Source organism: Pseudomonas fluorescens (assembly GCF_902497625.1).
Classification (GTDB): Bacteria; Pseudomonadota; Gammaproteobacteria; order Pseudomonadales; family Pseudomonadaceae; genus Aquipseudomonas; species Aquipseudomonas fluorescens_BQ.
Genome location: NZ_CABVGX010000002.1, coordinates 56,155 through 113,228, shown reverse-complemented (window position 1 = coordinate 113,228; position 57,074 = coordinate 56,155). Strand labels below are relative to the sequence as shown.

At 57.3% G+C, this 57,074-nt stretch carries 53 protein-coding genes and 2 pseudogenes (2 of these 55 only partly in view); 26 read left to right on the top strand and 29 right to left on the bottom strand.

What is annotated here, in order from left to right:
* The 4 genes from F8N12_RS01900 to F8N12_RS01885 all read left to right on the top strand — a co-directional run.
* Nucleotides 1–486, top strand: the 3' portion of a protein-coding gene (locus tag F8N12_RS01900) for a manganese catalase family protein (protein WP_150578905.1). The gene continues 396 nt to the left of window position 1, outside the view; 486 of the gene's 882 nt are visible here — the last part of the coding sequence; its start codon lies off the left edge, out of view; it ends in the stop codon at nt 484–486.
* A gap of 169 nt (nt 487–655) precedes the next feature.
* Nucleotides 656–838: a hypothetical protein gene (locus F8N12_RS01895; protein ID WP_150578904.1), complete on the top strand. Its 183-nt coding sequence runs from the start codon at nt 656–658 to the stop codon at nt 836–838.
* A 64-nt stretch (nt 839–902) separates the two neighbouring features.
* Complete coding sequence (locus tag F8N12_RS01890) at nt 903–1,577, top strand: HAD family hydrolase (RefSeq protein ID WP_150578903.1); 675 nt, start codon at nt 903–905, stop codon at nt 1,575–1,577.
* A gap of 96 nt (nt 1,578–1,673) precedes the next feature.
* On the top strand, nt 1,674–1,835 hold the full coding sequence (locus F8N12_RS01885) for a DUF2986 domain-containing protein (protein WP_150578902.1): 162 nt from the start codon (nt 1,674–1,676) through the stop codon (nt 1,833–1,835).
* A 36-nt stretch (nt 1,836–1,871) separates the two neighbouring features.
* Here F8N12_RS01885 and F8N12_RS01880 read toward each other — a convergent pair whose 3' ends face one another.
* The 3 genes and pseudogenes from F8N12_RS01880 to F8N12_RS01870 form a co-directional block, all read right to left on the bottom strand.
* Nucleotides 1,872–2,267, bottom strand: a complete 396-nt coding sequence (locus F8N12_RS01880) for a hypothetical protein (protein WP_150578901.1) — start codon at nt 2,265–2,267, stop codon at nt 1,872–1,874.
* 49 nt (nt 2,268–2,316) lie between these two features.
* Nucleotides 2,317–2,715: a hypothetical protein gene (locus tag F8N12_RS01875; RefSeq protein WP_150578900.1), complete on the bottom strand. Its 399-nt coding sequence runs from the start codon at nt 2,713–2,715 to the stop codon at nt 2,317–2,319.
* A 208-nt stretch (nt 2,716–2,923) separates the two neighbouring features.
* A pseudogene (locus F8N12_RS01870) lies at nt 2,924–3,933 on the bottom strand (zinc-dependent alcohol dehydrogenase family protein).
* Between the two features lie 174 nt (nt 3,934–4,107).
* Between F8N12_RS01870 and F8N12_RS01865 the strand changes: the two are divergent.
* Both F8N12_RS01865 and F8N12_RS01860 read left to right on the top strand, forming a co-directional pair.
* Entirely contained in the window at nt 4,108–5,019 is a 912-nt protein-coding gene (locus F8N12_RS01865; RefSeq protein WP_150578899.1) for a LysR family transcriptional regulator, read from the top strand.
* 245 nt (nt 5,020–5,264) lie between these two features.
* Nucleotides 5,265–5,933 (top strand): polysaccharide lyase family 7 protein, encoded by a 669-nt coding sequence (locus F8N12_RS01860; RefSeq protein ID WP_150578898.1) that lies wholly within the window; start codon nt 5,265–5,267, stop codon nt 5,931–5,933.
* Nucleotides 5,934–6,124: 191 nt separating this feature from the next.
* Here F8N12_RS01860 and F8N12_RS01855 read toward each other — a convergent pair whose 3' ends face one another.
* On the bottom strand, nt 6,125–8,251 hold the full coding sequence (locus F8N12_RS01855; protein ID WP_150578897.1) for a TonB-dependent siderophore receptor: 2,127 nt from the start codon (nt 8,249–8,251) through the stop codon (nt 6,125–6,127).
* A 223-nt stretch (nt 8,252–8,474) separates the two neighbouring features.
* Here F8N12_RS01855 and yghU point away from each other — a divergent pair, with 223 nt between their 5' ends.
* Nucleotides 8,475–9,305 (top strand): glutathione-dependent disulfide-bond oxidoreductase, encoded by an 831-nt coding sequence (yghU, locus tag F8N12_RS01850; RefSeq protein ID WP_150578896.1) that lies wholly within the window; start codon nt 8,475–8,477, stop codon nt 9,303–9,305.
* On the opposite strand, the gene F8N12_RS01845 is transcribed toward yghU, so the two are convergent.
* The 5 genes from F8N12_RS01845 to F8N12_RS01825 form a co-directional block, all read right to left on the bottom strand.
* Nucleotides 9,293–10,624: an APC family permease gene (locus F8N12_RS01845; RefSeq protein WP_224787658.1), complete on the bottom strand. Its 1,332-nt coding sequence runs from the start codon at nt 10,622–10,624 to the stop codon at nt 9,293–9,295. The genes yghU and F8N12_RS01845 overlap by 13 nt on opposite strands.
* A gap of 111 nt (nt 10,625–10,735) precedes the next feature.
* Nucleotides 10,736–12,295 carry a GMC family oxidoreductase gene (locus F8N12_RS01840; RefSeq protein WP_150578895.1) on the bottom strand — a complete coding sequence of 520 codons (1,560 nt, stop codon included), beginning with the start codon at nt 12,293–12,295 and terminating at the stop codon, nt 10,736–10,738.
* A gap of 180 nt (nt 12,296–12,475) precedes the next feature.
* Entirely contained in the window at nt 12,476–13,237 is a 762-nt protein-coding gene (locus tag F8N12_RS01835) for an alpha/beta hydrolase (protein WP_150578894.1), read from the bottom strand.
* A gap of 97 nt (nt 13,238–13,334) precedes the next feature.
* Nucleotides 13,335–14,114, bottom strand: a complete 780-nt coding sequence (locus tag F8N12_RS01830) for an SDR family oxidoreductase (RefSeq protein WP_150578893.1) — start codon at nt 14,112–14,114, stop codon at nt 13,335–13,337.
* A complete protein-coding gene (locus tag F8N12_RS01825; RefSeq protein WP_150578892.1) occupies nt 14,114–14,440 on the bottom strand; it encodes a nuclear transport factor 2 family protein in 327 nt (108 codons plus the stop codon). Before F8N12_RS01825 ends, F8N12_RS01830 begins: the two co-directional genes overlap by 1 nt.
* A gap of 89 nt (nt 14,441–14,529) precedes the next feature.
* On the opposite strand from F8N12_RS01825, the gene F8N12_RS01820 reads away from it, so the two are divergent.
* On the top strand, nt 14,530–14,907 hold the full coding sequence (locus tag F8N12_RS01820) for a winged helix-turn-helix transcriptional regulator (RefSeq protein ID WP_191623094.1): 378 nt from the start codon (nt 14,530–14,532) through the stop codon (nt 14,905–14,907).
* On the opposite strand, the gene F8N12_RS01815 is transcribed toward F8N12_RS01820, so the two are convergent.
* The 4 genes from F8N12_RS01815 to F8N12_RS01800 form a co-directional block, all read right to left on the bottom strand.
* Nucleotides 14,893–16,332, bottom strand: a complete 1,440-nt coding sequence (locus F8N12_RS01815; RefSeq protein WP_150578890.1) for an HD domain-containing phosphohydrolase — start codon at nt 16,330–16,332, stop codon at nt 14,893–14,895. The genes F8N12_RS01820 and F8N12_RS01815 overlap by 15 nt on opposite strands.
* A 57-nt stretch (nt 16,333–16,389) precedes the next feature.
* Complete coding sequence (locus tag F8N12_RS01810; RefSeq protein ID WP_150578889.1) at nt 16,390–17,133, bottom strand: substrate-binding periplasmic protein; 744 nt, start codon at nt 17,131–17,133, stop codon at nt 16,390–16,392.
* Nucleotides 17,134–17,156: 23 nt separating this feature from the next.
* Nucleotides 17,157–18,422, bottom strand: coding sequence for a diguanylate cyclase (locus F8N12_RS01805; protein ID WP_224787657.1), 1,266 nt, complete (start codon nt 18,420–18,422; stop codon nt 17,157–17,159).
* Nucleotides 18,423–18,513: 91 nt separating this feature from the next.
* On the bottom strand, nt 18,514–19,284 hold the full coding sequence (locus F8N12_RS01800) for a substrate-binding periplasmic protein (RefSeq protein ID WP_150578887.1): 771 nt from the start codon (nt 19,282–19,284) through the stop codon (nt 18,514–18,516).
* Nucleotides 19,285–19,912: 628 nt separating this feature from the next.
* Between F8N12_RS01800 and F8N12_RS01795 the strand changes: the two genes are divergently transcribed.
* Nucleotides 19,913–20,866, top strand: coding sequence for a glycosyltransferase family 2 protein (locus F8N12_RS01795; RefSeq protein ID WP_150578886.1), 954 nt, complete (start codon nt 19,913–19,915; stop codon nt 20,864–20,866).
* Between the two features lie 304 nt (nt 20,867–21,170).
* On the opposite strand, the gene F8N12_RS01790 is transcribed toward F8N12_RS01795, so the two are convergent.
* The 3 genes from F8N12_RS01790 to F8N12_RS01780 form a co-directional block, all read right to left on the bottom strand.
* Nucleotides 21,171–21,530 carry an antibiotic biosynthesis monooxygenase family protein gene (locus F8N12_RS01790; protein ID WP_150578885.1) on the bottom strand — a complete coding sequence of 120 codons (360 nt, stop codon included), beginning with the start codon at nt 21,528–21,530 and terminating at the stop codon, nt 21,171–21,173.
* Between the two features lie 56 nt (nt 21,531–21,586).
* Nucleotides 21,587–22,549, bottom strand: a complete 963-nt coding sequence (locus F8N12_RS01785) for a zinc-dependent alcohol dehydrogenase family protein (protein ID WP_150578884.1) — start codon at nt 22,547–22,549, stop codon at nt 21,587–21,589.
* 211 nt (nt 22,550–22,760) lie between these two features.
* A complete protein-coding gene (locus tag F8N12_RS01780) occupies nt 22,761–23,063 on the bottom strand; it encodes an ArsR/SmtB family transcription factor (RefSeq protein WP_150578883.1) in 303 nt (100 codons plus the stop codon).
* Between the two features lie 174 nt (nt 23,064–23,237).
* Between F8N12_RS01780 and F8N12_RS01775 the strand changes: the two genes are divergently transcribed.
* The 5 genes from F8N12_RS01775 (at nt 23,238) to F8N12_RS01755 (ending at nt 29,146) form a co-directional block, all read left to right on the top strand.
* Nucleotides 23,238–24,662, top strand: a complete 1,425-nt coding sequence (locus F8N12_RS01775; protein WP_150578882.1) for an FAD-binding oxidoreductase — start codon at nt 23,238–23,240, stop codon at nt 24,660–24,662.
* A gap of 22 nt (nt 24,663–24,684) precedes the next feature.
* A complete protein-coding gene (locus F8N12_RS01770; protein WP_150578881.1) occupies nt 24,685–25,632 on the top strand; it encodes a LysR family transcriptional regulator in 948 nt (315 codons plus the stop codon).
* 47 nt (nt 25,633–25,679) lie between these two features.
* The gene (locus F8N12_RS01765) at nt 25,680–27,002 is read left to right on the top strand and encodes an MFS transporter (RefSeq protein WP_150578880.1); all 1,323 of its coding nucleotides are present in this window, start codon (nt 25,680–25,682) and stop codon (nt 27,000–27,002) included.
* 130 nt (nt 27,003–27,132) lie between these two features.
* Complete coding sequence (locus tag F8N12_RS01760) at nt 27,133–28,467, top strand: OprD family porin (protein ID WP_150578879.1); 1,335 nt, start codon at nt 27,133–27,135, stop codon at nt 28,465–28,467.
* A gap of 28 nt (nt 28,468–28,495) precedes the next feature.
* Nucleotides 28,496–29,146 carry a TetR/AcrR family transcriptional regulator gene (locus F8N12_RS01755; protein WP_150578878.1) on the top strand — a complete coding sequence of 217 codons (651 nt, stop codon included), beginning with the start codon at nt 28,496–28,498 and terminating at the stop codon, nt 29,144–29,146.
* A 149-nt stretch (nt 29,147–29,295) separates the two neighbouring features.
* Here the strand turns inward: F8N12_RS01755 and F8N12_RS01750 are convergent, their stop codons facing one another.
* From F8N12_RS01750 to F8N12_RS01735, 4 genes are all read right to left on the bottom strand, one after another.
* On the bottom strand, nt 29,296–29,595 hold the full coding sequence (locus F8N12_RS01750; protein WP_150578877.1) for a hypothetical protein: 300 nt from the start codon (nt 29,593–29,595) through the stop codon (nt 29,296–29,298).
* A 159-nt stretch (nt 29,596–29,754) separates the two neighbouring features.
* Nucleotides 29,755–30,957, bottom strand: coding sequence for a GGDEF domain-containing protein (locus F8N12_RS01745; protein WP_150578876.1), 1,203 nt, complete (start codon nt 30,955–30,957; stop codon nt 29,755–29,757).
* A 254-nt stretch (nt 30,958–31,211) separates the two neighbouring features.
* Nucleotides 31,212–32,282 carry an HD domain-containing phosphohydrolase gene (locus F8N12_RS01740; RefSeq protein ID WP_150578875.1) on the bottom strand — a complete coding sequence of 357 codons (1,071 nt, stop codon included), beginning with the start codon at nt 32,280–32,282 and terminating at the stop codon, nt 31,212–31,214.
* Entirely contained in the window at nt 32,267–35,170 is a 2,904-nt protein-coding gene (locus F8N12_RS01735; RefSeq protein WP_150578874.1) for an ATP-binding protein, read from the bottom strand. The genes F8N12_RS01740 and F8N12_RS01735 overlap by 16 nt, the downstream gene beginning before the upstream one ends.
* Nucleotides 35,171–35,410: 240 nt before the next feature.
* Here F8N12_RS01735 and F8N12_RS01730 point away from each other — a divergent pair, with 240 nt between their 5' ends.
* From F8N12_RS01730 to F8N12_RS01700, 8 genes and pseudogenes are all read left to right on the top strand, one after another.
* Complete coding sequence (locus tag F8N12_RS01730; RefSeq protein WP_191623093.1) at nt 35,411–36,121, top strand: PAS domain S-box protein; 711 nt, start codon at nt 35,411–35,413, stop codon at nt 36,119–36,121.
* 98 nt (nt 36,122–36,219) lie between these two features.
* Nucleotides 36,220–36,324 (top strand): annotated as a pseudogene (locus F8N12_RS28165) (aldo/keto reductase); the annotation flags it as partial.
* 183 nt (nt 36,325–36,507) lie between these two features.
* Nucleotides 36,508–37,539, top strand: a complete 1,032-nt coding sequence (gene pstS / locus F8N12_RS01725) for a phosphate ABC transporter substrate-binding protein PstS (RefSeq protein WP_150578872.1) — start codon at nt 36,508–36,510, stop codon at nt 37,537–37,539.
* A 75-nt stretch (nt 37,540–37,614) separates the two neighbouring features.
* Nucleotides 37,615–38,580, top strand: a complete 966-nt coding sequence (gene pstC, locus F8N12_RS01720; RefSeq protein WP_150578871.1) for a phosphate ABC transporter permease subunit PstC — start codon at nt 37,615–37,617, stop codon at nt 38,578–38,580.
* Nucleotides 38,580–39,473, top strand: a complete 894-nt coding sequence (gene pstA / locus F8N12_RS01715) for a phosphate ABC transporter permease PstA (protein WP_150578870.1) — start codon at nt 38,580–38,582, stop codon at nt 39,471–39,473. The genes pstC and pstA overlap by 1 nt, the downstream gene beginning before the upstream one ends.
* A gap of 76 nt (nt 39,474–39,549) precedes the next feature.
* Nucleotides 39,550–40,311 (top strand): phosphate ABC transporter ATP-binding protein PstB, encoded by a 762-nt coding sequence (pstB, locus tag F8N12_RS01710; protein WP_050483139.1) that lies wholly within the window; start codon nt 39,550–39,552, stop codon nt 40,309–40,311.
* Between the two features lie 95 nt (nt 40,312–40,406).
* A complete protein-coding gene (locus tag F8N12_RS01705; protein ID WP_150578869.1) occupies nt 40,407–41,105 on the top strand; it encodes a hypothetical protein in 699 nt (232 codons plus the stop codon).
* Nucleotides 41,105–41,731 carry a hypothetical protein gene (locus F8N12_RS01700; RefSeq protein WP_224787656.1) on the top strand — a complete coding sequence of 209 codons (627 nt, stop codon included), beginning with the start codon at nt 41,105–41,107 and terminating at the stop codon, nt 41,729–41,731. Before F8N12_RS01705 ends, F8N12_RS01700 begins: the two co-directional genes overlap by 1 nt.
* 65 nt (nt 41,732–41,796) lie before the next feature.
* On the opposite strand, the gene F8N12_RS01695 is transcribed toward F8N12_RS01700, so the two are convergent.
* From F8N12_RS01695 to F8N12_RS01685, 3 genes are all read right to left on the bottom strand, one after another.
* The gene (locus tag F8N12_RS01695; protein ID WP_150578868.1) at nt 41,797–42,225 is read right to left on the bottom strand and encodes an NUDIX hydrolase; all 429 of its coding nucleotides are present in this window, start codon (nt 42,223–42,225) and stop codon (nt 41,797–41,799) included.
* Nucleotides 42,226–42,373: 148 nt separating this feature from the next.
* Nucleotides 42,374–42,718, bottom strand: coding sequence for a cupin (locus F8N12_RS01690; protein ID WP_150578867.1), 345 nt, complete (start codon nt 42,716–42,718; stop codon nt 42,374–42,376).
* A gap of 213 nt (nt 42,719–42,931) precedes the next feature.
* A complete protein-coding gene (locus F8N12_RS01685; RefSeq protein ID WP_150578866.1) occupies nt 42,932–44,143 on the bottom strand; it encodes an MFS transporter in 1,212 nt (403 codons plus the stop codon).
* A gap of 116 nt (nt 44,144–44,259) precedes the next feature.
* On the opposite strand from F8N12_RS01685, the gene F8N12_RS01680 reads away from it, so the two are divergent.
* On the top strand, nt 44,260–45,153 hold the full coding sequence (locus F8N12_RS01680; protein ID WP_150578865.1) for a LysR family transcriptional regulator: 894 nt from the start codon (nt 44,260–44,262) through the stop codon (nt 45,151–45,153).
* A gap of 39 nt (nt 45,154–45,192) precedes the next feature.
* Here F8N12_RS01680 and F8N12_RS01675 read toward each other — a convergent pair whose 3' ends face one another.
* From F8N12_RS01675 to F8N12_RS01665, 3 genes are all read right to left on the bottom strand, one after another.
* A complete protein-coding gene (locus tag F8N12_RS01675) occupies nt 45,193–45,777 on the bottom strand; it encodes a hypothetical protein (protein WP_150578864.1) in 585 nt (194 codons plus the stop codon).
* A 94-nt stretch (nt 45,778–45,871) separates the two neighbouring features.
* The gene (locus F8N12_RS01670; protein WP_224787655.1) at nt 45,872–46,639 is read right to left on the bottom strand and encodes a hypothetical protein; all 768 of its coding nucleotides are present in this window, start codon (nt 46,637–46,639) and stop codon (nt 45,872–45,874) included.
* A 266-nt stretch (nt 46,640–46,905) separates the two neighbouring features.
* A complete protein-coding gene (locus tag F8N12_RS01665; protein ID WP_150578863.1) occupies nt 46,906–48,765 on the bottom strand; it encodes an ABC transporter ATP-binding protein in 1,860 nt (619 codons plus the stop codon).
* 378 nt (nt 48,766–49,143) lie between these two features.
* On the opposite strand from F8N12_RS01665, the gene F8N12_RS01660 reads away from it, so the two are divergent.
* The 3 genes from F8N12_RS01660 to F8N12_RS01650 all read left to right on the top strand — a co-directional run bounded on the left by F8N12_RS01660 (nt 49,144) and on the right by F8N12_RS01650 (nt 52,545).
* Nucleotides 49,144–49,809 (top strand): polysaccharide lyase family 7 protein, encoded by a 666-nt coding sequence (locus F8N12_RS01660; protein WP_150578862.1) that lies wholly within the window; start codon nt 49,144–49,146, stop codon nt 49,807–49,809.
* 136 nt (nt 49,810–49,945) lie between these two features.
* The gene (locus tag F8N12_RS01655) at nt 49,946–51,826 is read left to right on the top strand and encodes a DUF294 nucleotidyltransferase-like domain-containing protein (RefSeq protein ID WP_150578861.1); all 1,881 of its coding nucleotides are present in this window, start codon (nt 49,946–49,948) and stop codon (nt 51,824–51,826) included.
* Entirely contained in the window at nt 51,823–52,545 is a 723-nt protein-coding gene (locus tag F8N12_RS01650; RefSeq protein WP_150578860.1) for a 3'-5' exonuclease, read from the top strand. The genes F8N12_RS01655 and F8N12_RS01650 overlap by 4 nt, the downstream gene beginning before the upstream one ends.
* Nucleotides 52,546–52,674: 129 nt before the next feature.
* On the opposite strand, the gene F8N12_RS01645 is transcribed toward F8N12_RS01650, so the two are convergent.
* The 3 genes from F8N12_RS01645 to F8N12_RS01635 all read right to left on the bottom strand — a co-directional run.
* Nucleotides 52,675–54,342, bottom strand: coding sequence for a BCCT family transporter (locus F8N12_RS01645; RefSeq protein ID WP_150578859.1), 1,668 nt, complete (start codon nt 54,340–54,342; stop codon nt 52,675–52,677).
* A 184-nt stretch (nt 54,343–54,526) separates the two neighbouring features.
* Nucleotides 54,527–55,423 carry a serine hydrolase domain-containing protein gene (locus F8N12_RS01640; RefSeq protein ID WP_150578858.1) on the bottom strand — a complete coding sequence of 299 codons (897 nt, stop codon included), beginning with the start codon at nt 55,421–55,423 and terminating at the stop codon, nt 54,527–54,529.
* 243 nt (nt 55,424–55,666) lie between these two features.
* Nucleotides 55,667–57,074, bottom strand: the 3' portion of a protein-coding gene (locus tag F8N12_RS01635) for a phosphoethanolamine transferase (protein ID WP_150578857.1). The gene runs 209 nt beyond the window's last position; only the last 1,408 of its 1,617 coding nucleotides appear in the window; its start codon lies beyond the right edge, outside the window — the gene reads right to left on this strand; it ends in the stop codon at nt 55,667–55,669.

Here is a 57,074-nt window from a genome sequence, read left to right as displayed (position 1 = left end):
TACGTAGACTCGATCTCCGAACCTACCGCAGACTTTCGCTCAAACATCGCCGCAGAAGCACGGGCAAAAATTCTCTATGAACGTTTGATCAACGTGACCGATGATCCCGGCGTGAAAGAAGCACTGGGTTTCTTGATGACGCGCGAAATCGCGCACCAGAAGTCATTTGAAAAAGCGCTGCACTCCATTCAACCGAACTTCCCGCAAGGCAAGCTGCCTGGCGATCCGGCGTTTACCCACAAATATTTCAACATGTCGGGCGAACCCAATGTTCGCGGCCCTTGGAACGAGGGTGCCGGGTGGGAATATGTCGAGAGCCCTGAGCCTGCCGTCGATGGCGGTGACGGATCGGCTTCTGTGAATCTTTCCCAAGACGATGAATCTGTTTTGGAAGCGATGAAAATTCGCACGGCATCTGACCCACTCAGTGAACCGGTGACAGGCGCGGACCTGGGCTCAGGTTACGTGCAAGGCAAAGATGCCTGATGTGTGTTCAGCGACCTCATATGAGGTCGCATAAACCAGAGGAGTGACGAGATTGGAACCGGATAACAGCACAGTGTCAGTGAAGGATCACTTCAACAAAGTGATGGATAGAGCCTTCGCAGGCTTTGAACATGATTGCAGACAAGCATGCAGGGGACTGAAGGTTTACATGGCAGCGATTATCTTCGGGGTAGGCACCCTCCTGCCAAACGACCTGTCCGACCGTGATGGATCGAATGAAACAGACGTCGGCCTGACCGATGACGAGCGCGTGAGTCGCGAAGAATCTGAAGGTGATGGAGCGCGGGTCGAACCCGGCCCTGCTGACCTGGAACGAGCGCCAATCCCGTAGGCCGGCCGCTCGGTTGTCTGGAATGGAAATAGCCATGGATGACATTTGAATACTGGAGTACTGCATGCGACCGCAAACCTCATTCATATTTGACCTCGACGGCACGCTGACCGACAGCGTCTATCAAAACGTCGCGGCCTGGAAAGAAGCTCTCGATTCGGAAAATATTCCCCTCGCCATGTGGCGCATTCATCGGAAAATCGGCATGAGCGGCGGCTTGATGCTCAAGACCCTGTCCCGCGAGACCGGGCTGACGATCAATGCCGAACAAGCGAAGCGGCTGAGCGACAAACATGCGCAGGCCTATGAAGCCTTACAAGGGCAGATCATCGCGCTGCCCGGTGCCGTGGAGCTACTCGATACGCTATCCGAGGAAGGTGTTCAGTGGTGCATTGCGACCAGCGGAGGTGTCGACACCGCGAGCATCAACCTCAAGGCCTTGAAGCTCGATGCCAAGGACATCAACCTCATTACCCGCGATGACGTCAAATACGGCAAACCTGACCCGGACCTCTTCCTCGCAGCCGCACGGAAAATGGATGTCGCCATAGAAGAATGCCTGGTCATCGGCGATGCCGTGTGGGACATGCTGGCCGCAAGGCGCTGCAAAGCCACCGGCATTGGTTTGCTTTCCGGTGGCTATGACCGTGGTGAGCTGGAGCGAGCAGGTGCGCTGAGGGTTTATGAAGACCCGCTGAGTTTGCTGCATCACCTGGACGAGGTGGCCTCACGCCCCTGAATATCTGTCGGGATTGCTGCATGGCCGAGTTTTTGCGAGGCAGCGCACCTCTTTGAGCTGATATCATGCAAGCGCTTACAAACCGGGTAGCGCACTATGAATCGTCGCAAAAAAATACAGCAGTTATTGAAGGCACACGCCAAGAAAGCCAGTGCCAAATTGGCACCGGCCAGCAAGTCCAGATACATCAGCAAGGCTGACCGGTTGAAGCTGGCTGAAGAATCCGCGGAGGACACCATCAGCTCGTCCAACGTCTGATTCGCGCGGCGCTCAAGACAGCCAGGCAATCCATTATCACTGTGGCGTCAGCGTGTAATGGTAATGGACCGCACCCGTGTCGGGGTGCACCAGCCAGTAGTCATCCTGATCTTTTTTGAGTCGATAACATTCTTTGGGGCTCTTGGCCGCGGTGAAACAGATCACCCCATCCTTGACGGTCCAATACTCGGTTTCGGGTGGGTTGCCCGACATTCTGAAAATTTCCGTTCCATCGCCATTGAAGCTCAAGGAATAGGGCAAGCCAGTGCGCCCGATATTGTTCAGCTTGTTGCCGATCAAGGTCTTGCGCACTTGTTCATCATCAAGCGCTACTGCGGAGGCTGAAACCGGTTTTATTTTCTGCTCACTTGTCGAAGCGCAACCCGACAGGATGAGGCTGAGCAACAGGCAACTGCAAATCTTGATGTTCATAACTCACCTTGCAATTTGATCTCGACAGCACTAAAAATTCGTCGGCACCCTATTTGACGGAAAACTTGTTATTGGTCTTGTTGGTGGTGCTATCAACAAACCAGAAAGAGTTTCCGTCACTAAGCACCTTATTGCACTCCTTGCCATACTTCTGATAACTCACACAGATAACGTCTTTGGTGATGACCCAATTGCCCTTCTGCGTGGACTCTCCGGAGATATTTATTACTGCGGTCCCGTCAGGGTTGAGTGTCTCGGAAAAAGGATAACCAGTAGACGTCACACTCGAATGCTGGCGACCTATGACCGTAGAGTTTATCTCGCTCGCGTTGAGTTGTTTCGCGCTCGCCGGCGCGGCGGCATGTGCGTCGGCCGCAGCTTGATGACCCGAAGACGAACAGCCCGTCATGAACAGTCCAAGCAAGGAGTAAATAATTAGCTTGTTCATAATTTTCACCCTTTTGATGAGCCAACCCATTCAACGAATTAATAGTAGCCACATGAAAATGCGGAGATATATTGATTCACGATAAATTCAATAGCGCCGACTGGCCTGATATCGACATTCTTTCAAACAGAATCGAACGCCGTTCAGGCCAGGCATTGGAGTTCATCGGGAGACCGAGTAACAGGCGCCCTGTTCGCACCCTTGAACATCAAGCGATTTTTATCACAACCTTGCAGAATGCGCCCTTCGCAAGATGCTCGTAAGCCTCACGTGCTTGCTCGAACGAGTACACCCGATCAATCACGGGACGAATAGTGTGCTCGTTGAGGAACACGTTCATGCGGTCGAAAGATGAGCGCGGCGCTACAGCGATACCGCGAAGGGTGGTCTGACGGAAGATGAGTGGCATCAGATTGAGTTCAACGGTCTGCCCGGTCAAGAAGCCGATCTGTGCAATGCGCCCGGATGCCTTGGTCGCTGCAACCGATTGATTAATGCCGCTGCCACCGGCCACATCGAGCAATAGATCCACACCTTTGCCTTCAGTCAGTTTCAGTACTTCGTCCGCCCAGGCCGGCGTTGTTCTGTAGTTAATGCCCGCTGCGGCCCCCAACGTCTTGACGGTTTGCAAGTTCTGATCGTTGCTCGACGTTGCAATCACCTTTGCGCCAAGTGCGGTAGCGATCTGCACAGCAAAAATGGACACACCGCCAGTGCCCTGAACCAACACCGTTTGCCCCGGCTTGATTTGCCGAAGTCGACCAGCGAGTACCAGGCCGTGAGCGCGGCAATGGGCAATGTTGCGGCCTCTTCGTCGCTCATGTTGGCGGGCGCACTCACGGCGCTGTCTTCGTGGATGATCATGTATTCGGCCAGGCCGCCCGGCAACGGCGAGCCGAAGCAGTGATCGGGCTCGTCGGGGCCAGGCTCGCCGTCCAGCCAACGCGAGTACAAGTGCGAGTTGACCCGATCACCGACTTTGAATCGCGTGACGCTGTCGCCGACCGCGACCACTGTGCCGGCCGCGTCACTCACCGGGATGAGGTTCTTGGGCACTTTATGCGGTTCATAGATGCCATCGACGATGGCCTTGTCGCGGAAGTTGAGCGAGACCGCCCCTACCTTGACCAGCAGCTCGCCAACCTTGGGTTGCGGGGTCGCCACCTCCCCCAATTGCAGATTGTCGAGGCCGAAATCTTTCAATAACCAGGCTTTCATTGTGACTCTCCAAAAACACGTTGATGGATTCAAACCGGAATCGGTTCTGTGTTGCGCCCATCTTTCGCTGTTGGCGAGGCGCAATAAATGCGTGAAAAAAGACATGATTGTTCTATTCTTGGGTAACAATCATTTTCAACTCCGTGAGTCAGGCGGGGTTTATGGGAAAGCGTCATGGAATTGCTGCAATCGATGCGTTTGTTCGCCCGGCTCGCTGAACTGGGGAGCTTCACCAAAGCCGCCGAGTCGCTGGACATCGGGCGACCGCAGGTCACTCGCTATATCCAGGAGCTGGAGACGTCATTGGGCGTGCGCCTTTTCCAGCGCACAACGAGAAAAGTAGCGCTCACCACTGAGGGCGAACGATTCTATGAACGGGTGCAGGAAATACTGGCGGATATTTCTGCCGCGACCTCGATGTTTGACCGATCTGGAGCAACTCTCGAGGGTCGACTTCGCGTCGACATCCCCAACGCCTTCGCCCAAACGGAATTCATCAAAAGCCTTAAGCAGTTCACCGTGAACTTCCCCGGCATCAATATAGTATTGGGCGTGACCGACCGGGCGGTTGATTTGATTGGTGAGGGCATCGACTGCGCGCTGCGTATAGGCGAGTTACCGGACTCCAGCCTGATTGCGCGCCCCATCGCGATGGCAACCATGGTGACGTGCGCTGCGCCCGAGTACCTGCACAGGCACGGCGAACCGGAGACACTCGACGAACTGGCTGCCCATCGCGGGGTAAACTTTTTGTCCGGTCAGAGCAACAGGACGTTGCCTTGGCATTTCTCGGTAAAAAATCAAGACCGCGCGTTTATCAGTAACGCGGCGATCACGGTTACAGAGTCAAATGCCTACGTTCAATGTGGCGTGTCAGCTTTCGGAATCATCCAGGCGCCGGGCATCGCTGTCGCCGAGCATCTTGCCAGTCGCGCGTTGGTTGAGATTTTAAAACCCTATCGGCCATCTCCTCGTCCTGTGTCAGTGGTCTATCCAAGCCGGCATTTGGCGCCGCAGGTGCAGGTTTTCATTGAATGGATGCAACAGCATTTTCCGCAGGCGCATTCCGAGTGGCTGGAAAAATAGGCTGCCATGACTCGGCGCCAGATAGCCGCAGAGTACTTCAAAAGCCATAGGTTCCAAGCTCCACGCTAAAACCGACCAGCGGTCGCTTCTCTAGGCATAAAGCCTGCAGTAGAGCCATTGACGATCATTTGACGTCAATCAACCGCCATACGAATCACCCCATCAGAATGCCTGATTGACGCCGCGCAAAAAGCACGGATGGGGAAACTGTGGCCGCAATATTCTCTGCCCGAAGGACTCTCGCCATGATCGACCTCGCCACCTGGAACTTAAGCATCCCTGAAGGCAGCCCGCCGGCCACCATAGAAACGCCTCGGCTGATGCAAGGGTTCACGGACCAGTATTTCAATGCCGATACCACCACCCTGTCCTTCTGGGCACCGGTGACCGGCTCGAAAACGGCCAACGCCATTTACCCACGCAGCGAGCTGCGCGAAACCTTTAGCGATGGGTCGCTGCGCAATTGGCAGTATTCAGCGGCGGATAACATCCTGCGGGCGAGTGTGACGGTCAATCAAGTACCCAGCACCGGCAAAATCGTGATCGGCCAGATTCATAACAAGGACAGCAACAGCCCGATGGTGAAGCTGGAATACCAGTACAAAGAGAAGTCGTTAACGGGGAACATTGTTGCCAAGGTGCGCCTGAATCCTGAAGATGAAACGGGCCAGGTCATCACCATTGCAACCGGTGTCCCGCTCAACCAGAACTTTTCCTACCAGATCCACATCAGCCCCAAAGGCGCGTTGGGCATCAGCGCAGCGGGCTACAACTGGCGAGCCACGGTCGACCCGAGCTGGAAGACCAAACCGCTGTATTTCAAAGCGGGGGCGTATGTGCAGGACAACACCGGCTACCCGAGCGAAGGCGGAAAAGTGACATTCAAAATGCTGGAGATTCACCACAAGATTTAGCGGCTTCTACAGCAGCGTAACCCCTGATGCCGTCGGACATGAACGCCAGGCCGAGCATGAACATGCCCAGGTTGCCATCAAGCCAGCAAACGCACCTGCAGGAGCCGGCTTGCTGGCGATTGCGGTCTGTCTGCACCAGAGGTGCAGACGCTGTTGAAGGTTTGAAGCGTTAATGTGCGCTTGTCGGTCATCTACAACGTATACGCAATGCCCACCTGGACCGTCCTCGGCTCCCCTGGATAGGCGTAGACGTTACCGAACGCACCCTCCTGATAATCGCGATCGAACAGGTTTTTCACATCAAGATTGAGCCTGACGTTGTCGTTGATCTTGTAGAAGCCGAGCACGTCCATGACGGTGTAACTGCCCATTGAAAACGCCGTATTGGCGGTCTGGCCCGCCCGTTCATCGACGTACTTGCCACCCACCCCAAGGCCCAGGCCTTTCAGATAACCGTCCTGAAACTCATAGACGTTGAGCAGGCTGAAGCTGTTCCTGGGAATGTTCATCAACCGGGTGCCCGACTGCAGGACGCTGTCCTGGGTGACCTCGGCGTCGACATAGGCGTAACCGCCGATCATCCTCCATTCCGGGGTCAGATTGCCTGCCACATTCAGATCAAAGCCACGGCTGCGCACCTCGCCCGCTGCCACGCTGAACGTCGAGTCCACGGGGTCGGTGGTCAGCACGTTACGTTTTTCAATCTGATAGATCGCGGCATCCACGCTCAATTGACCCTCCAGTGCCTGCCACTTGCCCCCCATTTCATAGGACTTGCCCTTCTCCGGCGCGAAGCCCCCACCCTGTCGACTGGCCCCGGTATTGGGTTTGAACGAGCGCGCGGTGTTGGCGTACATCGCCACGCTGTCGGTGAGGTCATACAGCACGCCAATGCGCGGCGTCACCGCATTGTCGCTGGCCTGCCAGCTTCTGCCACCCGGCACGAAGGTTTCATAATCATGCTCGAAGCGTTCGAAACGGGCGCCCGCCAGCACCTTCAAGCGCTCGGTCAATGCCACTTGATCCTGAACGAAGGCCGCGTACGTCTTGAGGTTTTCCTTGTCGTGGGTCGGCGTGCGGGTCAAGGCCGGCCGTGGCTGGCCATAAACCGGATTGAAGATATCGATCGGGTAAGCGCCGACCGCACCACTGGAGCGCTGGATGATGGACTTGTAGTCGTAGTCTTCGTACTCGATACCGGTCAACAAGGTGTGATCGAAACCGCCAGTGGAGAAACGCCCGGTGAGGTTCAGTTGGGTGTCCTTGTCCGTCCATTCCAGTTTGCGGTAGTTGAAATTGCGTCCCAGCGTGCGCCCGTCCGCAGTCATGCCGTTGGCTTCGATGGCGTTGCCTTGCAAGCTGCCATCCAGCCACTGAAAGCCGCCGCCCAAGGTCCAGTTGTCACTCAGGAAATGTTCGAAGCGCAACTGCGCCATGTTGTTGTCGTTGTGCAATTTGCCGGCGTCTTTCTCACCGAAGAAAGTGTCCCGGGACGCGGTGCCAAGCTGATTTGGATAACGCGTGACGCCGCGATCCAGCGGGTGATTGTTGCGCATGAAGTCGCCCTCGAAGATCACCTTGGTGGCGTCGCTGGCCTGCCATGAAATAACCGGGGTCACACCGTAGCGTTCGGTTTCGACATGATCGCGAAAGGTGTCGCCGCCCTCTCCCACCACGTTCAGGCGATAGGCCAAACGGCCCTCCTCGTCGAGCGGACCGGAGGCATCCAGCGTGCCGCGGCGCATGCCCTGATCGTCGAGCTGGCTGCCCAGCGTTACCGTGCGTTCGCCCAGAGGCTGCTTGGAGACCACATTGAACGTACCGCCGGGATCGCCGCGCCCGTACAGAGTGGTCGCCGGGCCGCGCAACACTTCCAGGCGCTCGATGGTGTTCGCGTCCGGCATGTTCGGGTAACCGCGATTGATCGGAAAACCGTTGCGATAGAACTCGCCGGTGGTAAATCCGCGCACGGTAAACGTGGTCAGCCCCTGGCCGCCGAAGTTGTTGGCCCGGCCCACGCCGCCGGCATAATCCAGCGCGTCCTGCAGGCGAGTGGCGCCGATATCTTCTACGGCGTCCTTGGTCACGACACTGATGGACTGCGGCGTTTCATGGATGGAGGTGTCGGTTCGCGTCGCACTGGCAGAGCGCGTGGCCCGATAGCCCTTCACGGGCCCTTGCGCCGTTTCATAATCAGCCGTTCCGACGATGTCGGTCGCTTGCAATTCCAGACTGTTTGTCGCGGTTGTTGCCTGCTCCGCCCAGGCTGGTGCTGAAAACGCCTGAAGCACACAAATCGAAACCAGAGTACGACGCATCGAGAAAACCTTGAGAAAAGAGCCAGACAGGACGGCATACGTGCCATTAATCGCGGCGCATGGTATCCCAAAGTGTTAGCTTTTGATACGTATTCTCATTTGCAAACATGGAGTGGTGACGTTGATGTTTGTCTCACCTGTTAAACGTTATGTAGAAAATGCCGCTCCCGAGTTAATGTGAATGCGCGCCCTTTTCCCTTTTCAGTTTAGTGAGGTTCCTCCCGTGACTGATTCACCCTATGTCCCGCCAAAAATCTGGTCGAACGACGCGCCATCCGGTGGCCAGTTCGCCAACATCAATCGCCCCACTGCCGGGCCGACCCACGACAAAACGCTGCCGGTCGGCAAGCATCCCTTGCAGCTCTATTCGCTGGCGACGCCCAACGGCGTGAAGGTGACCATCCTGCTCGAGGAGCTGCTCGCGCTGGGACATGCCGGTGCCGAATATGACGCCTGGCTGATCCGCATCGGCGAGGGCGATCAGTTCTCCAGCGGTTTTGTCGAGATCAATCCGAATTCAAAGATTCCGGCATTGCTGGATCACAGCGTGCAGCCGCCGATTCGCGTCTTCGAGTCCGGCGCCATCCTGCTGTACCTGGCGGAGAAATTCGGCGAGTTGCTGCCGACCGATCTCGCCGGACGCACGGAAACCCTCAACTGGCTGTTCTGGCAGATGGGCGCCGCGCCTTATCTGGGCGGCGGATTTGGACATTTTTATGCGTATGCGCCGGAAAAATTCGAGTACGCGATCAATCGATTCACCATGGAAGCCAAACGGCAACTGGATGTGCTGGATCGGCGCCTGAGTGAGAGCCCGTATCTTGCCGGCGACAGCTATTCCATCGCCGACATCGCCGTCTGGCCGTGGTACGGCGAGCTGGTGCGCAACAACGTCTACTCGGCGGCCGAGTTTCTCTCAGCCAGTGAATACGCCCATTTGCAGCGCTGGGCGGAGGATATTGCCAAGCGGCCGGCAGTGGTCCGCGGCCAACGGGTCAACCGCACCTGGGGCGACGAAGCGAGCCAGGTTGCCGAACGGCATCAGGCCTTTTGACCGGGCTCGGCTGCGGTCCGCACAGCCACGCGGGAACAGGCGTACAGCAGCGTGCCGATCACCATCAATCCGCCGCCCCGCAACCAGGTTCCCATGCTCTGCTGACTGAGCAATAACAGGCAGGAAACGATCGCCAGCACCGGCACCCAGGTAAACACGCGAAAATGCGCTTCTTCAACGGTGTCGCGGCGCAGCACCAGCACCGCGACATTGGTGCTGAGGAACACGAAAAGCAACAGCAGCACGACGGTCTCGGCCAGGGTCGCGAGTGTTCCGGTCAGCGTCAATGCGATCGCCGCCAGGGTGGTCACGATGATCGCGACCCAAGGCGTTTGCCGCTGGGGCAGTACTCTCGCCAACGGACTTGGCAGCAGCCCCAGACGCGCCATTCCGTAGGCCAGTCGACTCGCCATGATCATGGTCAGCAATGCGCCGTTGGCGACAGCGACCAGAGCGATGAAGGCAAACAGACGCGGCGGGATATTCAGCCCCGACGCTCGAACCACTTCGAGCAAGGGGGCGGAAGTCTGCACCAGTTTATCCATCGGCAGGACGGCCGACGCCGCAATGCCGACTGCCATGTACACGACCCCCGCCGTCAACAGCGCGGCGAACAAGGCGCGCGGATAAACCCGGCGAACGTCGACGATTTCCTCCGCCAGATTGGCTGAGGTTTCGAAGCCCACGAAGGAATAAAAAGCCAGCAGAGCTGCACCCAGCACCGCCAATGTCGGGCTGACCCCGGGCTTGAATTCAAGACTGCGTCCCAGGTCCGCTTCACCCGTCTGGAAGTACCAGGCAGCGGCGACGATCACCAGAATCAGGCCGGACAATTCGACCACGGTCATGAGCAGATTTGCGCCGAGGGATTCCTTGATTCCCCGGGCATTCAGCAGCGCTATCACCACCAGAAAAGCCAACGCGGCCAGGTGAGGCGCAACGTTGATAAACGCTGCAAGGTAGTCACCGGCGAACGCCAGGGACAGGCCTGCTGCGCTGGTGACCGCTGCCGCCAGCATGCAAAAGCCGACCAGAAACGAAATCACTGGCGACTTGAACGCCTTTTCGGCGAAGACCGAAGCGGCTCCGGCGTGCGGGTACTTCGTCACCAGTTCGGCATAGGATCCTGCTGTGAGCATCGCGAAGAACAAGGCAATCAGCAGCGGAATCCAGATCGCGCCGCCCACTTCCCCGGCAATGGTGCCCGCCAGTGCGTAGACACCGGCGCCGAGCACATCGCCGAGAATGAACAGAAACAGCATCGACCCGGTGATGGCGCGACGCAGTGGGACACGGGATGTTGCGCTAGTGACTTTCATGCTCAGGTTCTCGGCGCGGATCTATCAGCGAACCGGTGGTGGTTGCTGCTTGAAATGGTCAGCAGTGAGAAGTTATCCGGGGCACGAAAGTTCAGTTCTGTTTCACAGCGATCAAATGGTGTAGCACGCGCGGATCTCCTCGACCGCGCGCTCACCGATGACGACGCAAGGCGCCATGGTGTTGCCGCTGGTGATGTGGGGCATGATCGAAGCGTCGGCGATGCGCAAACCTTGTATGCCGTAAACCCGCAGGCGACTGTCGACCACCGACATCGCATCCCGACCCATTTTCGCCGTACAGGACTGGTGCCAGTAAGTCACAGCCGCATTACGGGCGTAGTGCTCCAGCCCTTTCGTATCCGAGAGAGCAGGCAGACGCTCACCTTTGACCAGCCCCCTGAACGGTGCCTGCGCGCCCAGTTCCTGGACGAAGCGGATGTTTTCCAGGGCTGCACGCAAATCGGCAGGGTGTGCCAGCGTTTCAGGATGGATGATCGGTGAATCCTTCACCTCCGGGCCGGACAGGGTAATTCGCCCGCGACTGTGCGGATGAGCAAGGCCGGCGAACATTGTCCAGCCATGCTCAGGCACCCCCAGCGTAGCATTCTGTGCACTGGCGACCGGAAACTCGAGCTGACAATGGAACATGTCCGGCAGGCGCAGCGCGCTGTCGCTGCTCCAGTAGAGCGTCGCCTCCGAGCCGCCATACCCGATGAGTTGAGGCGTTTCGTATTCGAAAATCGCTGCAAACGACACATGGTCCTGATGGTTCGCGCCAACCCCCGGCAGGTGCTGACGTACAGGTATGCCATGGCGCCTCAGCTCTTGTTCCGGACCGATACCGGACTGCATCAGCACCTTTGGCGTATTAACCGCGCCCAGCGAGAGAACCACTTCGTAATTGGCGTAACAACGCTGAAGCCGACCTTCGCTGATGGTCTCCACGCCGATAACCTGCTCACCCTGAAATATCAGGCGGCTGACAAGTGTGTCGGTCAGTACAGTCAGGTTGGCCTGGCCACGACGCGGGTGAACATAGGCGCGGTAGATGGAATGACGCTTGCTGTCCTTGACGATCAAATCATTGATTGCCGCACCGCCGCGCCCTTCCATCATCAGACCATTCGGATCGTCAAAGGCCGGAACGCCCATTTCGCCGGCCGCGCTGATCATTGCCGTGGCGATCGGCTGAACGTTTCTGGCAGGCGCGACATGCACCGGACCGCCCGTGCCGCGACGTGCAGGGTCGGCTGCGCCCTGATAATCCTCGATGCGCTGATAAATCTTCAGCACCGACGCGTAGTTCCAGGCCTCGTCGCCGCTTTCAGCCGCGAAGTCTTCCCAGTCATTCTTGTGGCCACGCGCCCATAACATCACATTGACGCTGGAGCCGCCGCCCAAGCCCCGGCCCATGCTCAACGGGATCTGCCGACCGTTGAGATGAGGATTGGCAGCACCGGTAAAACTCCAGTCGCGCTCGGTGCCCAGATTCAAGTGCCAGTTGCACGGTTCCTGGACGTTCTCGTGCTCATCACAGCCGCCCGCCTCGATCAACAGAACCCGCACTTCGGGATTTTCCGCCAGCCGGCCTGCAACGACGGAACCGGAGGTGCCGGCCCCGCACACAATGAAATCGAAGTAGCTGGCCGGTAGTTCCGTGTTTGTAGACATCAACTCGAATCCGTCAGTTTGTTTGGAGAATGGGTAAGAGGGAGCGGCGGCCACGCGTCATCCAGCCGGATGCTGCCCGAGAGGCAGTAGCCCTGAGATTTGGCTATTCATTCGTTGCGAGCGATCGCTGCGGGGGGGTTGCAGTACCAGCAGCCTGAGCCACCGGTACTGCCTGTGCGCTTACTGAGTCTTGCGCACCGCTTCGATGATCACCTTGGCCACATCCGCCGGGCGCGATTGCTGGGGCACGTGGCTGGCGTCGACTTCCGTTACCTGCGCGCCGATCTTCTTGGCAAAGGCTCGTTGCAGATCAGGCTGAATCATCCGGTCTTCACGAGCGACCACGTACCACGACGGCTTGCCTTTCCAGGCCGCGACGCTGGTTTTGTCGTCAAAGGCCGAGGCGCGAATCGGGCCTTGGGTGGCTGCCATTATCGCGGTCTGCTCGGCAGGAAGGTCTTGAGCAAAGCCAGTGGCCATGCCCTGCGGCGTCATGTAGAGAAAGCCGTTTTTGTCGGCAGCGATCTCTTTCACTCCGGACGGTGCGGGGTAGTCTTTACCCAAATCCTTGCTGGTTTGACCGGCATCGGGGGCGAACGCGGCGACGTAGACCAGGCTGCGGACTTTCTTGTCGGCGCCAGCCTCGCTGATCACGGTGCCGCCCCAGGAGTGGCCGACCAGCACTACGTTGTTTTCCTGGTTGTTCAGAACGCGTTGAGTCGCTGCTACGTCATCAGCCAGCGAGGTGAGCGGATTCTGCACCACAGTGACTTTGATGCCTTCAGCCTGCACCAGCGGGACGACCTTGGCCCAGTCGGAGCCGTCGGCGAACGCACCATGCACAATCACTACCGAAGGTTGCTGAGTTGCAGCGAAACCGGCACCCGTAAAAACGGCGGCGGACATGGCAAGAGCGAGGGCGAGAGCTTTTGGTTTAAACATGATGCGATCTCCTGTGTGGGTGTGATCAGTCTCGGCCAGACGTGCGAGTGTGGGTATCGGTCGTTTGTCCGAGCCGGGGCAGAAATGTCCAGAGGGGTCAAACGGTCGGAATGGTTCCGCCGTCAATGACAAACTCCATGCCGGTCAGCGCGCTGGCCTTGGGCGACAGCAGAAAACTGATCAGGTCGGCGACTTCCTGCGGCCTGTTCGGTCGGCCAAGAGGAATGCCGCCGAGGGAATCCATTACCGATTGCCTGGCAGCCTCTTCGTCGATCCCGGCAGATTCGGCCACTCTTTGGACCAGCCCCACTGCCGCCTCTGTCTCGACCCACCCGGGCGAGACCCGCACAACCCTGACGCCACGCGGGCTGAGTTCTTTGGAGAGGGCCTTGCTGTAATTGGACAGTGCCGCCTTCGCCGCCGCATAAGCAGTGGTTGCCTCAGGCAGCGGCAGTTGGCTCTGAATCGAGGTGACATGCACGATAACGCCAGCCCCTCGCGCCAGCATCATGGGTGCCAATTGGCGGTCTATCCGCACCGCAGGGTAGAAGTTCAAGTCGAACGCAGCGCGCCAGTGTTCCTCGGTCAGCGCCTGGAAGCCACCGCCCGGAGCGGAAGATCCACCCAGAACATGCACGACCATGTCGATGTTTTTCCACCTGCGTTGCACTTCCTGGACAATGGCCGCGCACCCCTGCAGCGTGCTCAGATCCGCCGCAAAAAAATCCTCATTCGACATCCACTCCGGACGATTTCTGGAGGCGGCAAGCACCTCGACACCTTGCGCCTGGAGGGTTTGAACCACGGCTTTGCCTATCCCCTGGGTGCCGCCGGTCACGAGTGCGCGGCGCCCGGTCAATCCATTATCTGAAGTCATCAGCCGATCTCCAGGGCCGCGACCTTCGCGTCACGCACTCGGAAAGTGAAATTCACCACCGCCGGGCTGCCCGGAAAGTTACCCGCCAGCCGCACCCTGACCACCGATCGTTGATCATCTTCCTGACTGTCGAGTGGTTCTACGGTGTATTGATATTTCTTTCTCGCTGCAGTGCGCCATGCTGCAATCGCATCCAGGCCAACAATGGTTTCGCCTTCGTCTTTCACCACTGCATCGTGCGCGAACGCTGTGCTTAGCGTGGCGAGATCGGTCGCTGACTCGTGGGCAAAATATGCTTCAATCGCTGGGTGCTGAGTGATATTCATCGACAGGTACTCCTGATGGGTAAGCAGGTGCCCATGATCAGCGCTTCAGCAAAACCCGACAAGAACGCACGAAAAAGTAAGTGACTGCCATGAGCCAGAGCAAAATCTACACGCCGGATTCGGCTGCGAAAGATGTCAACGCGGTGCTCGCGTTACTGCGCGGCCGATGGAAACTGGTGATTGTGTTTCACCTGTTCGATGGCAAGGTTCAGCGCTTCTCAGACCTTGAACGGGCTGTCAGCGGCATCTCGCAAAAGATGCTCGCGCAACAACTGCGAGGACTGGAGAACGACGGGCTGGTGATCCGCACCGTCTATGACGAAAAGCCGCCTCGCGTGGATTATCGCCTGACGATGTGGGGCCAAAAGCTGTGTCCGGTGCTGGACGGGATGTTGAAATGGGCGGACTCGCCGGAGCGATCGGCCCCGGTGACGATAGAGCCTGTCCGAGCCTTAAATGAGGCCTAAGGTCAGCGCCTTGAGTGTCGCCGCAGCCCGTGTCGAACATTGCAGTTTGCGGAACACGCTTTCCACGTGGGTGCGCACAGTGCTGGGGCTGATCTGCAGCTGACGGGCGACCTCTTTGTTGCTGCCCCCCTGACTGATGCAACGCAGAATTTCAGTTTCGCGCTCGCTGAGCAAACTGCCGTTGGCTTTCGCCGCCGGCACTGACGTTTCGCCGCGCGCTGCGGCAATAACGGCCTGACATGCGCGCGAATCGAAGCGGCCCTGCGCCACTTCCTCGAGCAACAGACGCGTCGTCTCATCCTCACTGAACGCCGGTCGCCACGGTCGCTGGCTGCGCAACGCCTCCCAGGCCAGTGCAACGGCGAGCAAACGATGCTCGGCATTCAGCGAACTCGCGCTCAGATTACGGAAGCAGCCGCTGCCATCCAACCTCTCATAAGCATGCGCTGCCAATTGCCCCGACTCGGCAAGGGCGGGAATCTGGCTACAGGCGCGTGAAGTCCAGTAAGGCACGAGACGCGTTTGCTCGAGATCGCCCTCCAGCAGCGCGGCCGGGGTGTTCCAGATGCGATTGGGCACCGCCGCTTTGCCAATGCCGTGGATGAGCGCCGCTTGACCCAACTGGTCCGTGGACGTTTGCGACAAGCCCGAAAGCCGCGACGCCGCCCGCACCAGGCTGGCCGAACGCCGCGAGTACCCGGCGAGCCAGGGCAACTTGAGATCGATCACATCCCCGACCAGCGTCAGCGGAACATTGCCCTGTTCTTTAAGCGGGCTCGCCGGCATTTGCGCAGGCAGGCGCAACTGTTCCAGCCAATCGGCGGCATGCCGCAAGAGTTCGCCTGCCAGCGCTTTGGGATAACGCTGATCACGCATGCTGGCGATCAATTCCACGGCGACGTCGATTCCGTGAACCCGCGAGAGAATTTCCAGATCGCCGGCCAGCAGAACCTGATACACCACTTCAGGCACGTCAGGATGACTCAGCCCGAATGGCCTGCCCCCACCGTCGAACTGCTCGAACACGTTACGCAGGCCCGATTCGACGCCAGCGCCGAGCCCCAACGTCCGCGCAATATCGCCGGACACTTCGCAATGCACCTGCGCCAAAGGCGTGGACCTGCGCATCGCTCTCAGGCCGGCAGCGCCCAACGTGTGACTGAGCATGGCATTCCGGCCTTCAACGTCGTCGCCCAGCAGGCGCGTGAAACCTTCCGCATTGGCGGTGCATCCCGACCAGCGCAACAACGCGACTTGACGCCCGACCTCAACGTGCTCGCCATCACCGTTACACGTGCGAGCGAGCAATTGCACCAGGCGTGCCGTGCGCCGCGACTGATCGAACGGCTGGCCCATGCTCAGGTCCCCGACCATGGACAACGCCAGGACCGCACTTTCCCGCTCGACGAACTCGCTAGGCGACATACTGCTCTCCATTCAGGTTGGGCCTCAGCTTTATACAGTAGCCGCAGCGTTTGCCCTTTATCTTGAAGGCCTGCCTTCACTCATCATCCGCACCACTGCCCCGGAAGCTTCAAGCTGCTCGAATGAACGCCGGGCCTTGTCGACGATTTCGTCCGGAGTCTCTCGACTGAACGCCATATAGATCCGTGCGGGCTGCTCTTCGATCGTAAAGATTTCCTCCAGCAAGCTGAAGTCTACCTGCGCGTCCTTACTGGCCAGCCGTGCCGAGTTCTCCGACATCGGCAGCAACTGGACTTGCTCGTTGAGCAATTTTTGAAAGTTGTCGTGATTGTCGGTGGATACAACCAGCCGAGTGAACCCCTTCTGCTCGAGGAAAATCTGCTTGGTATCGTTACGCACCACACCGACCGTATAGCGTTTGCCATCTTCCAGGCTGTCCAGCGCGATATCGATGCGCCCGCGCAATTTGTATAACTTGATTGCAACCTGATCGATCTCGCCCACCCACTTGAACAAATCCTCACGAACGGCCGTGCGGGTTAACGGATAAATCAGCACGTTCGGCTCGTGCAAGGCCTTTTCGTAGGCCCTTGCCCACGGATATAGCGAGAGGCGATACTCAGTCAGTGCAGCGCCTCGCAGGGTTTCTTCAACGATGCGCGTCCCCGGCCCGCCGACCTTGCCGTCACTGGGATAAGCGTACATCGAGTCCTCGGTCACCACGTCTATCCCCTCGGCACTGGATTGCAGGCTGACCACGGCCAGCAACAGGCATGCGCAAAACGTCATTCGAAATTGCATACAGACCTCATGGCCACGCTGGATTATAAGGCGACGCGATTGCGTCCTTGGGATTTCGCCCGGTACAGCGCTTGATCGGCGCGTTGCAGCAATTGGTCGAAATGGTCCATGGTCTGGGGGTCCAGCTCGGCGACTCCGATGCTCAGCGTCACAAAGGGCGATACCGTCGAGCCACTGTGTGGCAATTCGCGCGCAGCCAGGCTTTCACGCAGTCGTTGTGCAGCGTTGAAGGCCTGCTCGGCATTGATGTTCGGCAGGACCACGACGAATTCCTCGCCACCGACCCGGGCAGCCAGTTCGCCGGAGCGTCCGAAAACGCCCCTCAAGGTTTCAGCGACCTGTTTCAGGCACTCGTCACCCAGCATGTGGCCGTAGGTGTCGTTGTAAAGCTTGAAGAAATCGACGTCGCACATGAGCACCGCCAACGGTGTCTGGTGACGCATGGCACGGCGGAATTCCACTTCTTTCAGTTCGTCGAAATAGCGACGGTTGGCCAACCCGGTCAGCGCATCGTGACGCGACAGCGCTTCGAGAGATTGATTGGCGGCCTTCAACTGCGCGGTGCGCGCTTCGACCAGGTCGGCCAGATGATCGCGGCTGGAGGCAATCGCCAGTTCATCCGTACGTTGACGCTCCAGGTGAGCGTGGAGGTTGTCCTGCAGCTCGTTGACCTGGAATTCAAGCAGGCCGAGCTCGTCCTGACGCCGTACCGTGCGCTGCAGCCTGAGGTGATTGCCAAGCGATTGCGGCGCGAGTCGACCCAGGTGCCGTGCGATGTGTACGACGTGTACAGTCACCAGTCGATTGAACATGGTCATGATCAACCCGGCCAGCAACAGCGACTGGATCACTTGCGTAATCACGATGCCGCGCGCTTCGCCCCAAAGGCGCTCTCGAAGCAAATGCGCATCGCCTTCGATTGTCAGCTCACCGACAACTTCGTGGGCGCCTGCATAAGGCTGCGCAACGAGCTGGCGATTCAGCACCGGCGCCTCGTCCGACGTGGCGTTGGCATATCTGTTCAGTTCGATGACTTCATCCGACTGACCCGGCCGCGGGATGTTCAGCACCACACGCCCGACCGGCGCGGCGCTGGCGACACTGGCGAGCTGCTTGTTCAGTGACTCACGGTCCATTTCCCAGATGGCGTGCGACAAGGTGTTCTGGAACACCTGATCGATCAGGACGAGTTCGGAGTTCATGTCCGCAAGATTGCTTTCCCAAGCGATCCAGGTACGCAACGAGACCATCGCCAACGTAAAAAGCAAACAAAATAAAAGCGTCGCCATGACCAGGCGACGCCCCAGTGAACTGAATTTCTTTTTTTCAGTTTCTTGAGATGAAGTTTCTTCAGGTGAACGCTCGAAATTGTCCACCCGGTCATAGCCACTTGCGCATGATGGCGTCATAAACGCCATTGCGCCGGATGGTGTCCAGGCCTGAACGAAATTTCTCAACAGTCTCCTCGGGCGTATTGCGGCTGAACGCCATACTCAAGCCCTCTTCGCTGGTGAGCTCTGGAAGCGGCAGCGAACGGATCAGGACCTTGTCCGGGTCCTCGCCATTCTGGCGGGTCAGGTACAGCGCGTTAAGTTCGTTGGAAATCCACAGCTCAACGTGATCTACCTTGAGCTTGCGGTAATTGTGTTCGTACTTGGTGCTCGACTGCAGTTCTTCACCGATACGAAAACCTTTCGAAATCAGATATTGCTCGCCCACATCCTGATTGACCGTGGCGATCTGATGACCGCGAGCGTCGTTCAGCGAGATGAGCTTTACCGGCCGCTCCGCCAGGGAAAAGATGTACCACTGAGTCGGCGCAATCGCCCCAACCCACTGAAAAAGCTGCTCACGCGCAGGCGTCCGGGCGATCGAATAAATCAACACATTGCTTTCATTGAGTGCCAGCTCATACGCACGCGCCCAGGGCATCGGCTGAATCGACGCTTCGACGCCAATCTCTTTGAGCACGGCCTGAACCACCTCGGTGCTCATGCCCGTGACCTTGCCATTTTGCGTCATGTTGTAGGGCGGCAACTCTTCCGTGACGATTCGTAGTGCCGGCTCCGCGTAGGCGCGCGGCGCAAACTCGCAGGCAGCCAGAAACACGAGGACGCTGAACATCACGAGGCGGTTAAGTGGTGAAGCCATGGACGATTACCTTGGTTTACTCAAAGCAGCAGGCGCGGCCGGGAGCCGTCGACATAATGTTTATCGGCCGGTGGGGCGTGGGCTTGAGGTCCATCGGTCATTCGTGACGCTGGCTTCGCGATGTGACTGTTCGGCACGATTTGAATATCTGGAAGAAGCATTAAAAACCGTTTGGCCCCTACCAGGATGAAGGCAACTGAAGATCTCTGCATTCTGCCCTCGCCAGACTCTAATTTGGCCGAAAAGTTTAAATTTATTAATAGACATTTTTATTAGTTAAAACAATTAGTTGGTCGAGGCGGCCTCGGCTGGATCTGGATAAAAGGCATTTTTTTGACAAGGGGCATTTGACAGTTTCTCAGGACTGGTCAATAACTAAAACTGTCCGTCAACAATGACATGCGTGGCACTTGCGCAGCTTACGCTCTTCCCCAGAGCGACCTCCGTAAACCGTTATTGACACGATCCCCAACAAGGATCATGCGGTAGCTTTGCCTGCGCAAATGCCCCTTGAGCAAACTCTCTCCGACATCACCTGACCTTTGCGACAGGCAACCCTGCCCAAGCCTTCTCCTGACAGGGCATTTCCTTGCGATATAGCCATGGCGTAACTAAAGGAGTAACACCCATGCCAGATCAACCCGCCCCTCTATCGCAATCAGTCTGCGTTGTGATCCCGATGTACAACGGTGCCGCCAGCATTGAGCAGACACTGGCGTCCCTGATTGATCAAACCCGACTGCCGGATCACGTCATTGTCATCGACGACGGTTCCACCGATGACGGGCCGCAGCGGGTAAGGGATTTTATGGCGCCGTTTCGTCTGACGCTGTTGCAGCAAGCCAACGAAGGCCAGGCCAGTGCCCGTAATCATGGGCTGCGACATTCTGAAGAGACTTTTGTGGCAATGCTGGATGCCGATGATCAGTGGCTCCCGCAGAAGCTGGAGCTGCAACTGGCCCTGTATGAGGAACTCAGTCTTCAGGGTCGGCCGGTTGGATTGATCGACTGCTTCACGCAGGTCAACTACAGCGACGGTCGGCGGCAGTTTGACAACATTCGCAAGAACGGCCGGCATTTCTTCGACTTCATCCACGCCAACGTGGTCAATGGCGTATCCACCGCGCTGGTCAAGCGCGACGTGATGATGCAACTCGGCGGCTTCGATGCCAGCCTGCGTTACTCTGAAGATCGTTACATGTGGACTCGCATTGCCGAGCACTGGGAGATTCACACGGTGCCTCAGGTTTTGCTGGAGCGCACGGTGAACGGCGGCAACATGACCGCGCAACCGAAGAAGTATTATCAAAACAAGATCAGGTTCATCGAAGTGTATCTTGCCCGCTATGGCGAACAGCTGAGCAAGCAACAACGGATCGATTTCGTGTTGGGGAATCACACTGACTTTCTCAATGCGTTTTCCCGCAGAGCCGAACATGTCGAGGTGATGGGCGTATACCGGAAAATGCTGGAATATTCTTGGCAGACGCTGTTCTTCGATAGCTGCAAACCGACCTTGCGTTACCTGTATGCCTGCGCCCGCACAGTGCGCAAAGCAACGGCATCAACTGCCGCTCAATAACCCGCAATCCATTCTTTTTGCCTCCCTGCAACCCTCTAACCTGCACCGACCAGTCAAAGACACTGTGCTGTCAGTTTCACCTGCCTGCTTTTTCTGCGAAGCGCCGGCGTGCATCCCCGCACCTGGTGAACAACAGGTCCGTCGCCATACGCGACCTTGTCTTTGCCCGCCTTTATCGTGTGTTCGTCCCTCCAATGGCGTCGTAAATCTCCAATCCCCCAACACTCCCTGTTTGAACAGCTCCGGGTGACAGGTGCACGGTACAACTGCACCCAAAGCTGCTGTGTGCCGGATAAATCCCACGCTAGGTACTTTTAGTGCCGGTATCACCGATGTCAATGGCACGGGCCAGTGCATCATTTTCGTCTATAGCAAAAGCGGGCCCCTCAACGTGATACACCGTCGGTTCTTCCGAGAAATAATCCTGCAAACCCTCCATGAACAGCCGATGGTCTTCACTTTCTTCAAAGCCTGGCGTGTGGTCCTCGAGTGATTGCCAGCGCACAATCAGGTTGAACCGGTGAGGCGTTTCGATGCCTTGCGCGAGCACGTGACCGCGATAGCCCTGCGCACGGGTGAGCAGTGGCGCGACTTCAACAAAGGCACTTCTGAACGTTGCGATGTGGTCCTGATATACAGGGAGCAGAGCGATTTCATAAATCATGGCATGCCTCTTATCAATGAGTTCTGCGGTTAAAAATACGCACTTGCAAGCGAAGCCTATGGCTCGATTGAAATGGCGATTTTTCCCTGAAGACCGTTGTCACGACTTTCCAGGCGAGCATGGGCGAGCGGTATGTCGGCAAGCGAGTAAACGGCGCCAACATGCGGCCGCAGCTGACCGCGCTCAATGAGGGCGCTCAACTCATCGAGCTTGCCGCGATTCTGTCTGGTGAACACGAAGTGATAACTGGCGTTCTTGCCCCAGGCCTGAACGACGTTCTGCGGCTGAGCTATGTCCACAATCGAGACCACTCGGCCCAGTTGCGCGAGCGCGTCGGGGCTGCGCGACAAGGTATTACCGCCGATGGTGTCGAACACCACATCAACTCCGCGACCCGCCGTTTCCCGCATGATGGCGTCGACGTAATCTTCTTTTTCATAGTCGATCATCACATCGGCGCCCATACTTTTTGCGAACTCGAAGTTTGCTTCCCGCACGGTCGTGAACACCTTTGCGCCTATGGCTTTTGCCACCTGGATCGCAACATGGCCGACGCCTCCCGCGCCGCCATGTATCAGGATGCTTTCTCCGACTCTGAGCGCCGCGCGCACCACCAGTGCCTCCCATGCGGTACCGCCCACCAACGTCAGGCTTGCCGCCTCAAGATGACTCAGCGAGGCTGGCTTCCTTGCGACAATGCTTTCGTGGGCAACGTGGTATTGGGCGTAGCTACCTGGCCCGTCGAATATTTGCGGCGTGTACCAGACCTCGTCTCCAGGCACGAAGGACTTCACACCCGGCCCGACGGCTTCAACAACTCCGGACACGTCGTGGCCTGTAATGGTCGGTAACTGCACCAGATCCGGATAATCGCCCCGCCGCACCTGGAAATCCAAGGGATTGATGGAGGTTGCGTGTACCCGCACCAGGACTTGCCCCGCTTGCGGAACAGGCGTTGGCACCTCGCTGAGTTCGAACGATTCCGGCCCGCCAAATGATTTGAGCAACAATGCTTTCATTTTTACATCCTCACTTCGATAAAAAGGGATATCGGGATTTCTCGATATCATGGATCAAAAAAATTATTCGGTTTTTCCCCACAGCGAGCACGCTGCGCCGTGCGGTGTGTACCTGAGAGACTTGCCTTACGCGCTATCCGATTTTCATAGTATTACCTCATTTCGGTAAAAAGGGATATCGGGATTTGTCGATATGTCGTGATAAAAATATCTACAGCTCCTTACCTATGACCTCCGCAAGAGCGCTGATGGTAGCTTCATTACGCTTGTAGTAGGTCCACTGGCCAATGCGCCTGACTTCGACGAGGCCTACTCGCTGCAGCGTTGCAAGATAATCTGACACGGTCGACTGCGACAGCCCCACGCCTTCCTGAATACTGCTCACGCAGACGCCCACGGTGTGCACATCACCTTCATCCTGTGGCGGAAAGTGCTTGGCCGGATCCTTCAGGCCTTTGAGGATTTCAAGGCGTGTACGGTTCGAGAGCGCTTTAAATAGTTCGAGTAAGTCCATACCCCGATAATATCGGTATTTCCCGATATGTCAATACGTCTACCCTTCGCCCGTCATCTGCCGTGGCGATAGCCCCATCTCTAATCTGCACAACCACTACCCCAACCATGCGGCTAAGATATAGCCACTCCCCCGTACCGAGTCGGCACGAACAAAAACAACAGGAGATGCCGCATGCAAAGCCCTGCGATCCAGACGTTCGATTTCCAGACATTGCCAGCAACGCTGCTCGACGAACTCACTGAGCTGCTCGGTGATCGGTTCAATTGCTCGGCCAGTGTTCGTGAACACCACGGCAGCGACATTTCCGCCCTTGATCCGATGCCGCCGCAAGCTGTGGCCTTTGTGCACAGCCTGGCGGAAATTGTCAGCGTGCAGACGCTTTGCCACGACCATCGAGTGCCGATCATTCCGTACGGCAGCGGCAGTTCGCTGGAAGGTTGGCTGCATGCGGTGCACGGCGGCATCTGCATTGATGTGTCGGGCATGAACCAGATCATTGAAGTGCGTGTCGACGACATGGACGTCACAGTGCAACCGGGGGTGACGCGCAAGCAGTTGAATGCCGCGCTGCACGGGACAGGGCTGTTCTTCCCGATCGATCCGGGCGCAGACGCCTCGTTGGGCGGGATGGCGGCAACCCGCGCTTCGGGGACCAACGCGGTGCGCTACGGGACAATGCGCGAGAATGTCCTGGCGATGACTGCCGTTCTCGCTGATGGCCGAGTGCTGCAAACTGGCGGTCGAGCGCGTAAATCCTCGGCCGGTTATGACCTGGCGCACTTGCTGGTGGGCTCCGGCGGCACCTTGGCGACGATTGCCGAATTGACGGTAAAACTGCATCCGATCCCTGAAGCCATTTCGGCGGCGGTGTGCAATTTCCCCAGCGTCGATCACGCCGTGCGCACGGTTATTCAGGCGATTCAGTTGGGCATTCCGATGGCGCGTGTCGAGCTGATCGATGCGCTGACAATTCGTGCGCTGAATGCCTACAGCAAGACCTCACTACAAGAAGTCCCGTGCCTGTTTTTCGAGTTGCATGGCTCCGAATCCAGTGTCAAGGAACAAGTGGAAACCCTGCGCATGCTGGCCGACGATCAAGGTGGCCAGGACTTCGAATGGGCCATCCACCCGGAAGATCGCACCCGCCTGTGGCAGGCACGACACGATGCCTATTTCGCAGCATTGGCGCTGCGCCCTGGCTGCCGCTCGGTGACCACCGATGCAGTGGTGCCAATCTCAAGACTGGCTGAATGCATCGAAGCGACCGCCGCCGATCTGCGTGAGCAGGATCTGCTCGCGCCCATCTTCGGCCACGTCGGCGATGGAAATTTCCACGCGGTGATCCTGATCGACCCGGATGACCCCGATCAGATCGAACGCGCCGCCGCCGTCGCCCATCGCCTGGCCGACCGCGCCATCGCCATGAACGGTTCGTGTACGGGTGAACATGGCGTCGGCCTGACCAAGCAATCGTTCCTGCTGGCGGAGTTCGGCCAGCACGGGGTCGACGCCATGGCCGCCATCAAGGCCGCGCTGGACCCGCAGCAATTGATGAACCCCGGGAAGATCTTTTGCCGTGGCACACCGCTCGCGTAACCGCGTCGCCAGAGGTTCGCTTATGGAAATCCGCCAACTCAAATACTTCGTCGCGGTCGCCGATGCCGGCAGCCTGTCGGCGGCAGCTCGCAAGGTGCTGATTGCGCAATCGGCGCTGAGCAAACAGATGAGTGCGCTTGAGGCCGAACTGGGCGTGACCTTGTTCCATCGCGGCAACAGCGGCATCGCCATCAACGAAGCCGGCAAGGTGTTTTACGAATACGCGTTGGGCATTCTCAAGCAATTGCGCGACGCCAAAGCGGCGGTCCTGCCGGGCCATGGTGTGTTGACCGGGTCCATCGTGGTGGCGTTGCCGCAGAGTGTGTCGCCGATCGTTGCGCTGCCGCTGTTGCAGGCAGTCGGCCGGACCTACCCACAGGTGGAGCTGCAATTGAATGAAGAGTTGACCGGCAATCTGGTCGACCAGTTGATCCGTGGCAGTGTCGACATCGCGTTGTTTACGCCAAGCGGATTGCCGGCGGAAGTGAGCTTCACACCGCTGATAGAAGAGGACCTCTATCTGATCCATCACGCTCACGACCCCGAGGCACCGTCACCTGGCGAGGTGACATTGGCCCAAGGCGTGGCGCGTCCGCTGGTCTTCCCCAGTCGGGCGCACAGCCACAGCACCCGCGCCATCGTCGATCAGGCACTGGAACAGCAGCAGCGAGCGCCGGCCGCCGTAGCCATGGAAGTCAACTCGGTTTACATCCTTAAAAGCGCGGTAGAGGCCGGCATCGGACCGACGATCATGCCGCTCAATCTGGTGCTGCGCGAGGTGGCCGAAGGACGGCTGGAGGCTCACCCTTTCGCCGCGCCCGGCGTGTTTCGCACACTGGGTATTTGCACCTGCGGAACGCGACCGGCGAGCAATTTACGCACGCTCATTGCGCAACTGATCACCCAGGTCGTGCACGACATGTGCCGATCCGGCGAGTGGCCTTCCACACGTTTACTGCCCGCACCCTGAACAACCGCTTCATTTTCGCTTCGACAACAACAATAAAGAGGCCAGACATGAACCAACCTCCACTCCCGACGGGCGTGATGCCCGACCATGCCCTGAAATCCGCCTACCGCAAAACCGCCTGGCGCATAATCCCGCTGCTGATCCTCTGTTATCTGGTGGCTTATCTGGACCGGGTGAATGTCGGTTTCGCCAAGTTGCAGATGCTCGACGACCTTAAGTTCAGCGAAGCGGTATACGGTTTGGGCGCGGGTATTTTCTTCGTCGGTTATTTGCTGTTCGAAATCCCCAGCAACATCGCCTTGCATCGCTTCGGCGCTCGTCGCTGGATCGCGCGCATCATGGTCAGCTGGGGCTTCCTGTCGGCGGCGATGATGTTTATCGAAACGCCGCTGGCCTTCTACGTACTGCGTTTTCTGATCGGTATTGCCGAAGCCGGATTCTTTCCCGGCATCATCTTCTATCTCTCCACCTGGTTTCCCAGCCATCGTCGCGGCGTGATGACAGCGCTGTTCATCATGGCTTTGCCGGTCTCGAGTATGTTGGGCGCGGTGATCTCCGGTCTTATCCTGCAGCACTTCAACGGCGTCGCCGGTTACGCCGGATGGCAGTGGCTATTTGTGATTGAGGGACTGCCAGCCGTTGCGCTGGGGGCTGCGGTGTTTTTCCTGCTGCGCGACAGGATTGCCGATGCGCACTGGCTGACGATTGAAGAGCGCCAGGGCATGCAGGCGGCCATAGACCGTGAGGCCTCGCAGAAGCAGAGCCATCGCCTGCGCGACGGTTTGCTCAACCCGCAGATCTGGCTGCTCGGCGCCGTGTATTTCTGCCTGGTGCTGGGCCAATACGTGATCAGTTTCTGGTTGCCAACCATCATTCGCAACAGTGGCGTGCAACAACCGGCCGTCATCGGTTTGCTCAGCGCCATCCCCTATGCGGCGGCCATCATCACCATGATCCTGGTGGGGCGCAGTTCCGACCGGCATGGCGAATACCGCTGGCATCTGGCAATTTGCGCCGGCATAGGCGCACTGGGCATCGCCTTCGGTACTTACTTCGGCGACAACCTGGTACTCGGCATGATCGGCCTGACCATCGGCACGGCCGCGATGATCAGCAGCCTGCCGGTTTTCTGGGGCATGCCCAGCGCCGTGGTCGGCGGTGCTGCCGCCGCGACGGGCGTGGCATTGATCAACTCACTGGGCAACATTGCCGGCTTCTTCAGCACGATTGTCGTCGGTTGGCTGACGCAAGTCACCGGTACCACCCACGCAGCGATGTACATCATGGCGTCGATACTCGTCGTCGGTGGCGGGCTTGGTTTGCTTGTCTACCGGCTGCGACCCACGCCTGCCGCCGCCCGGGCAATTTGATTTGCCCAGCCATTAGTTAACCGAGTCCCGGGACGCCCTGATGTCACTGTCAGGGCCGGGATTAACTCGTCTGAAGAAAACCTGCGTGACTGAACAACAACAATAAAAAATTCAATAGGAGCCCATGACAATGACACAAGCCTCCCCGATAAAACCGCTATTGCTGTCCACCCTTGGTTGCTTGTTGGCCGGGCCCGATGCGGCACTGGCAGACTTCATCGCAGACAACCACGGCACGCTGAACGTACGCAACTTCTACTTCAATAACGACTATCGGGATCAGCCAGGTCCTCAAGGTCAAAGCAAGCTGCGCGAATGGGGTAATGCTTTGATGCTCGACCTCAAGTCGGGCTACACCGACGGCGCGTTGGGCTTCGGGCTGGATGCTTTTGGCACCCTGGGCGTGCGACTCGACGGCGGCGCGGGTAATCATCGCGGCAGTTCGATGTTTCCCGATGACAGCGACGGATCGGCAGTCGACGAATACAGTCGACTCGGCTTGACCGCCAAGGCCAGGTTTGCAAACACCGAGCTCAGGGTCGGTACGCTGCAGCCCAAACTGCCGATTCTGGTGTCCAACGATGGCCGACTGCTCCCGCAAACGTTCGAAGGCGCGATGCTCACCTCCAAAGCCATCGACAGCCTGACCCTGGTCGGTGGACGCCTTACCAAAACCACCGGACGAGCTTCATCCAACGATTCCGGACTGGCGGTCGCCGGAGGACGGCGCGAAAGTGACGACTTCTCTTTTGCCGGTGCCGACTATCAAGTCAATAAACAGCTGCTCTTGCAGTATTACCGCGCCCAACTCGACAATTATTACGATCAAGACTTCATGGGTTTGACCCACCTGTTCCCCGTTGTCGAAGGGCAGACATTCAAAACGGACCTGCGTTACTTCCGAACCCGCGCAGAGGGTCAAAACAACAGTGCTCAGGGACGTGCCGCCGGTTACACGCTCAGCGGCCATGGCGATGTTCCCGGCCGAATAGACAACGACACCTGGGCGGCGATATTCACTTATAACGTCGGCGGCCATTCGCTGGTGGCTGGCTATCAAAGCGTGTCATCCGGCAGCAATTTCACCCAGTTGAATCAGGCGAGCACCGGCGAAGGCGCCGCCGGTGCCAGTACTTATCTGCCAACGGACAGGTTCGCCTCAAGCTTCCTTCGGGCGGGAGAAGACACTGCGTTCGGCATGTACTCCTATAACTTCGTCGCCTCAGGACTGCCCGGTCTGACTGCATCCATTGGCTACTACCGTGGCACTCACATCAAACAAGCCGGTGCCGCGGACGCTCGGGAATGGGAGCGCGACATTATCGTCGACTACGTCATTCAAAGCGGCAGTTTTCAGGGCGTGGGCTTCGGCCTCAGAAACGCGGCGCTGCGAAGTGGAGTTCCCAGCGATGGCGCTCAGGACCAGACGCGACTGGTGATGTCTTACACGCTGGCCATGTTTTAAGTACGAACTTGTTCGGTGCTTTCTGATTTTGCCCGGCCGCGTTCGTGGCCGGGCAACGGTAACCATGATGACTACGACAACCACTGCCGCCCTATCCAGATTAGAGGCCATTCGCAGCGTCGCGCTGCGCCTGTTCGTCAACGAGGGCTTTCAGGCCGTGAGCCTGCGTCAACTGGCCGAGCAGGCCGGTATACAAGCCGGCTCGCTGTATCACTACATCGAAAGCAAACAAAGCCTGCTGTTCGACTTCATCGAAGAACATGAGTATCGCCTGCTCCACTGCATCAGCAAACCTCCCCTCGCCCGCTTCGACTCTAGGTCGGCGTTGGGACACTACCTTGGCGCGTACTTGCGGTGTGCCTTGCCACGGCGCGAGTGGCACATCTTGTCAATGCGCGAAGGTTACTGCCTGGAGCCCGCTCAACAGGCGAAAATCAAAAGGATGCGCGACACACAGGCCCGGATCCTGAAAGACATTATTGCCGCCGGAGTGACGCGACGATGCTTTCAGGTGGAAGACCTTGATATTGCGGTGAGCGTTGTGCGGGCGATGCTGGATGGCGCGGTCATTGGGCCACTGAGCAGCGAGTTGCGCGGTGAAGTGTTAATCAAAGGGTTGCAGCAGATGGTGCTGCGGTCTGTGGCAAGTGTGGAAATGGAGCGGGATGAGGCTTTGTAATTGAGGTGTTTGTGGATGCGTTGCAGGTTTGCTGCCCGACCTTCGCCTTTGCCGGAGTGCCTCAGCAAAGTTGGCTGCCCAGCAGAACCCAACTGCCGGGTTCCACCGTGAGCAGTACACCCAGGCTGGTGCAGCGATCAGGGAGGCGACTATAGATGAGTGTCCGCTTCCTCAGCCGGATAAAACTCGCCCTCCTTTCCCATTTTTTGCAGCCGTTCGCGCGCGATCAATTCAACGCTGGCCACTGCGGCCTGATCGTCCGGGTTGACCAACTGCAAGCACAGGCGTCGGACATTCTGATCGTGGGTGCCCTCGCTGAGCATTTCGTGGGTGAAGACTTGCTCGCCACGCCACAGGCATAGCTGGGTGTGAGTCCCGCCGAGCCATATCTCGTTGATCGATCTAAGGTCCGTGGTCGCCAGTTGATCCACAGTGATTGTCTTATCCATTGCGCTGTACCTTACCAATGAGTGGTTACGGGTAGACTTACAGGCACAGCGAGTCGTTCCCCGCGTCGGCACTCTGGCCGAACTCGGCATGAAACCCAAGGGTGAAATTCGCGTGCGATGTATTCGGCGGTTCCACAAAGCCACGGGCGCTGACTGAACTCAGCCGCCGAGTGTTTCCGAAGCGGCGCCGAGCGGTTTGTCAGGCTGTTGCACAACCGGCTGGGCCATGCGCAACGTATTGCGCCCCTGGCCTTTGGCTTCATACAAAGCGGCATCCGCCCTGGCCAGCAGGCTGGCCGTGGTGTCGTCTTCGTCGGGAATCACACAGCAAACACCGATGCTGATGCGCGGGTCGATCGTTGAATCGCCATACGCGGCAGATGACTCGGCCAGCGAGGCACGCAGTTCATCAAGTACCGCAATGGCTGCCTCCGGGCAGGTATCAGGCAGCAATACCAGAAACTCTTCGCCACCATAACGACCCATGCTGTCGGACCGTCGAAGTCGCCGGGTGAAATGGTTGGCGCAGTGACAGATCACCTCATCCCCAGCCAGGTGGCCATGTTGGTCATTGATCTGTTTGAAGTGATCGATGTCGATCATGGCCACCGCCAGCCACGAGCCGTCGCGGCGTGCGCGTTCCAGTTCTGCGCAAAACCGGTCAAGGATGGCGCGCCGATTGAGAATGCCCGTCAGCACATCCCGCAGTGCCAGGTGCTGGAAAAGAGACTCGCTGCGCTCCTTGGACAACAGCACCAGGCCCAGGGAAATCATTATCGCGGAGAACGTACCAATACTGACCGAGATGGTTTGCTTGAGGTTGCTCACGTCATAACGCATCTCTGCAGCACCTCCGCCTAACACGGCCAACACTCGCATGCCTAGGCCGATCAGGCTGATATTCGAACCGAAGATCAACAGCATGCGCGCCCGCCCTTGTTTGGGGACGTAGCGCAGCGTCCAGTAGATGATCAACGCGCACTGCAACATCAATACAACGGAGGCCGCGAGCATTCGCGGTTCCAGGGTGTCGATCAAGCTGACCATCAATACCAGCATCAATGCCGCCGGCGTGAACACCCGCCACCAGGAGACCGGCAACTCCACTACCCGAAACACGCTGGCTCCATAAAAGGCCAGCGCTATCGCTAACAGGGTATTGGATGCGCCATAGGTAAACCACAACGGTGCATGGCCGTACAAGGTGTAGCCGACGTACGCCAGAGCATGGGCCAACAAACCACAACCGATGGTTAGCAAACCGTCACGCCGGCTGAATTGTCCGACCAGGATCAGACAAAAAGCCATGATCGTCGCCACTAGCGCGACGCAGGCAAACAGCGTGGGTGTATGAGCGATCATGGCGTTTCACCGGCGCTGGTAGAAGGAGCGCTGGCCGCCAGTTTAGTTGAGTAGACCTTCGGCGTCATAGCGTTGTATATACAAAGTGCCATTATCGTATCTGGCTGAAATTTGGCGTGCGCTGATCAGCCGCTCTGACGGAGTCTGATGAGACCGGTTTTGAGGGCGACGTTAACAATCCAGCCAAGGGATAAATGCACAGTAAAAAGCGATTATTCCGTTCGCGTCGCCTTGAAAGCCGTCAGGTGATGGTTTTAATTATCAGTTGAGTCATCAGGATTAACCAATCGCAACTGTTCCAGCTCATCAAATAAACTGCAGAAGAGATCTACTAATAGTGGATCAAACTGCTTTCCAGACTGCTCGATGATGAACTGCCTTGACCGCTCAACATCCCACGCTGCCTTGTAGGGTCGCGTCATTCGCAACGCGTCATAGACATCGCAGATAGCAACGATTCTTGCTGAGAGTGGAATGTTCTCCCCCTCCAGCCCGTTTGGGTAGCCTGTGCCATCCCAACGTTCGTGATGAGCCAAGGCGATTTCTGCCGCGAGATCAGTCACAGGTGAACCATTTAGGTCATGCAGAATCTCGTAACCAATTCGGGCATGTTCCTGCATGACTTCTCGCTCAGCAGGCGTCAGAGCCCCAGGCTTTTGCAAAATAGCATCTTCTATTCCTATTTTTCCGACATCATGCATCGGTGCCGCCATACGGATCAGTTCACACCATTGCGGGGGCATCCCAATGGCTTTGGCCAGCATGGCGGCAGATTGCCCGATACGACTGATATGACTACCGGTGTCATTATCACGATAACTGGCTGCTCGGCTCAAACTACCGATGATTGCCTTATAGCTCGATGCCAATTGGGCGGTGCGCAATACCACCTTTCGCTCAAGTTCGTTATTAGCGTCGCGTAGAAGCCTTGCCGCCTGTGCCAACTCCAGGCAACTACGCACTCTGAGTAACACCTCGGGCAAGTCAATCGGTTTGGAAACGAAGTCATTGGCACCTCTTTCAAGACCTTTGCGCCTATTTTTCGGGTCATTCAGGGCCGTTACGATAATGATGGGTGACTCGGTACGGTCGCGTTCCTTCAGGCGCTCGAGAATTTCAAACCCATCCGGTGCCGGCATATCCAAATCCAGTAGAACCAAGTCCCAATGATTGGAGAGCAACCAATCCAGCCCTTCAGCCGGGTTCGAAAACGTAGTGATGTTTTGAAGACCAAACGCTCGCAAACACGAATCGAGCAAGCGTAGATTAGTGGCCACATCATCAATAATTATTATCTTGCTTTCAGCTTTTATTTTGGAAAACATAAATTCGGTACTCCCATTGTAATCGCCAGAACTACTCGACGAACGCTTAGCGGTTCCATTGGAATCGCTAGTAAGGCCTGACAATCAAGCTGTCTTGTTACTTCTTCATCTCTGCCTGAGTCCACAACGATGATCGACATCACACCTGGCGCAGCATTTTTTCGGAGTCTTTTTATAAACGCATTCAATACGGCGACTGAATCTTGCGTCGCTGTTATTAATACTTTCACCGACGAACCCTGCAGGCTAAGTTCAGCTTGTAGCAGCGTGCCGACAAGCTCCACCTCTGCATAACCGGCTAACGCATCATTAATCAACTCGCCTTGCTCAAGGTTATCGCTCACCAACAACACTTTGGGCAAGGTTGACGGCTGTGAACTGGTTGCCGCATCAACGGGCATAGAGTGTTCAGCCGAACATAATTCGATCCAGAAGGTACTGCCCTCACCCAGTTCACTTTTGAAGCCCATACTTCCGTGCATCAAGTGCGCCAGATCACGGCAGAGCGCCAAACCAATGCCAGTTCCCTGAATTGATGAGTTCTCCTTGCCTAGCCGCTGAAAAGGAGTAAAGAGTTCATTCTGCAGCACCGCACTGATGCCTATACCAGTATCTATTACATAAAGCTGCAAGCATGACCCATCATCATTTGCACGCGCACCGAGTGTAATACTCCCATGAGGCCGATTATATTTGATGGCATTGGACAACAGGTTTATGAGCACTTGCTTGAGCCGTCGTTTATCCGCCCACACCTCCCAATGATCCGGCACCTCTTCAATATGCAGCGTCTGATTATGGCCCAGTGCTTGCTGATGAACCATATCGGCACAACTCTGCAATAAGGCCTGGACTGGTATCGGCTTCAGCCCCAGCAACGTCTTGTCAGCCTGTAAGCTGGAAAGGTCGAGGAGATCGTCAACCAACTGCATCAAGTGTTCACTGGCCCCAATGATCTCATCCAGGTTAGCGGTATGCTGCAACGAATCAACCGGGGCCTGCATGAGCCCCAACTGGGCAAACCCATAAATAGCATTCAAGGGAGTACGTAGTTCGTGACTCATGCTGGAAATAAACTTGGATTTGGCGCTGCTCGCTGATTCGGCCTCCAAGGTCTTCCCCCGCAAATCCAACTGGGTTCTCTTGAGGGTCGTAATGTCCACACAAGCAACTACTACACCCCTGAAGCCCTCGGGGTGGGAAGGCGCCAGCGTACGGCCACGGCACAGGATCCAGATCAACTCACCCTGGACCCCCTTTATCCGGAATTCGACTTCAACGGCTACGCTGTCGCTACCCTGAGCAGCCACTAGAAATTGGGTGAAGGTCTCTCGATCTTCAATATGGATCTTTTCCAGTAGTAACTCCATCGGCACATCATTTGATGAAAAACCGAAACGCAAACACAGCGCACCCTTGAGAATAAAACGCCCGGTATTTGGGGAGTACTCCCATAGCCCCTCTGCGAAACTTTCCATGACCAACTCCAGTCGCTGCTGGGTAGATCTGCGTCTGGATTCCGCTTCAGCTAACTGCCTGCCCATGCCCAGTGCCTGGTTGGACATGGACCACAACTCCTCGATGTCGGAGGGGGTGCCGACAGGGTGCCCATTGCCTTGGCCAATCTCCCGCATCATTCGGGAAACCCCTAGCACGGGGGAATGAAGCTGATGGCTAAGCGCACGCGCTCGCCACCACATAAAGGCAAAGAACATAGCGTAGAACAGCACTAACCCAGCAATCATCCAATAGCCAATTTGACGGTAATGATTAGCGAGCATGTTTGTTTCTTCCATCACTGCCGCTTCATCTACTACAGCAAGAAGGTGCCAGCCTGTTGAAGGAATATTACTCCACGCAACTAAATGAGGACGCCCGTTGAGCGTCATCGTGACGAGTCCCTTATCCAATTTGGGCAATCTCTCAGAAAGAGCGCTCAGGCCGGGATGACTGGCAATATTGAAGTCGGAAGACTGCAACCGCTCCTGAGCCACCAACTCGCCTGGAGCTAAACTTTCGAGTTTCTGCAAGGAAAAATCGCGTTGACCCGCCAATGGCACGGCCATTACATTGAGTTTTTCACTGACCAACATCAAATAGCCATTCCATGGCACTTGCAAATTTTCGATACGTTTCAATATTCCATCGACTGTTACATCTACACCCGCTACGCCCTCCAGTTTCTCCCCAGAATAAACAGGTGCAATTGCAGACATCAGCCAACCATTTCCTGCGGGGTCCAGGTATACATCAGTCCATACAACCTCACGCTCGGGATTGTGCTTAGCGTCTGCCAGATAGTAAAAGTTAAACTTGGGGATATCCATGTCATGTGGATATTGCTGCAATGTATTAAACCAAGGGTATATTCGATTGTAGCTATCCCAGCTATTAAAATAAATACTGGCAATCAAAGGGTCTTCATTTTTCAACTGCTGCATCATAAAGTCTTGATTGGCTAGACGTGATACTTTATAAAGATCCTGTTTTTCGAGCGGTGTAACATTTGAATAAAATGAAGCTGAAGCACCATCATCCACTGCGCTATAGCGAACACCCTCTGCGCTAATCTCAAGCTGGGCAGCCGAAGGTAGCAAATTTTCCGATAGCTCATTCTCAGTCGCCTTCGCGTATAGCTTTATCGCCTTGCGAATTTGTTCAAGTTGCCCTTGAACTAATAGGGCGTTCTGTTGAACTGAAACCTGAATATCCCGCGTCGCGCTTTGGTGCAGGTGCTCGATTTGGGAATTGCGTATGGATTGATTGCTGATGAAGTAGGAGGCGAGCAGTACGCCCTCAACCAGAACAAGAGGCAATAGACTCGTAGTAACAAAAGCGCGCCAGATCCATCTGCGCAGGCTGGTTCTTTTGGTGGCGACTTGTTTCATCGATACGGCCAATACGTCACACCAATAGAGTGATACCAATGTGACATCATACTGCTCTCATTTCAGGTGCTTGTCCAAGCTCTCCTCGGACCTTCGGTCAGATGAAGCTTGCGAAAAAAGGTATGAGGATAAACACCCATCAAAAGCTCGCTGAGAGCCATATGACCATAGTCGAACAACCCATGCTGTTACATAAGTCTTACGCTATGCTCTGGGTCGGCTCAGAAGGGAGTAAGGCTATTGGACACGGCCACCGCGAAAGCGAGAGCATTCACAGAAGACGTTGAAGAAACCGGTGTTTTGCTGCTGGACGGTCAAGGAGCGATACTCGCAATAGACAATTGCGCCGAAGCACTGCTAGGCGTGGGAGAACTTTCTGCCAGCCTATCCCCAGCCTGTTTATTCGCCCTCGTACCGCTGACTTTCGAAACTCATCTCAACCAGGCAAAGCTGAAGGGCTATTGCCACTTTGAAATTATCTCAAGCAGTGGCCAAGCTTTGAGCGTCAGGCTCGAGTACAGCATCCAACGAGCAACATTCATTACAAAAATCCGTCAAATTGGGTCTGCAAGGCTCGCCGTGGAGGATTATCGCCTGGCATTCGACGCCGCGGGCACGGGGCTGGCCTTGCTAAGAATGAGTGGCGAATGGGTCGCCGCAAACCAGATGCTCTGCCAGATGCTCGGCTACACCGAAACAGAACTTCGTCAAACGTCCTTCCAGCAATTGACTCACCAAGATGATGTAAGATCACTGTTGATCAGGATGGCGGCAAAACCCAAGACGCCACTTAAACCCGCAGGCAGCAGCGTCAAGACAGCAGGGGGGGAAATCGTCTGTCCTTTCACTTGGTCTCTCCACACCAGCGCAAGCTGGGTCGGTCGGAATGTGCGTAGTCCCAGGAGAGGGCGTGCAGCTTTTCCGTTGCATGGAGAGATAGTGGCTAAATAACAGCAATGCACCAATCAGAGCTTCCCTATTTTCCTGTAGGGATTGCAGTTTGAGAGTAGGAAAATCCCTACCCCGGGGTTACCAAAGTACATAGAAACCCGTTCAGTCCGCTGGGCAAAGGTTTCCTCACCGGATCGCCGGCAGCAGATGCGTCGCTGGGTGGCGATGATGTTCGCAAGTTTGTGCCGCGCCTCGACCCGTCAACGAGACCACGGACCGCGTCAATGCCTGGTTGAGTGACTGCAAGCTCAAGGCTGATCCGCCCTCGCAATTGGACCACTGTGAGACCCCACCGAAGACTTCGGTCGACGCACACTGCGCATTCATAAAACCGTAACAAGAATGTTGCAAAGTTCGGGAGCCCGTTATCACATGGAACTCCTTCGATGAAAAGTTTGATGAAGTCTGCAGCGCTGGCCATTACGGTTTCTCTTTGTGCCACCTCAGTGTCTTTCGCCGCAGAAAGCGTGCGCCTGACTGGCTCCGGCGCCAGTTTTCCGGCCCCGATCTACCTGACCTGGTTCAAGGATTTCAGCAAGAAAACCGCTGGCGTCACCGTGGATTACCAATCCAAGGGCAGCGGCGCGGGTGTACAGGACTTCCTGAACAAAACCGTCGACTTCGCCGCCAGTGACTCGGCCATGAAAGACGAAGACATCGCCAAGGTTGCCGAGGGCGCGCAACTGCTGCCAATGACCGCGGGCGAGATCGTCCTGGCCTACAACCTGCCAGGCAGTCCTAAAGGTTTGAAACTGCCACGCGACGTTTACTCCAACATCTTCCTCGGCAAGATCACCAAATGGAATGACCCGCAGATCGTCGCGGCCAACCCGGAGCTGAAACTGCCCGATATGCCGATCACGGTTGTGGTGCGTGCAGATTCCAGCGGTACCACTGCGGTGTTCACCAAGCACGTTGCAACCATCAATCCAGAGTTCAAAACTGCGCTGGGTGAAGGCAACACCGTCAACTGGCCAGCCAGCGACAAATTCATCAAATCGCCGAAGAACGATGGTGTGACCGCCACCGTACGCCAGACCCCGGGCGCGATCGGCTACATCGAATACGGCTTCGCCAAACTGGCCAAGGTTGACTTCGCCCAGTTGCAGAACAAGGCCGGTCATTACGTAGTGCCTAACGCAGAAAGCGGTGCCGAAGCTCTGGCCGCGGTGAAAATGCCGGAAAGCCTGGTGGCCTGGTTGCCGGATCCGGACGGCGCCAAGTCGTACCCGATCACTTCCTACACCTGGATGATCTTCCGCAAGAAAAACGAGAACCCGGCCAAGGCCAAAGCCATGCGTGAAATGGTCGAGTACAGCCTGACCGAAGGTCAGAAAATCGCCGACTCGATGGGCTACATCCCGCTGCCGCCATCGGTTGTCGACCAGGTTCGCAAAGCTTCCGCCAACATCCAGTAACGCTCGTGAGGCCGCTCTCGGTGTGGGCTGTCAGCCACGCCGGGAGAGTTTTCTCCCTTGTTCCGGAATCAGCCCATGAACCAACCTTTTGTCGTACCGGTTAACCCGGACTCCGCCTGCCAACCACCCTCTACCAAGGATTTCATGGTTGATCGCACCTTTCGTGCGCTTGCGCGAATTGGAGTGATACTGATTCTGGCCGTGGTATTTGCCCTGGTGTTCGAGGTGGGACGCAAGGCGCTTCCAGGCATGGAGAAGCACGGTTTCGACGTGCTGTTCGGCAGCGTGTGGGACGTTAACCAAGGCAAGTACGGCATTCTGCCGGCCATTTGGGGCACGCTTTACAGCGCCTTCATCGCATTGTTGATCGCAGGCTTTTTCGGCGTCAGCATGGCGATCTTCCTGACTCAGGATTTCCTGCCGGCGAAACTGGCAGCCGTGTTTCGCACCATCGTCGAATTACTCGCGGCAATCCCCAGCGTCGTTTACGGCCTGTGGGGGATTTACGTGGTGATACCAGCCATTCGGCCGCTGACTACCTGGTTGAACTCTGAACTGGGCTGGATTCCTTTTTTCGGCACGTCCCTGAGCGGTCCGGGTTTGCTCCCGGCCGCGTTGGTACTGGCCATCATGATTCTGCCGACCATCGCCGCCGTTTCCCAGGACGCTCTTACCGGCGTGCCGATGAAAACCAAACAGGCCGCGTACGGCATGGGGACCACCCACTGGGAAGCGATTCTCAAGGTCATGGTGCCTTCCGCCGCCACCGGCATTTTCGGCTCCCTGGTTCTGGGTCTGGGTCGAGCGCTGGGTGAGACCATGGCCCTGGCCATGCTTGTCGGTAACGCGAACAATATTTCGCTTTCCTTGTTCGCTCCGGCCAACACGCTGGCGGCCCTGCTGGCGCTGAACTTCCCCGAAGCCGGCCCCAACGAAATCGAAGTGTTGATGTACGCCGCGCTGGTGCTGATGGTGATCACGCTGCTGGTGAACATCCTCGGTTCCATGATCATGGTTTATGCCCAACGTGGTACCAAATAATGACTAACCTCACCTCCCCTATCACCGCCATGCCAAGCCTGCAGCGCAAGTTTGAAGGCCGCGCCCTGCGCAGTCTGGTGCTGACTACGCTGGTCTGGGCTGGCGCTCTGTTGGCCAGCGTGCCGCTGATTTCCGTGCTTTACATGCTGATCATGCGCGGCGGTGCTCGCCTGAGCCTGGAAGTCTTCACCGAGCTGCCACCGACCGGCTTCGAAACGGGCGGCGGTTTCGGCAACGCGATGGCGGGCACTTTTGTCATGGTCGGCATCGCCGCAGCGATCGCGGTGCCGGTCGGCATCATGGCGGCGATCTTTCTCGCCGAACTCGGCCCGGACAGCAAGCTGGCAAACGCTTCACGCTTTGCCGCCAAGATGCTTACTGGCCTGCCGTCGATTCTGGCGGGGGTGTTCGCCTACGCGCTGGTGGTGATGACGACGGGGACCTACTCCGCACCGGCCGGTGGCGTTGCACTGGCGGTACTGATGCTGCCGATCGTTGTGCTCACCGCTGAAGAGTCGATGCGCATGGTGCCCAAAGTCATGAAGGACGCCGCCTACGGCATGGGCTGCACCCGCTCGCAGGTGATCTGGAAAATCGTTTTGCCTACCGGCATGCCGGCCATCCTGACTGGCGTCATGCTGGCCGTGGCACGCGCCGCCGGCGAAACCGCACCTCTGCTGTTTACCGCGCTGTTCAGCAATTACTGGATCTTCCATGAAGGCAGCCTGGAGGTCATGAATCCGACGGCATCGCTTGCCGTGCTGATTTACAACTTCTCCGGCATGCCGTTTGACAACCAGCTCGAGCTCGCATGGGCGGCCTCGCTGGTGTTGGTGATGATCGTATTGGTCGTGAACATTGTCAGCCGTATCTTCGGCAAGCCCAAGTATTGATAACGGGAGCACCTGAATCTTGAACGTATCATCTGCGCAAATAGCCGCTCCGTTTGTCACCCAGGAACCTGTGGTCATGGACTGCAAGCTGGACAAGATTTTCTACGGTAATTTCCTGGCCGTTCGTGACAGCCACGTGCCGATCGAAAAGAACAAAATCACCGGCTTTATCGGTCCGTCGGGCTGCGGCAAAAGTACTGTGCTGCGCAGCCTCAACCGCATGAATGACCTGGTCAAAGGCTTTCGCTTCGAAGGCCATGTGCATTTCCTCGGGCAGGACGTTTATGGCAAGGGCGTGGATCCTGTGGTCGTGCGCCGCTACATCGGCATGGTGTTTCAACAGCCGAACCCGTTCTCGATGAGCATCTTCGACAACGTCGCCTTCGGCCTGCGCCTCAATCGCTACAAAGGCGATCTGGGCGATCGCGTGAAACACGCCCTGCAAGGCGCCGCGTTGTGGGATGAGGTCAAGGACAAGCTCAAGGTCAGCGGCCTGTCGCTGTCCGGTGGTCAGCAACAACGGCTGTGTATCGCCCGCGCCATCGCCACCGAACCCGAAGTGCTGCTGCTGGATGAGCCCTGCTCGGCACTCGACCCGATCGCCACCCGCCGGGTCGAGGAATTGATGGTCGAGCTGAAGAAGGATTACACCATCGCCCTGGTCACCCACAACATGCAACAGGCCATTCGCGTGGCGGACACCACAGCCTTTTTCTCGGTGGATATTTCCCAGGGCACCCGTACCGGCTATCTGGTCGAGATGGGCCCGACTGCACAGATCTTCGATAACCCGCGCGAACAAATGACCGGCGATTACATCAGCGGCAAGTTCAGCTGATCAGCACCCGTCCGCCCAGGGCCGCATGCCGCGAGGCAGGCCCTGGCGGTCTACGGTCGCATTACCTTCGTACCCAGCGTTATTCAGGAAAGCCAATGTCTGCAACACGTCGTCTTGATTTGCCAGCGATTGAACGCGCTTTGCGAGAAGTGCAGAGCCGCTTTGCCGCGCTCAGCCAGCACTTTACCGAGCCGCGCGATCCCCTGACGGACGAGGTGCTGCACAACATGCTGGAAGGCTATGCACTGGTTGACGACTATGTCGCACGTGGCGTCGACCTGTTTGACTTGCAACAGCTCAATCTAATGCTGGAGATCAACGCCACCGTTCTCTGCGGGCGAGATCCTGCGCGTCGACTGGAATATGCCCAGCACCTGATTGCGACCGAAGAGCACTTCTTCAACAACGTCGAGGGCGGGATAAAGGATTTGTACAACTGGTACTGCGCGTATCACAGCGAATCCGTCTGGAAGCGCGCGGCCGGTGTCTATGTGCGAATCCTCAGCAAGCCGCAACTGTTCATCGAAGGCAATAACCGAAGCGGCTCGCTCATCGTCAGCTACTTGCTCATGCGCGCAGGTTTGCCGCCGTTCGTGTTGAGCCTGGAAAACGCCGAGGGTTACTTCAACCCGTCCTCGGTGATACGCAACTCTGCCAAACATGGTGTGAAGGCGTTATACGAGCTGCCCAAGATCAAGAAAAAATACGCACATTTCCTGGAAGAACAGGCACCTGACCCGATGAAGTTTTTTCTCAAAGACACGCCCCTGCCCGTCTACCAAGGGGGCCATTGATGAACTCTTCAATGTTCAGCAAATGCCAAAACTCGATCAGCCGTGCCGGTGAAGCCGTTCAGCGCGGCCTGCTGCGGCGCCAAGCGCCGCGCGTGCGTATCTCCTTTGATATCGATGACACGCTGGCCTGCCAACTGGACCACTGCGACGTCGAGCCAAGCCGACTGCCAGCCTTTGTTCACCGTTTGCTGGGTGAGCCGCTGCGCCTCGGCACACGCTCGCTGACTCGAGAGTTGCGTCGCCAGGGCTGCAGCATCTGGGTGTACACGTCGTCCGGGCGGACACCGGCTTACATCCGCCGCTGGCTGATGTTGTACGGGATCCACGTTGACGGCGTAGTCAACAGCGTTGTGCACAACCGTGCGCTTGAGGCCCGTGGACTCGCGAACTCCCCTTCGAAATTTCCGCCAGCTTTCGATATCGACTTGCATGTCGATGATTCCGAAGGCGTTCAAATTGAAGGCCGTGATTACGGATTTCGCGTGGTCGTAGTCAATCCGCAAGATGAGAACTGGGCGCAGAAAGTCTTGCAGGCTGCCGCAGACGTTCAGGCACAGCTGGCGTGGCAGCAATCGCGCAGATACAACGGGACTGTGCAGCAACGGCCGGAAGTATTTTCTTCCTGAGCTGAGCTGGCAGCGTCTTTCCAGATCGACTGCGCTGCCCTTCCCCGCCGGCACCCTCGAGTTTTCTACCCGGCAATCAGGGTGACGGATCGATCACCTGACTCGAGCCGACAGTGCTTGAGCAATGTCCTGATAGAGCCACGCACACTGCGCTTGTCCAGGTCCTTCGTTGAGAACCAGCGACAGGCATCGATCTCGTTGCATGGGCGAGGCTTGTGCTGCCGTTCCAAGGTAGCTTCAAACAAGAAGTGAGTGGCCCTGCTGTCTTCGTATTCGGAGATATAGGAAAGTTGGTCAAAGGCGAGCCCGGTTTCCTCTACCATCTCGCGCAGAGCGGCTTGAAGCGGCGTCTCACCTTCTTCGATGCGGCCGCCGGGCAAATTCCATTTCGCGTGGCGTTTGCGCACAAACAATATTTCCTCGTCACGCCGATAGATCACCGTGGCGCGCCTTTTCGGCTCTTTTTGTTTTGCTGCGGCGATCGTATTACCCATGAACGGCGCCCTCCAATTTGATGCCAGGTCCAGCACGAAGTAATCCGCAGGCCATGGTGTGCCATGAAGGTGTCGAATTGATGACCGTCGAGGTTTTCTGTCAGGGGTTTGTTTTTAGCGCTTGGCCGGCTTTCAGGGGGGCAGTCGTCTATTTGGTAACGATGAGCGAAAGCTTGGGCAACCAATCGCTGCCCTCACGTTCGATGACCAGAATCCGCGCTTCTCCACGAGGATGCGCAACATGTTCACAGCCAACCCCTGCGAAAAACACGTCGCCAACCACCAATGTCACGACGCGTTCTATGCCTGACTCGCGATAATGCATATCTACCGTGCCGTCGAGAACTGCGAATACCTCCTCACCATCATTGACATGCCACTTGTATGGCTGGTCGGTCCAGTGGAGGCGGACGGTGGTTCCGTCCATGTTAGCTATGTCGTCAGCACCCCAAGCGCGAGTGGCGGTGAAATCTTTGCTACGAATAACTCTCATTGATCGTGGGTCTCGAGAAGGTAGTGACTTGTACCAATTTATCAGAACCGTAGGCCGTCCACTGCTGACCGAAAAGAATGCCGGGATTGTGCGAGCGCTTTAGCGCCGATTGCGCTCGGTCGTGGCAGTCAACAATCGGCCAGTCCCAGACTGTTGGATCAAATCCGGTCTGGCAAATACCTTCAGTTGCCCGTCTTGCTCAAACGCCAGCCCTCAAACCTGTTTGCGCGCCGTGAAAAAAGTCATCACGGCGGCGAGCACCAGCAAAAGAGCGCTCGCCAGAAATGTCATGCGATAACCGCTCCCGTCGAACAGCAACCCGCCGAGGGTTGAGCCCAGTGCAATGGACAGCTGAATGACTGCCACCATCAGGCCGCCGCCGGCTTCAGCATCCTTGGGTAACGATTTGGCCAACCATGACCACCATCCCACCGGCGCTGCCGTCGCGATCAGACCCCACAGCCCCAGCAATACAAACGCTGCCACGGCTCCTTCGCCAAAGACAATCAAGGAAAGTGCGATGGCGGCCATCAGCAGTGGAATGCAAATCAGGACCCGATACAGACCGATTTTCAGGAAACTGCTGATCAGGACGGTCCCGACAAAACCCGCCACACCAATGACCAGCAGGATCATCGACAACATAGAGACATCTACCCCCGTGACGGTTTCCAGGAAGGGGCGCAGATAGGTGAACAGTACAAACTGGCCCATGAAAAAAAGGCCCACACTGAGCACGCCGAAACTGATCAAAGGCTTCTTCAACAGTTGAAGGACATTGCCCTCGCCGGCTTTGCGCGGCGCCGCGGCCATGGCTGGCAGGCTGATCCATTGCCAGATCAGCGCGATGATCGCTACCGGAATCAGGCAGAAGAACGCACCCCGCCAACCGATGATACCGCCCAGATAGCTTCCCAGCGGGGCGGCCACTACCGTTGCCAACGCATTGCCGCCATTGAAGATTGCCAGAGCCTTGGGCACGCTGCGGGACGGTACCAGGCGCATGGCCATGGCTGCCGACATTGACCAGAAACCGCCGATCACCACGCCGATCAACGCACGACCGATCATGTAGACCGTATAGTTTGGCGCCAACCCGACTACCAGGCCCGACACGCACATCATCCCGGTGAGTATCAGCAACAGCGTCTTGCGGTCTATTGCGCCAGCGAGCCGGGAGATCGACAGGCTGGTCAGCACCGCGAAGGCGCCGGAGATGGCGATCCCATACCCGGCCAGCCCTTCACTGATGTGCAGTTCCGAAGCAATCGGCGTGAGCAAACTGACCGGCATGAATTCCGAGGCGATCAGCGCGAATACGCACAGCGTCATCGCGTAGATGCCACTCCAGTAAGCCGGCGACTCTGCAGTGCCCGGCGCGCCGCGTGCATCCTCTGCCGGTGTGTCGAATACCTGGGCCGTCATTCAAGTGTCTCGCTCATGATCAATACTCCGTTCCACATAGGCGACAGAGCTTGACGGATTCGGGATAACTTGATTAGTAAGCGTAATCTTCATGTAGTTTTGAGACCAGCTCAGCAATGGCCAATACCAAAGTCAACGATCTCCAAGCCTTTCTGGCGGTGGCGCGCGATCAGAGTTTTACCAAAGCCGCGGCCAGACTGGGCGTAACGCCGTCGGCACTGAGTCATACGATTCGGGCACTGGAACAAAGACTGGGCATACGTCTGCTGGCCCGCACGACGCGCAACGTGTCCCCCACCGAGGCGGGAGAACGGTTGATGCGCTCGATCGCCCCGCTGTTTGATCAGATCGCTGTCGAGCTTGAGGCCTTGAGCGAATTACGCGACAAGCCCAGTGGCACGATTCGAATTTCCTGCACTGACGATCAGATCGAGTTGTGCATTCGACCGATGCTTGCAGGTTTCTTGAAGCACTACCCGGATATCACGCTGGAGCTCTACGTCGACTATGGGTTCACCAACGTGGTCGAGGAACGCTTCGATGCCGGCATTCGCTTGGGCGAATCGATCAGCAAGGACATGATCGCCGTTCGCATAGGGCCGGATTGGCGCTTGGCTGTGGTGGGTTCTCCAGCCTACTTCGAACACCATCCGGTACCGACGACGCCCCATGAGTTGACCGACCATGATTGCGTCAATATCCGGCACCGGCCATCAGGGGGAATTTATGCCTGGGAGTTTCAACAAGAGGGCAAGGTGTTCACGGTCAAGCCAGATGGGCAACTGGTGTTCAACAGCATCATGCATGTGCTCAATGCCGCCGTTGATGGCATTGGTCTGGCGTACGTACCTGAACAGCTGGTCGCACCGTATCTGGCCGACGGCCGACTCAAAGAAGTCCTGGCCGACTGGTGTCCGGTGTTTCAGGGTTACCACTTGTATTACCCCAACCGACGCCAGGCGTCTCCTGCCTTTTCCGCTTTCGTCGAGGCGCTGAAGTATAGAAGTTGAGGCGTGCGTATCCGAAGGTCGTCCTGTTGCTTTGACGAATTATGGCCCATAAAAACACCCGCCCAGAGGGTCGATCCAGACCAGTTCCCCAGTAGCGGGTCGTCTCATAATGTTGTCAAGCTTGGCATCGACGTTACCGTCATGGCGCTGCGCAAACTCCGCCGCCTTGGCGAGAGTTATCAATACCCCCGCCAACTCCGGATGCTCATCGACCAAGGACCGGCATCGTTCACGAAGCGTGCAGTTGTCTGGTAAATCGTCATTGTCATCCAGTAACTCCGACAATACCCCGGCAAGTAAAGGTTCGTTGTCCTCATCTATGGCCGCCAACCTTTCAACTTCGGCCAGCCAGTAAAACTCATTTTCGCTTCCTGGGAGTGGGGAGTCGGAAGGACCGACTGCACCGTAATCGCGAATGATCTCGACAACATGGCGATTGCCCTCGGCCCACTGCCGGGCGAGGAAGTTATGGCCACACCCTTCAAGAGTCAGGCGATAGAGGCGGTCACCGCGCTCGAACAGCATGCTGCTTGAGCCTTGGGAAAAGACTGTGGCGTCTTTTAGCGGTTCTTGCGTAAGTATCGTTTGAAAATGAGCGCCCTCAAATATTGCTGGATCAGGCATGTGCATCCTCCGGAGCTGATTTTATCCAATGGTTCATAGCTGAGTGAGAATGAGCGCGAGCTCATGGCTTTGAAGCCCTACTTGCTGACCCAGCTTAGGGACTTATGCCAAGAAAGGTTTGCTGAAATGCCCTGCGCCCTTGGTCGTAGGGTTCGGGATTGGTCGCATGAGGGACAGGTCCCTTTCGGTCACCGATCAGGTAGTTGATTCGGTAGGTGCAGTTACCCGATGGGTGCAGCATCCCGCCGACCACACGATCGGCTCTCAACACCCGTTCTTGAATGAGGCGATCCAGCACTTTCTGCACCTGTGGCCCCAAACCAACAAAGACGGCGTCTTTCAGTGTCTCGACCTCTGCTACAAAGTTATCCAGCAGATACTTTCTTAACAGCGCATTTTTGGTCATGTCTGGAGAGCCACGATAATCGCCATCATTGACGAAAACGGGATAGCGAAGCAGTGATGTGGTGTGTACAAGATGGCGCGATGTCGAGAAAAAATCACTTGAATCTTTCAGGCTGAGCCACTGATGGAAACCCCAATGGTTTAGCTGCTTGATCAGGTTTCCCCTTAACGGCTCGCCACTGAACGCACCGACATTTTTGGCAGACTGGATGGCTTCCGCGTGGGATCTTCCAGCTTGCAACGAGAGTCGAGCCTCGTTATTGGCGTTGACCATCTGAGTAGGGCCCGGTGTGATCCCGACCAAGACAATGCGTGCACTCGGATTGATATATTCGAATGGCGCATAGTAGATTTTAAGATCCCCGCTTGAATCCATCAGGAGTCGCGGGTCCCGCACCAACGGTCGTGACGATCCGCATATCGCAGACATATATTTTCTAACCAGCTCAGTGTTCATTGTTCTGCGAGTTCCTAAAAAGAAAGACTGAAAGCGTCTGCGGTTGGCTCACCAACTCTTACAAATCCTTGAAGGCCCAGATGCAAGCTGCCCCCTTTGCGAGTGTTTCAGAGGTACCCAACGTCCGCGTCCTACCGCTCCTGCTGACCGGCTGCCGCGGGTTGATTGCCCCCATCTCGGACCACCCACAATCGGCAAGCGCAGCCATTGCTGAGCGGCAACCAACATGCCCTCCTTTCTCACCTACTGCCCGGCACTCTCGGCAATCACTCCTGATCCATGACCTCAACCACACCCTTGTCCTCCCCCAGAAACCCGCCACTCTGATGCTGCCAAAGCCGCGCATAAACGCCGTTCTTGCCGAGCAACTCCGTATGGGTCCCCTGCTCGATGATGCGCCCGTCATCCATGACGATAAGCCGGTCCATCGCCGCAATCGTAGACAGCCGATGGGCGATGGCGATCACGGTTTTGCCCTGCATCATTTCATCGAGGCTTTCCTGGATGGCCACTTCGACTTCCGAGTCCAGCGCGCTGGTGGCCTCGTCGAGCAGCAGGATCGGCGCGTTCTTGAGCATCACCCGGGCAATCGCGACGCGTTGGCGCTGGCCGCCGGAGAGCTTGATGCCGCGCTCACCCACCAGCGTGTCGTAACCGGTATGACCTTGCTTATCGCTCAACTGGCTGATAAATCCATCGGCCTGGGCATTGGCCGCCGCGGTGCGTATTTGCGCGTCGGTCGCATCGGGACGGCCGTACGCGATGTTGTCGCGAATGGAACGGTGCAGCAGCGAGGTGTCCTGCGTAACCATGCCGATGGAGCTGCGCAGGCTGTCTTGCGTCACATGCGCGATGTCTTGGCCGTCGATGCAGATCTTGCCGCTGTCGACGTCGTAGAAACGCAGCAACAGGTTGATGAGCGTGGACTTGCCGGCACCGGAGCGGCCGACCAGGCCGATTTTTTCGCCCGGACGAATGTTCAGGCTCAGACCATCGAGCACCTGGCGTTCGCCGTTGTAGTTGAAGCTCACGTTATCGAAAGTCACCGCGCCGCCGGAAGTCACCAGCACGCCCGCATCCGGCGCGTCCCGCACCTTGGTGCCGAGGGTCAGCGTCGCCATGCCATCCTGAACGGTGCCGATGCTCTCGAACAGCGAGGTCATCTGCCACATGATCCAGTGCGACATGCCGTTGATGCGCAACGCCATGGCGGTGATCGCTGCCACAGCACCTGCGCCGACTTCACCCTGATGCCAGAGCCACAAGGCATACCCCCCTGCCGCCATGATCAACATCACCACCAATGCCTGATTGACGATCTCGAACTGGCTGACCAGACGCATCTGGCGGAAGCCGGTCTGTTTGAAATCTTCCATCGCCGCACGGGCAAAATGCGCTTCGCGATTGGAGTGGGAGAACAGCTTCACCGTGGTGATGTTGGTGTAGGCGTCCGAGATGCGCCCGGTCATCATCGACCGAGCATTGGCCTGCTCCTGCCCGACTTTCCCCAGGCGCGGCACGAAGTACACCATGGCCAGCCCGAACAGCACGATCCAGGCCACGAACGGCAGCATCAGTTTCAATGCGAAGCCACCGGCCAGCGCGATGATCGCGATGAAATACACGCCGATACCGGGTGCGATCTCGATCAAGGTGAACAGCACATCGCGCACAGCCAGCGCAGTCTGCATCACCTTGGTCGTGACCCGGCCGGAAAACTCGTCGGAAAAAAACGACAGGCTCTGGCGCAGCATCAGGCGATGGAAATCCCAGCGCAGCCGCAATGGCAAATTGATCGCCAATATCTGGTGCTGGACCATGGTGCGCAACGCCACCAGCCCGACACTGGCGACCATGACGATGCCCATGCCCCACAGCACCCGGCTTTCCTGCGCAGCTGCATCACCGCCGGCCTGCCAGGTCGACAGCAGGTCCACGACCTGTCCGAGGAAGGAAAACAGCCAGGCTTCGTAAATCGACACGCCGGCACTGAGCAGCGCAAACGCCAGGATGTAACCGCGGGCGCCGCGGGTGCACGCCCACAGGAAACGAGCCAGGCCGTTGGGCGGCGGCGGTACCTCGTCAGGAGGAAAAGGGTCGAGCCTTCGTTCAAACGCACGAAGCATGGTGGTCTCCAAAACGATCAAGTTGAGGGGATTCTGCCATTTAACGATTGCTTTGAGGGTTTTGTGAGGTCCAGCGGTGGCGCTTTTGACGCGTTGGCCAAGCGTTTTCTCTATCAAGCACCCGGGTTCGCGGAGCGATGGACCAGCAATCAATCAAGCCCTCTTCCCTTTGCTCGCGTGAGCAGCACATCGCTCTTCCGGACTTGGCCGGAGTGTGGCTGATCAATTCATGTTAAACAGGGGGTGCCGTGAGCATTCCGATGTTCATGACTATTCCAGGCAACCTCCCTCAGCCATGTTGTCGGCCAGCAAAAGCCCTGTTGATGGGCTTTTGCATTACCTGCGAATTTACCCACAACCTATCAGGGAGCCCACGCCATGATCGATCTAAGCACTTGGAACCTGACCATCCCGGTTGGCGCGCCTGCCCGAGTCATCGAGACGCCGCGCTTGGTGGACGGTTATTCGGATGCGTACTTCCGCGCCGGCAATACCCTGTTTTTCTGGGCACCGGTGACGGGCGGGACCACCTCCAAATCCGAGTTTGCCCGCAGTGAACTTCGCGAGACGTACAAGGACGGTGAACTGCGCAACTGGAAGTACCCCAAGGCCGATCACCGGATGACGGCCAGCCTGTCAGTCAACCAGGTGCCGTCCGAAGGCCGAGTGGTTATCGGGCAGATTCATATCTACCAGGGCAAAGGCCCGCTGCTGAAGGTCGAGTATGTCTACGACAAGGCCAGGCAGACCGGCAGCGTCATTGCCAACTATCGACTCAAGCCGGGCAGCGCGGACACCAAGGTAGTGATTGCCGAGGATGTCGATTTGAACAAGCGGTTCACCTACGAGATTCGCTTGAGCTCGGCGGGCTACCTGCATGTGATTTCGCAAGGTAACCGCTGGGGCAAGCAGCTCAGCAAAAGCTGGCAGAACAAGCAGCTGTATTTCAAGGCCGGGGCCTACGCTCTGGACAATACCGGCTACAAGTCCGAAGGCGCGCAGGTTACGTTCAACAAGCTGGAGGTCAAGCACAGTAAGGGTTGACTGGGTCGCGGATCAGCGCAATGGAGCGAATGCGCGCTTATGCAGGCTCCGGACTTGCTGGTCGCATCAGGATGTGGTGTGGTGGCAACATCTGGCAGCCGCAGCCCCTGCCACAGTCGGCCCATCATGAGGTTTCATGCAAATCGAATTACAGGAGATCAGCGACCATCTCTGTCGCTTCGCTCCGTTTGACTCGCTTCCAAGGGAAGTAATCGAGACGATCGCGCGGCGTATTGAAGTCAGTTACTTCAAGGCCGGCAGTGAGATTCTGCAAGCGGGTGCGGTCATCCAGGACTTGCACTACGTGCGCAGTGGCGCAGTCGAGATTTATCGACGCAATGGCGAACTTTATAACCGTCTGGTGGAAGGCGATATCTTTGGCCAGGCCGGGCTGTTGCGCAGTAACAAGGTGCGTTTCCCGGCGCGGGCGCTGGAGGACAGCCTTGTCTACTTCATTCCCGCCGACGTGTTCGCCGATCTCTGCGCGCAACATGACGCCTTCGCTGACTTTGTCGAAGCCGAGGGCCATTCCAGGCTCAAGACTGCAGTCGAGGCACAAGGGCGTGCCAGCGAACTGATCCAGCTCAGATGCCGTGCCCTGCTTTCGCGCTCACTGGTGTGGGTGGCCTCTGACGCCACGGTGGGCGATGCCGCCAGGCTCATGGCTGAACATCGTGTGGCATGTGTGGTAGTGATGTCGCCCGCCGGGCTTGAAGGGGGAGAGATGCAGGGCATCGTCACCGACCGGGACTTGCGCACCCGCGTCGTCGCAGCCGGGCTCGACGGTGAAGCCACCGCCGTCAGCGAAATCATGACCGCAGACCCGGTATCAATCGGCGTAGACGATTCAGTGTTTGAAGCCATGCTGGTCATGCTGCGGCGAAATATTCATCACCTTCCCGTGCTCAGGAATGGTCGACCGGCGGGGCTGATCAACCTGTCGGACATCATCCGCTACGAATCCCACAGCAGCCTGTACCTGGTGGGCAGAATCTCCAACCAGACGTCGGTGGAAGGTCTGCGATCGCTGTTGCGGGACCTCAAAGGCACTTACATCCGTATGGTGCGCGATGGCGCAACGGCGCACATGATTGGCAGTGCAATTTCCGGGATAGGCAGAGCCTTCACACAGCGCCTGCTTGAGCTCGCTGAAAAGAAGCTCGGCCCGCCACCGGTTCCCTACTGCTTCATGGTGCTGGGCTCGATGGCACGGGACGAGCAATTACTGGTCACGGATCAGGATAATGCGCTGGTGCTCGACGACCGTTTTGATGCGGCGCTGCATGACGGCTACTTCCGCAGCCTGGCTACCTTTGTCAGCGATGGTCTGGCCGCATGCGGCTATACCTATTGCAAAGGTGGAATAATGGCGAGCAATGATCAGTGGCGCCAACCCCTGAGCGTGTGGCGCAATTATTTCAAGCAGTGGATCGAAAAGCCGAACCCGGCAACGCTGCTCAACAGTTGCATCTTTTTCGACCTGGACGGGGTCTATGGTCAGCTTGAGTTTGTTCAGGAACTCAAGGATCTGTGTGCCAGCAAATCCGCGTCCAGCCCTGCCTTCCTGAATGCAATGGCCAGAATTGCGCTCAACCGAACGCCACCGCTGGGCTTCTTCCGCACCTTCGTCGTCGAGACCGACGGTCAGCAAAAACGCATCATCAACCTCAAGGGACGTGGCACCGCGCCACTGACCGACCTGATCCGTATTCATGCCCTCGCCTGCGGCAGCGCTGCGCAGAATTCGTTTGATCGGCTGGATTCCATTGCTGCGGCCAACGTCATGCCGCCTGAAGCAGTGAAACACCTCAGGTATGCCCTGGAGTTTCTCTCCATGGTCCGTATCCGCCATCAGGCAGACGCGCTTGAGCACGGCTCCAGCCCCGATAACTACATCGAACCCGAGCGCTTTTCCCACAGTGAGCGGCACAACCTCAAAGAGGCGTTCCAGGTCTTGAGCAATGGTCAGAACTTCCTGCGCTTCCGCTATCCGGCAAAGGGACGGCTTTCGCAATGAAAGACGTCAAGACGCCCCCGGATAATCGAATGCATGACTGGTCTGCCCGGTTCGCACAACTGGCGCTTGAAGCCAGGCATCCAGCCTTGCAGAAGTTCTATCAAGCCGGGGTCGTCTGCGCACAAACAGCCATCGATAGCGTGCAGTTGCTCGCCATGGATGTGGAAACTACCGGGCTGGATGCTCAGGCAAACAGCATCGTCAGTATCGGCTTGCTGCCCTGCACCCTGCAACGGATCCGCTGCAGGGAAGCGCAGTATTGGCTGGTAAAGCCCAGCTCGGAACTGAGCGGAAAATCCGTCACATTCCACCACATCACCCACGCAGAGATTTCAGGAGCGCCAGCGTTCGGGGAGATAGTCGAGACGCTACTGGATGCCATGGCCGGCAAGATCATGGTCGTTCATTATCGAACCATCGAGCGCGGATTCCTCAATCAGGCTTTTCTGAAACACCTGGGTGAAGGGCTGCAATTTCCGGTCATAGACACCATGCAGCTGGAAGCCCGGATCCACAGACAGAAACAAGTATGGTGGAAGCGGCTCTGGCGTCGCCCGCAACAATCCATACGACTGGCCGACAGCCGGGCCCGGTACAACCTGCCGATCTATCACGCCCACCATGCGCTGACCGATGCCCTGGCCACCGCCGAGTTGTTACAGGCACAGGTTGCCACCCATCACGGTCCGGCTGCGCCTGTCGGAACGCTGTGGAACTGAATGGTGTATGCGACGGAAGAATTGAGGATTTGTTGAAACATGCTGTGCCTGGTCAAGTACAGAGGTGTGTCTCGGTGGACAACACCTCTGCCTTTGAACCTGAGCGTAAAGCGCGATCACTGCCGCTCGCTATCGGGGCTCGGACATCAGTCCTTTGACCAATGAGATGCAGCCGATCATCAGCACGATCGCGAATGGCAAGCCCGTCGACACTGCCATCGCCTGGAGCGCGACGAGACCTCCGCCCAACAGCAGCGCAATAGCAATTACGCCCTCGATGACCGCCCAGAATACTCGTTGCGGTACAGGCGCATCGACCTTGCCGCCAGCGGTAATGGTATCGATGACCAGTGAGCCGGAATCCGACGAGGTAATGAAGAAGACGATGACCAGGACAATGCCCAGCAGTGAGGTGATCTCCTTGAGCGGGAGGCCTTCGAACATCGCAAACAGCTTCAACTCCAGAACAGCATCTTTGACCCCGACCAGGCCCTGCACGGTTGCCTGATCTATGGCTGTGCCGCCAAACGTGGTCATCCACAGCACTGAAACGACTGAAGGCACGAGCAGAACCGAAACCAGGAATTCCCTGACGGTGCGGCCACGACTGACCCGGGCAATGAACATGCCTACAAACGGAGACCAACTGATCCACCAGGCCCAGTAGAACGCCGTCCAGCCTTGGGTGAATTCAGTATCAGTGCGTCCGAACGGATTAGACAGGGCCGGCAGGTATTCCACGTAGGTCACCAGATTCTTGAAGAACCCGGTAAAGATGGCCAACGTCGGGCCAACGATGATGATGAACAGCAGCAACAGCAGGGCCAGCCCCATGTTGATCTGGGACAACATCTTCACGCCCTTGTCCAGCCCGGACAGCACCGACCACAAGGCAATCAGCGTGATCCCGACAATCAAGACGACCTTGCTCAGATTGCTGGATTCGATACCGAACAGGTATTCAATACCGGCCGCTGCCTGCTCTGCGCCAATGCCGAGGGAAGTCGCCAAACCGAACAAAGTGGCAAACACCGCGAGGATATCGATGATATGCCCCGGCCAACCCCAGACGCGCTCGCCAAGCAGCGGGTAAAAAATCGACCGAATGGAGAGCGGCAAACCTTTGTTGTAGGAAAACAACGCCAGAGATAACGCGACGATGGCGTAAATCGCCCAAGGGTGCAGGCCCCAGTGGAAAATCGTCGCCGCCATCGCCAGATCAGCCGATGCCTTTGCATCGCCTGCAGCCCCGCCCAGTGGCGCCCAGTCCGTGCGCACCCCACTTGCATCAAGCGTTACACCGCCCATTGATGCGGCAAAGTGCGACATGGGCTCGGCAACCCCGTAAAACATCAGGCCGATGCCCATTCCCGCGGCGAAGAGCATCGAGAACCAGCCGACATAACTGTGGTCCGGTGTCGCGTCTCGACCACCCAATCTGACCTTGCCCAATGGGGACACGATCAATGCCAGGCACAACACGACAAATATGTTGGCGATGCTCATGAAGAGCCACGCCAGATGCCCCGTCAGCCAGTTGCGAATCGCACTGAAGAGCGGTTCGACTTCATTTTGAAGTGCGAGCGTCAGGACGACGAACAGCAAAATGGTGGCGGCGGAGATGATGAAAACTTTTCCGTGAATATCGAGTGAGAACGAAAACTCTCCCTTGATATTGTCTTGCCCGATGACGTAATCGGTATCAATCAGATTGGCAGCGCCACTAGGGGCTGGGATGCCGTCGTCGCCGACAGAGTGACCACTGACGTTCGGATCATTCACAGGTTTGTTACCCATGAGGGGCTCCTTGCTAAAGCACGCAGACGCGTGTGATGGTCTTTTTCCACGCTATTACATGGCATAAGCTGGGGTGGTGCATAACTATCGTAACAAGATTTCGGAAACATTCCGCAAAGGTCTGGACGCATTCCGATATACGTCAGCGCGACGGAACAATCATGAAGGCTGCCGACATCACCGTTCAAACGCCTTTAACGGCATGCCGCCGTTCCTGGATCAGTTGTTCAGCAACGAATGCTTCGACAGCCCCTTCACTGGCGTCCGCTTCGAATGCAGCGCAGCAAGCCGATGCTTCGCCGTCACGGATACGGTAAACGGCAATGACACTGCCAGGCCCGCAACCTGTGTGCCCGCACAGTGAATATCCGCTTTCAATCGAGCTCTGCATCACACCAAGGCCATAGCCCGGGGTGATCCACGGGCGCCCGGGAATCGGGCCGCCCAATGTTCGTTCTGTCTGCATTTGCTCAAGCAGGTCCGTGGGAAGAAGACCTGCGCCAAAGAGTCGATCCAGCAAGAGCGCCGCTTGCGAAACGGGGCCAATCAGCAAGCCATGGTAGACCCACGCGGGGTCATAACTTGAGGTACTGGCCAGATAAGTCGTTTGGAAGTCTGCTCGTGTTCCAGCGAAGTAAACGTTCGACAGCCCCAGCGGCGTTAATGCCCGTTCACTTACAGCCTCATCAAGCATCTGATCTGTCAGCCGTTCAATAAGCCTGCCAATGAGCAAGTAGCCAACATTGGAATACCGCCAAGCCGTTCCCGGGCCGTATCGAAGGCGAGCACCGTCGAGGCGTTGCATCATTTCCTCTGCCGACCAGGCGGGCTCGTTATTAGCGACGGCTGCGTGATACTCCGCCAGTTCACCATAATCGGCGAGCCCCGCCTCGTGCCGCAACAGCTGCCGCAATGTGAAAGGCTGATCAGGAATCGGGGCGTCCAACCTGACCAGCCCGTCACGTACTAACGTCAGGGCTGTCGCAGCCAGAACTGTTTTCGTGAAACTCCACCAGGGGACCATCGGTTCTGATCGAACGGACGTGCGTAACTGACCATTTGACACGAGTGAACTGAGCATCGGTTTTCCTGGAGTGTCCCGCGAATCGACAGCTCGACACGATACTTCATTCACGCCTCGTCAGCCCATGGCAATCTCAGGTGCCCGTAACCATGCGGCACTGGCATTCCAGGCGTTCATGCGGGATATCTTGCCGCTACGCACCTGGAAGTGATCCCTAAAACGATTACCCGAGAAGCTGTGGCCATCTGGCCGTTCGCTGAACAGCGTGCCGTTGCCGGGGTCAGCTACGCCTTCATTGCTTCAAACCTGAGGGCTGCGACAGCTGGCAAACATATCCAGGTCAGGTTGATAAACCCCGGTCTGTACGTCCAGCAGCCCCAGTATGGAATGGAACAGATTGTCCTGACTCAGTGGCTGGGTGCGGGCCAGTTCGAGGCAGTGGCTGTTGAGGCCGACGTCCTGTTCATAGCCGGCGGAAAACCAGGCCAGCATGCCAATATGTTTTTGTTGCTCCGGCGCGAACAGATAAGGCGTGCCATGCAGATACAAGTTGAATTCGCCGAGGGATTCACCGTGGTCGGACAGGTAGACCATCGCCGTGTCGACCTTGTTCTGATGGCGGCGCAACACATCGATCAAGCTGGACAACACGTGGTCGGTATAGACGATGGTGTTGTCGTAGGCATTAACGATGCTGTCCTGGCTGCAGTCATTGAGGGCGTTGCTCTGGCACACCGGGGTGAACCGCTCGAAGGCCTTGGGGTAACGCTTGAAATACTCCGGCCCGTGGCTGCCCATCTGGTGCAGCACCAACACCGTATCGCGCTGCAGGTTATCGATGTAGGCATCGAGCCCCAGCAGCAGGATCTCGTCCCGGCACTCGCTGTGGGCGCACAACGCCGGGTCGGTGGCTTTGCTCACATCCTCGATGCCGACACGGTCGCACACCCCTTTGCAGCCGGACTGATTATCGCGCCAGTGCACGTCAACGCCGGCACGGACCAACACGTCCAGCAGGCCCTCGCGGTTCTGCACCTTGCTGGCGTTGTAGTCCTTGCGGCCCAGATTGCTGAACATGCAGGGCACCGACACCGCGGTTTCGGTGCCGCATGAATGCACGTTGGGGAAAGCGATGACCCCCGCCTGCCTGGCCAGTTGCGGCGTGGTATCGCGGCCATAACCCAGGACGCCGAAATTGTCGGCGCGCGCGCTCTCCCCTACTACCAGCACCGTCAGCGACGGGCGCCGATGCGCCAGTGCCGCAGGTGAGCGGTGGGCGTCGTCGCCCACTTTCGCGAAGGGCTCACGGGCAGACGCCACCTGTTCACGAAGATAGCCTGCGGTTGCGCCGATGATGTTGCTGGGCACCACCATCAAGCGCAATTCATGGTGATTACGAAAAAGCGAAGCCAAGCCTTGGTAGTTGCTCCAGGCCACGACCCCCACCAGCACGGCGGCGATGCAGACTAATGCCAGCCTGGCGGCCAGTTCCCTGGGCCAGGTCCGATAAGCAACCGGGGCCTTGAACAGGATCAGCGACGGCAGCACCCCCAGCAACGCGATATGCCACAGCAAACCCGGCGACAGCAGATCGCGAACTTCAGTGACATTGGTTTCGGTGACATTGCGAAACATGCCGGCATCGATCATCACGCCGTACTGGCTCATGAAGTAAGCCACCAGCGAGCTGACCAGACAGAGACCCACC

Coding starts and splice junctions, on each gene's coding strand:
- F8N12_RS01695 (WP_150578868.1), bottom strand. CDS start 42,225: ATGGGTAATACGATCGCCGCAGCAAAACAAAAAGAGCCGAAAAGGCGC.
- F8N12_RS01885 (WP_150578902.1), top strand. CDS start 1,674: ATGAATCGTCGCAAAAAAATACAGCAGTTATTGAAGGCACACGCCAAG.
- F8N12_RS01685 (WP_150578866.1), bottom strand. CDS start 44,143: ATGACGGCCCAGGTATTCGACACACCGGCAGAGGATGCACGCGGCGCG.
- F8N12_RS01830 (WP_150578893.1), bottom strand. CDS start 14,114: ATGACTTCAGATAATGGATTGACCGGGCGCCGCGCACTCGTGACCGGC.
- F8N12_RS01815 (WP_150578890.1), bottom strand. CDS start 16,332: ATGTCGCCTAGCGAGTTCGTCGAGCGGGAAAGTGCGGTCCTGGCGTTG.
- F8N12_RS01665 (WP_150578863.1), bottom strand. CDS start 48,765: ATGCTTCGTGCGTTTGAACGAAGGCTCGACCCTTTTCCTCCTGACGAG.
- F8N12_RS01690 (WP_150578867.1), bottom strand. CDS start 42,718: ATGAGAGTTATTCGTAGCAAAGATTTCACCGCCACTCGCGCTTGGGGT.
- pstA (WP_150578870.1), top strand. CDS start 38,580: ATGACTAACCTCACCTCCCCTATCACCGCCATGCCAAGCCTGCAGCGC.
- F8N12_RS01775 (WP_150578882.1), top strand. CDS start 23,238: ATGCAAAGCCCTGCGATCCAGACGTTCGATTTCCAGACATTGCCAGCA.
- F8N12_RS01785 (WP_150578884.1), bottom strand. CDS start 22,549: ATGAAAGCATTGTTGCTCAAATCATTTGGCGGGCCGGAATCGTTCGAA.
- F8N12_RS01860 (WP_150578898.1), top strand. CDS start 5,265: ATGATCGACCTCGCCACCTGGAACTTAAGCATCCCTGAAGGCAGCCCG.
- F8N12_RS01825 (WP_150578892.1), bottom strand. CDS start 14,440: ATGAATATCACTCAGCACCCAGCGATTGAAGCATATTTTGCCCACGAG.
- F8N12_RS01800 (WP_150578887.1), bottom strand. CDS start 19,284: ATGGCTTCACCACTTAACCGCCTCGTGATGTTCAGCGTCCTCGTGTTT.
- F8N12_RS01735 (WP_150578874.1), bottom strand. CDS start 35,170: ATGAAACAAGTCGCCACCAAAAGAACCAGCCTGCGCAGATGGATCTGG.
- F8N12_RS01675 (WP_150578864.1), bottom strand. CDS start 45,777: ATGCCTGATCCAGCAATATTTGAGGGCGCTCATTTTCAAACGATACTT.
- F8N12_RS01770 (WP_150578881.1), top strand. CDS start 24,685: ATGGAAATCCGCCAACTCAAATACTTCGTCGCGGTCGCCGATGCCGGC.
- F8N12_RS01760 (WP_150578879.1), top strand. CDS start 27,133: ATGACACAAGCCTCCCCGATAAAACCGCTATTGCTGTCCACCCTTGGT.
- F8N12_RS01875 (WP_150578900.1), bottom strand. CDS start 2,715: ATGAACAAGCTAATTATTTACTCCTTGCTTGGACTGTTCATGACGGGC.
- F8N12_RS01790 (WP_150578885.1), bottom strand. CDS start 21,530: ATGATTTATGAAATCGCTCTGCTCCCTGTATATCAGGACCACATCGCA.
- F8N12_RS01655 (WP_150578861.1), top strand. CDS start 49,946: ATGCAAATCGAATTACAGGAGATCAGCGACCATCTCTGTCGCTTCGCT.
- pstC (WP_150578871.1), top strand. CDS start 37,615: ATGAACCAACCTTTTGTCGTACCGGTTAACCCGGACTCCGCCTGCCAA.
- F8N12_RS01845 (WP_224787658.1), bottom strand. CDS start 10,624: ATGAAAGTCACTAGCGCAACATCCCGTGTCCCACTGCGTCGCGCCATC.
- F8N12_RS01745 (WP_150578876.1), bottom strand. CDS start 30,957: ATGATCGCTCATACACCCACGCTGTTTGCCTGCGTCGCGCTAGTGGCG.
- F8N12_RS01705 (WP_150578869.1), top strand. CDS start 40,407: ATGTCTGCAACACGTCGTCTTGATTTGCCAGCGATTGAACGCGCTTTG.
- F8N12_RS01765 (WP_150578880.1), top strand. CDS start 25,680: ATGAACCAACCTCCACTCCCGACGGGCGTGATGCCCGACCATGCCCTG.
- F8N12_RS01880 (WP_150578901.1), bottom strand. CDS start 2,267: ATGAACATCAAGATTTGCAGTTGCCTGTTGCTCAGCCTCATCCTGTCG.
- F8N12_RS01700 (WP_224787656.1), top strand. CDS start 41,105: ATGAACTCTTCAATGTTCAGCAAATGCCAAAACTCGATCAGCCGTGCC.
- F8N12_RS01805 (WP_224787657.1), bottom strand. CDS start 18,422: ATGGCGACGCTTTTATTTTGTTTGCTTTTTACGTTGGCGATGGTCTCG.
- F8N12_RS01640 (WP_150578858.1), bottom strand. CDS start 55,423: ATGCTCAGTTCACTCGTGTCAAATGGTCAGTTACGCACGTCCGTTCGA.
- F8N12_RS01820 (WP_191623094.1), top strand. CDS start 14,530: ATGAGCCAGAGCAAAATCTACACGCCGGATTCGGCTGCGAAAGATGTC.
- pstB (WP_050483139.1), top strand. CDS start 39,550: ATGGACTGCAAGCTGGACAAGATTTTCTACGGTAATTTCCTGGCCGTT.
- F8N12_RS01660 (WP_150578862.1), top strand. CDS start 49,144: ATGATCGATCTAAGCACTTGGAACCTGACCATCCCGGTTGGCGCGCCT.
- F8N12_RS01740 (WP_150578875.1), bottom strand. CDS start 32,282: ATGTTTTCCAAAATAAAAGCTGAAAGCAAGATAATAATTATTGATGAT.
- F8N12_RS01890 (WP_150578903.1), top strand. CDS start 903: ATGCGACCGCAAACCTCATTCATATTTGACCTCGACGGCACGCTGACC.
- F8N12_RS01895 (WP_150578904.1), top strand. CDS start 656: ATGGCAGCGATTATCTTCGGGGTAGGCACCCTCCTGCCAAACGACCTG.
- F8N12_RS01650 (WP_150578860.1), top strand. CDS start 51,823: ATGAAAGACGTCAAGACGCCCCCGGATAATCGAATGCATGACTGGTCT.
- F8N12_RS01810 (WP_150578889.1), bottom strand. CDS start 17,133: ATGCAATTTCGAATGACGTTTTGCGCATGCCTGTTGCTGGCCGTGGTC.
- F8N12_RS01840 (WP_150578895.1), bottom strand. CDS start 12,295: ATGTCTACAAACACGGAACTACCGGCCAGCTACTTCGATTTCATTGTG.
- F8N12_RS01780 (WP_150578883.1), bottom strand. CDS start 23,063: ATGGACTTACTCGAACTATTTAAAGCGCTCTCGAACCGTACACGCCTT.
- F8N12_RS01795 (WP_150578886.1), top strand. CDS start 19,913: ATGCCAGATCAACCCGCCCCTCTATCGCAATCAGTCTGCGTTGTGATC.
- F8N12_RS01750 (WP_150578877.1), bottom strand. CDS start 29,595: ATGGATAAGACAATCACTGTGGATCAACTGGCGACCACGGACCTTAGA.
- F8N12_RS01865 (WP_150578899.1), top strand. CDS start 4,108: ATGGAATTGCTGCAATCGATGCGTTTGTTCGCCCGGCTCGCTGAACTG.
- F8N12_RS01855 (WP_150578897.1), bottom strand. CDS start 8,251: ATGCGTCGTACTCTGGTTTCGATTTGTGTGCTTCAGGCGTTTTCAGCA.
- F8N12_RS01835 (WP_150578894.1), bottom strand. CDS start 13,237: ATGTTTAAACCAAAAGCTCTCGCCCTCGCTCTTGCCATGTCCGCCGCC.
- F8N12_RS01670 (WP_224787655.1), bottom strand. CDS start 46,639: ATGAACACTGAGCTGGTTAGAAAATATATGTCTGCGATATGCGGATCG.
- F8N12_RS01680 (WP_150578865.1), top strand. CDS start 44,260: ATGGCCAATACCAAAGTCAACGATCTCCAAGCCTTTCTGGCGGTGGCG.
- pstS (WP_150578872.1), top strand. CDS start 36,508: ATGAAAAGTTTGATGAAGTCTGCAGCGCTGGCCATTACGGTTTCTCTT.
- F8N12_RS01645 (WP_150578859.1), bottom strand. CDS start 54,342: ATGGGTAACAAACCTGTGAATGATCCGAACGTCAGTGGTCACTCTGTC.